The organism is Flavobacterium sp., assembly GCF_039930565.1.
In the GTDB taxonomy this organism is placed as follows: Bacteria; Bacteroidota; Bacteroidia; order Flavobacteriales; family Flavobacteriaceae; genus Flavobacterium.
Map to the genome: position 1 here is coordinate 1 of NZ_JBDTTP010000023.1, position 46,061 is coordinate 46,061.

The window sequence follows — 46,061 nt, forward strand, 5'->3', positions numbered from 1 at the left end:
GAGCTCCAGCCTTCCAAGCTGGTTGTCGCGAGTTCGAGCCTCGTCTTTCGCTCTTTAAAAGCCGAAACAAAAATGTTTCGGCTTTTTGTTTTATGCTTATTTCAAATTACTCAAATCACTTTCAGGGTTTAATTCTTTTGGATCTTGGTTCTGTTGGAACAAACGGGCAGATAAAGTACCTTTCAAAGTAATTGTTTCTCCCTTAACTTCTAACCAGCTTCCTTCTCTTAGTCCTAAAACAGGAGTGTTGTTAAAAGCATGAAACTCTTTTATCCGCATTTCACGCGTTTCTCCCATGTGTTGAGATTGTGCATCTGCATCTAAATAATGTGGATTCAGGTTAAACGGAATTAAGCCTAAAGTTTGAAAACTTGGTGGATATACAATAGGCATATCGTTGGTCGTTTGCATCGATAATCCGCAAATATTACTTCCGGCACTTGTTCCTAAATAAGGAATTCCGTTTTTTACAGCCGTAGAAAGCGTTTGCATTATATTATGTTTGTATAATTGAGTAACTAGTAAAAAGGTGTTTCCTCCACCTGTAAAAATTCCTTCGGCATCATGTATGGCTTTTTCGGCATTTTCATATTCATCAATTCCTTTTACTGAAATGTTAATTTGGGCAAAAGCTTGAGCGACTTTTTGGGTGTATTCATTATGAGAAATACCGCCTGGTCTTGCATATGGAATAAATAAAATACTTTTGATGTTTTTAAAATGGAGTTGTAGTGTTGGAAGCAGGTATTTTAAATAGCTGCTTCCATGTAAAGTTGAAGTGCTCGCAATTATGATGCTTTTCATAAAATTAAAATTATTTTTTTCTTCAAAGGTATTAAATAACAACATATCTGTATAAAAGGCGAAAAGTTTAATTAACATATTTTTACCATCGCATTAATACAAAATTTGGACGATATTAAGATATTTTTACACTTTCTGAATCATTTTAATTTTCTGAATTTGTCAAATAAAATTTTGTTTTTCTTATTGGTAGGGATGTCTCAAATTAGTATGGGTCAGGAGCATATTAACGGGAAGATAATTTCAAATGCAGGAGATATAGGAGATGTTTATGTAGTAAATACCCAAACTGAAGTTATGGTAATAACGGATCAGTCAGGTAGTTTTTCGATTGCTGCCAAAACTGGTGATGAACTTGTTTTTTCGTCCATACAGTTTAAGGAAACGAGGATTGTAATCAAGGAAGAAAATTTTTCTGATTTGAATTTCTCAGTGAAATTATTTCCAGTAATGCACCAATTACAGGAAGTAATTATCAAAAGATATGACAATATTAATTCTGTTTCTTTAGGTATTGTACCTGGCAATCAGAAAACCTATACTGCTGCAGAAAGAAAATTACATACTGCTACTGCCTTAAATGCAAGCGCTAATGCAGGAACAATGGCTGGAGGTTCTGTTTCCGCAGATCCTTTATTGAACTTTTTTTCCGGAAGGACAGCTATGTTGAAAAAGGAAGTTGAAGTAGAAAAAAAGGAGCAGTTTATGAAGCTTTTAGAGAATATGTTTAAACTCGACCATTTTGTAGACAGATTAAAAATTCCTTTGGAATATGTAAAAGGTTTTGAATATTATGCTGTTGAAAACGATAAATTTACTGCAATTTTAAATGCTAAGAACAAAACGACTGTAGAGTTTTTATTGGCGGAACTGGCTGAGAAATATAAAGAAATAATTGCAGGTGAAAATAAATAATACTTTTCAAATCCTATTTTTTCTATTTGTTCAAATTACTTTTGGGCAACCAGCCGTATATAAAGAAATTCAAGGACAAATTTTAGAGCAGTCCACTACGGTCGAAGGAGTAAATATAATTAATAACACAACCCAGATAACTGCTGTTTCAGATGTGAACGGTATGTTTTCAATTATGGTAAAAGAAGGAGATGTTTTGGTTTTTTCATCCGTTAATTTAAATCCGCTAAAACGTCGAATTAGTGAGGAAGATTTGAAATCTAATTTGCTTCAAATTAAAATGACCGTGAAAGAAACAGAGCTGAAAGAAGTAATTGTAAATGAAAATTCAAATATTAACGCAGAAAATTTAGGCATCATTCCGCATGGACAAAAAAAATATACTCCTGCGGAAAGAAAAATTTATACAGCAACATCAACTTCAGTAGATAAAATACTGAATAGTATATCAGGAAGAACAGCCATGCTAAAAAAAGAAGCCATTGTAGAAAAAAAAGAAGTGCTTTTTAGAAAAATGGAATATCTTTTTGACGAGGCATATTATACAGAACGACTAAAAATTCCCCTTGAATATCTGAAAGGATTTCAACTTTACTGCGTAGATAATGCTGAATTTGCTGTATCTTTGAATAGTAAGAACAAAACAATGAGTATGTTTTTAATAACTGGTTTGGCTCAGGAATATCTAAAAATTATAGAGAATGAAAGATAAATTTGGAACATTGATCGTATGTCTGTTTTGCCAATTTGTAATTGGACAAACTAATTCAAGAAAACCTTTGCATGGTCAGGTAGTTAATAAATCATTATCCATAGAAAGTGGTAATGTAATGAATATCAATGCCAATACCAGAACTTTTATAGGTCCAAACGGTCTATTTGATATAATGGCAAGACCAAAAGATACATTGTTGTTTACCGGTTTTGCTTTCCAGTCAAAAAAAATAGTTTTAACCGAAAAAGATTGTGCAGAAAGACTTTTTTCTGTATCATTAGATTTATTGAATATCGAATTGAAAGAGGTTTTGGTTCATAAAGAACTTAAAGTGAAATCATTGCAAGGCGGATCACAGGGCATTGTTGATATGCAGTTTGAAGATGATAAACTGTCCTCGCCAAAAAATAATGTGATGTATTCTGATCAGACAATAAAATACGGAACTGATTTTGTCCGAATTTTTAAGGATGTCAAAAAATTGCTTCGAAAAGATGAAGAGGTTAAGGATGAGGAGATAAGCGATATCGCTTTTGTAGAATATGCAAAAGATAATTTCACACCTGATTTTTATACAAAGACATTAGGATTGAAACAAGATGAAATAGAATTGTTTCTAATGTACTGTTCTAATGATGCAGAATCTAAAAAGCACTTACAGGTGGATCAAAAGTTTGAATTAATGGATTTTATGATCAATAAAAATAAAGACTTCAAAAAAGTGGAATTGAGAAATAAATGAAAAAATATGTAGTTTATTTCTTCCTTGGAATATTATTTTTGTCATTATCGTCCTTTGCATTCCATAAATTTTACATGGGAATTTTTCAGGTTAATTATGCGGCTGAAAAAAAGATGCTTCAAATTACTTCCAGAATATTTGTTGATGATCTGAACAAAGGAATCGAAAAAAAATATAATAAAAAAGCATTTATCGGAACGGATAAAGAAACTTCTGCAGATGTTGAATTATTGAAAAAATACCTTTCTGAAAATTTTACAATAAAAATAAATGGCCAGCCAAAGCCAATTTCTTTTTTATCCAAAGAACTCGAAGCCGATGATGTTTTGGTTTGCTATTCGAGAATTACGGCTGTTGAAAAATTTAAAACCCTTGAAATTTTAAATTCCGTCTTATCAGATTGGAATGCTGAACAGCAAAATATTACACATATTTCAGCATTTGGTACTAAAAGAAGTGTTCTCTTTACAGAATCTTCAAGAAAAGAAGTGTTAAAGTATTAATCAATAGGTAAAAATAGTAATTTAATTACTATTTTCACAGCTTTAAAAATTCCCAAATAACTTTTATGAAAAAACTTTCATTATTATTACTTTTTCCTGCTATTTTGATGGCTCAGGAGAAAAATACTACTGTTGCACCAAAACAGCAAGGAAAGTACGATACCAATAAGTTCAGCCAAATGTATGATTTGATGGCTACACCAAATATGTTCCGTACGGCATCGGGAGCCCCGGGTCCGGCATATTATCAACAACAGGCAGATTATAAAATTGATATTGAACTGGATGATAAAAATTCAAAATTAACAGGTTCAGAAATAATTACGTATTCGAATAATTCACCAGATAGTTTAGAGTATTTATGGATTCAGTTAGATCAGAATCAGGCCAAAGCCAATACACAATCAACTCTGGCGGAAGGAGAAAAAATTAATCAGGTTTTGGCTTTGGAAGGTTTCTCAGGTAAATATCTGAAAAAGAATCTGGAACGTGGTTTCAATATTGAACAAGTAAAAGATGCCAAAGGAAATTCAATGTCTTATACTATCAACGAAACGATGATGCGGATCAATTTGGATAAACCTTTAAAGCCCGGAGAGAAAATTTCTTTAGCTATAAAATGGTGGTATAATGTCAATAATTACCAAAAAGAAGGCGGTCGATCCGGTTATGAATTTTTTGAAAAAGACGGTAATAAATTATATGTAATAGCTCAATTCTACCCAAGAATGGCAGTCTACAATGATGTAGAAGGATGGCAGAATATGCAATTCTGGGGAAGCGGTGAATTTGCTCTTCCTTTCGGAAATTTTGATGTAAATATTACGGTACCGGCAGATCATATTATTGATGCAACGGGAGAATTAACCAACAGGAGCGAGGTTTTTACGTCTGAACAGGTAAAACGTTACGAACAGGCACAAAAATCATTCGACAAGCCAGTGGTAATTGTAACACAGGCTGAAGCAGAAGCGGCAGAAAAAGGTTTCTCCGAAAAGAAAAAAACATGGAGATTCAGTGCCAAAAATGTACGCGATTTTGGAATTGCCTCTTCAAGAAAATTCATTTATGATGCAATGGCGGTAAAAATGGGAAACAGAACTGTTATGGCAGAATCTCTTTATCCAAAAGAAGCCAATCCGCTTTGGGGAGAAACTTCTACAATGGTGGTGGCACATACTTTAAAAAGTTATTCGTCTCATACTTTTGATTATCCTTATCCAAAAGCAGTTTCAATTTCAGCAGAAGATCAGGGTATGGAATATCCAATGATATGTTGGAATTTTGGACGTCCTGATGAAAATGGAGTAACAAGCAAAGAAGTTAAAAACGGAATGATTGGTGTTGTAATTCACGAGGTTGGTCATACTTTTTTCCCAATGATTGTAAATTCAGACGAGCGTCAATGGACCTGGATGGATGAAGGTTTAAATTCATTTTTAGAATATTTGGCTGAACAGGAATTAGATTCAAATTTTCCATCAAGACGCGGGCCTGCAAAAAATATTGTTCCTTACATGAGTGGTGATCAAAAATTTTTAGAACCCATTATGTCTAACTCTGAAACAATTTTGCAGTTTGGTAATAATGCTTACGGAAAACCGGCTACAGGTCTAAATATTCTGCGTGAAGTAGTAATGGGAAGAGAATTGTTTGATTATGCCTTTAAAACATATGCAAACCGTTGGAAGTTCAAACATCCAACTCCAGAAGATTTCTTCAGAACAATGGAAGATGCCTCTGCAGTAGATCTAGACTGGTTTTTCAGAGGATGGTTTTATTCTACTGATTTTGTAGATATTGGTATCAATCAAGTAAAACAATATTATGTTTCTGATACTCCAACTGCAGATCTAAAAGATGTAAAAGTTAGAAAAGGACGTTTTGGTTATGAAAAAGGGCCATTTGTTTATTTGGTTGCAGGTGATAACGCTGAAATAAATGCTTCAAGAAAAAAAGCATTGAAAATTGAAGAATTCAAGCCATTAGCTGATTACGTTGATCAAACTTTTACAGCCGAAGAAAAAGCGGGTCTAAAATCGCCAAAATATTTCTATGAAGTAGAATTCAATAAGCCAGGCGGAATGATTATGCCAATTTTAGTAGAAATTACTTATGAAGATGGTTCTAAAGAAAATTATCAATATCCTGCGCAAATCTGGAGAAAAAATAATGCTACTGCTAAAAAAGTATATGCTACTGAAAAAGCAATCAAAAGCATACAGATAGATCCAAAATTAATGACAGCTGATATTGATTTAAGCAATAATTCCTGGCCTAAAACAGAACAGAAATCAAAATTTGATTAAGCATAAAATCCAAAGACTCTGAAAAGGGTCTTTTTTTTTAAGTAAATTTTAAAACACACGCCTACAAAAATTTAATATCTTTGTGACACAAAAATAAAAGATATGTTTGGTATAGGAGGAGGAGAATTAGTTTTCATACTGTTTATAGTATTAATGCTTTTCGGTTCAGACAAAGTTCCTGAGATTGCTCGCACGATGGGTAAAGCAATGGCGCAATTAAAAAATGCAACCAATGATATTAAAAGCGAAATTCAAAAAGGAGCTGAGGCTAATGGTCTCGACACCAAATCTTTTACCGATATAACAGGTAATATCAATGCTCATATTAATGATGCAAGATCCAATATATTAGGAGAAACCAACAATTTATTGGGCGATACTTCAGAAATAGAAAAAATTAAGGAAGATATCGATTCAATATCAGGACCTGTAAAACGCCAAAGATAATATGCTTGAAAAAATACAAGAATTAGATGTAAATCTGTTTGTCTGTTTAAATAGTCTGGGTTCTGAAACATTTGATCGTTTTTGGCTAATCATCACCAACCAATTAAACTGGACTCCCTTTTTTTTATTAATGTTTTATCTTATATATAGAAAAGTAGGAGGAAAGCAACTTTTGTATTTGATACTTTTTATAGCAGTTTTAATTGCTTTTACAGATCAGACAGCTAATTTTTTCAAACATACTTTCGAGCGTTTGCGTCCCTGCAATAATCCTGAAATCAACACTTTTATTAGAGTAGTTCAGGCTCGAAGTTCCTATAGTTTTTTCTCAGGTCATGCTGCCAATACGATGGCTGTTGCCACCTTTTTGTATTTGGTTTTAAACCGCCATTTTAAGTATTTCGGTTTTTTGTTTCTATGGCCTTTAATTTTTGCTTACAGCCGAATTTATTTAGGATTGCATTACCCGGGAGACATTCTTGCCGGTTATTTTTTCGGAGCGATTTTCGGATTTGTAACTTTCAAAATTTATCAAAAACTAAAACCCCGATATTTTCCGGGATAATTTTCAGGAGCTGTTCCGGCTGTGCGCTGTATCTTTTTATTTTTAAAGAAAAAATAAAAAGGATGTCGCTTCCATCCGGGCTAAAAATTCATTTTTCAGAAGAATTTTAATATTAGAAAATCATTTTTTCACTCCATTCTAATCCAGAAGGAAGCTGCTGGTTGCTAAACTCAATGTGAATAACTCTTCGTCTTTCATTGTTTGTAGTTTTGTTTGAAGCATGAAACAACAAAGGCTTCATAATCATAATACCGCCTTTTTCCACTTCACAAATTGTTTCGTTTTCTGTTTCCAGATTTTCAACTCTGACGATTCCTTTTGAGTGTGAATTGTCGATCACTTTCAAGGCACCATTCTCTTTTGTGGTTTTGTCAAGATGAATTCTAATGGTAAAATTATTTTCCAAAATGGATGTTGGAGGCTGAACAGCAAACTGATTTTGTTTTATCGTCCAGTTTTCAAAATTTTCGGCGTCAATTCTTTTGTTAACAGAAATAGTCAAATCCTGATGATACGCCACAAACCAATTTGATTTTTCAGGTTTGTCAAAATAAATTGATTTCGTAATAAAATACCCTTTTCCAAAAGTTAATTCTATAATATCGTTTAATTTATGATTGAAAATGAAAGGAATACTTTGAGGAATTTCTTTGTGAAATTGCCTGATGGCAAATAGATCTTGTGATTTTCTGAAAGTTGTATTTTCAACCTCACTTTCCGTAACGCTTTCAATTATCAAAATCAATTCTTCAATTTCATCGTTGGTGTAAACATTGTCAATAATGGTAAAGCCTTCAGTGTTTATTTGGTCAGCGTATATCATTTTAAAAACTAAAATTAAAGAATCCTGCTAACCGTTAGTCCATCACGAATAGGTAATAAAACAGTTTCAACTCTCGGATCATTTTTCAAAAGTAAATTGTATTCTAAAAGCACCTTGGTACTAACATCATTCGGATGAACAGGTTCCAGTATCTTTCCGCTCCATAAAACATTGTCAGATAAAATGATACCGCCCTTATTCATTTTTGGAACAATCATTTCCCAGTAATTAAGATAGTTTTCTTTATCGGCATCAATAAAAACCAAATCAAACTTTACATCAAGATTCGGAATAATAGCAATGGCTTCACCCAAATGCTGAAAAATCTGTTTTCCCCATGGCGAGGCATCAAAATATTTTCGCTGAAAATCAACCAATTCTTCTTTAATGTCAATCGTATGGAGCTGTCCGTTTTCCTGCATCCCTTCACAAAGACACAAAGCAGCATAACCTGTATAAGTCCCAATTTCCAAAATCGTGACCGGACGGATCAATTTAGATAACATGCTTAAAACACGACCCTGAAAATGCCCGCTTAACATTCTTGGTAAAAGTATTTTCTGGTACGTTTCCTTGTTTAGTTTTGCTAATAATTCCGGTTCGTTTTCAGAATGCTGTTCGATATAATCTTCTAATTCCTGTGATATAAAATGCATGTTGTGATTGTCTAAATTTGAAATGCAAAAATACAAAAAATATCTGCGTACTTTATTGCATAAAAAAACCATCCACAGTCGTGAATGGTTTTAATATTGAATTCAAACAGAATTATTTTTTTAGTGCCTCGTTAACATCTTTGGCCGTTTGCACAGTTCCGTCTTTCGCAGCTTTTGCAGCAGCAGCTGCTTTATCTGCAGCTTTTCTGGAAGCTTCCTTTACTTCATCTATAGTTTTTGCAGTTTTTTCTTTTGCTTCCTGACCCGCTGCCTTTGCATTTTCGGCTGCATTTTCTGCCTTAACAACTGCGCTGTCTTTTACTTCCTGAATATCTGTTGTCAATGAGTCTACCTTATTCCCAAGTGTTAATTCTTCTTCTCCCGGTTTTGGCTCTTTCTTCTCGCACGATTGAACTGCGAATGCTAACAATACTACAACCGCTAAGCTTAAAATTTGTTTTTTCATGATTAATTAATTTTTTAAATGTTGATAAATATATAAAGGTTATAAGGCTGAAAAAATAAAAGTACAATTTTTAAAATTAAGCGCTGCTTGTAAGATTATTTTTCTGTCGAGAGCAAGACAATACCCGTGCCAAATTTTATGATATTTGAAAGATAAACATAAAGTTTTTTCAGAATGAAAAGGTTTCCATAAATACTTAGTAACTTTGCGCCATGCAAATGGAAAAAAAAGACATAAGAGCCTTATCAAAAGATCAGTTACGGGAGTTTTTTGTTGCAAATAATGACAAAGCTTTTCGCGGGAATCAGGTCTATGAATGGTTATGGAGCAAAGGAGCACATAGTTTTGAAGATATGACCAATGTAGCAAAACCTACAAGGGCAATGCTCGAGGACAATTTCGTGATTAATCATATCAAGGTTGATACTATGCAGCGCAGCAGCGACGGAACAGTAAAAAACGCTGTCCGTTTGCATGATGGTCTGGTTGTCGAATCTGTTTTGATACCTACCGACACCAGAACGACTGCCTGTGTTTCAAGTCAGGTAGGCTGTAGCCTGGATTGTAATTTCTGTGCAACTTCTCGTTTAAAAAGAATGCGAAATCTCGAACCGGGAGAAATTTACGATCAGGTGATTGCAATTGATAAAGAAAGTCGTCTGTATCACAATCATCCGCTTTCGAATATTGTTTTTATGGGAATGGGAGAACCTTTGATGAATTACAATAATGTCATTAAAGCAATTGATATGATTACTTCGCCGGAAGGATTAGGGATGTCGCCTAAACGTATTATGGTGTCGACTTCCGGAATTCCAAAAATGATAAAAAAAATGGCTGATGATGATGTCAAATTCAAATTGGCGGTTTCACTTCATTCGGCTATCGATGAAATTCGTGCCCGAATCATGCCATTCAGTAAAAATTTCCCTTTAGCAGAATTAAGAGAATCACTGGAATACTGGTACAGAAAAACAAAAAACAAAATCTCATACGAATATGTCGTTTGGAAAGGAATCAATGACGATAAAGCTTCAATTGATGCCCTTGTCAAATTTTGTAAATATGTTCCGTGTAAGGTAAATCTAATCGAATACAACCCAATTGATGATGGTGAGTTTCAGCAAGCTTCAGAAGAATCTATTCTGGCTTACATAAAAGCACTTGAAAGCATTGGCGTAGTAGCTAAAGTTCGTCGCAGCCGCGGAAAAGATATTGATGCCGCATGCGGGCAATTGGCGAATAAGGAAGGATAAAAAAGAGAGGCATTCGCCTCTCTTTTTTAATTTCCAAAACCAATTCTACATCCTAATTGGAAATTAGGAATTGTTTCTTTAGTTGTATTTGATTTCAAAAAATAATTTGGTTCAGAATCTGATTCTTCGAAATTTTCTGTAAAGAATTCATGCTTTACTTTCGCAAATCCAATTCCTAATATCCATTCAAAACTAATATTTGAATCTGTAAACACTTGCTTTGATATAGTTAATGCTAATCCGGTCTTGTTTCTGGAATCTTTTTCTCCTCCGAAATTATATTCATTTTCAGAATAGTTATCTGATGAATATTCTCTGTTATTAGTTCTTGAGAAAAATTGTATCCCAAAAGCCCATCCTTCAATTGCATCATAATCAGACGAAGGATAGAATTTTATACCTGCTCTAAAAGAATTCCCCATAGAGGCTTTGGTCTCAAAAGTAGATCCTTCTCCGTCATATTCTTCTTCAAAAATACCAAAGTTGTCATATAAACCATAGGTTAAACCTGCAGATGCTTCTACACTCATGTTTTTTAAAACTCTATATTCGCCAATAACGGGGAACTCTCCTGAAACAAAACTAAAAAGATCAGTTTTTACAGTCCATTTGTAAGAATTCGAAGAATTAGCAGTTGTAGAAGTTGAAGATGATGGGGAATAAACTTTAATTTTACTTGAAGTTTGTTCTGTAGTGCCATTTGTTTGGGACTGCGCAATTGAAGAAAACAGCAAACTTAATAATATAATTTTTTTCATGTTAATTTTTGTTAATTTTCTGCGAATATATATATATTTGCCGTAAATAAGTAAAAAAATATAAACATTACATGAGAAAATTAGCAATTATTTTATTTTTAAGTCTGCAAGGTATTTACGCTCAGGAAATTACACTAAAGTGGGCAGAAAAAATATCAACCAAAGGTTCTGTAAATATATTAGGAGGAAAAAAGGGGCTCTTTTATACAACCCATATTAATAAGAATGATGAATTGATTGGAAGAACCTATGATGAAAATTTAAAACTTAAAAATGAGAAAAATATAGGTTTTAATCTTGATTTTAAAAAATACGAATACCAAGGGGCATATTTTTTGAATAATAGTGTTTTACATTTTATAAAAGAGGAAAAAAGAAAAGAGGATAAAACATTTTTATATGCTGGTTTTAGTGACTTTAATTTAAAAACTTCCAATGAACTAAAGGTTATTGATGAAGTAAGTGATGATGACAGAGCTGCAAATTTTGGATTAAGAAGTATTTCTCCTGATTCTACAAAAGTTTTAATTTATCATGAAAATGTTGGCAAAAAAAAGGACCCTAATATTTTAATATATAAAGTTTATAATTCAGCAATTTCAGATGTTATTAATGAAGGGTCTGTTTCTCTGCCTATTAAATCAAAAAATTATGAAACAGAAGATATAAGGGTAGATAACATTGGGAATGTATATGTTCTTGCCAAAATAATAAAAGAAAAAAACGAAAAAGAAAAATCTCATAGTGAATATTATTATAAACTGGTAGTATTTGCTAAAAATAAAACGATAAAGGAATTTGATTTTGATTATGCTGAAAATGACATATCGTATATTGATATGATTGCAGGAAAAAATAATACTTTCTTTTGTACTGGTTTTTTAACAAATTTAAAAGGAGGAAAGAAAAAATTACTATCTGATGAGATGTTTTATGCAGTTTTAGATTGTAATACTTTAAAGCTTAGCGAATCAAAGATGATCAAAGTTGAAGGCTTGTATCCTGAAGAAGTTAAAAAGAGCGAAGATTTTGTGCCTTATAAAATAAGAAAAATTTATCAAAAGAAAGATGGAGGTTTTTCAATAGTGGCGGAGCAATATAAATTAGTAGTCGTTTACCATTATAGCCAATATGGCAGTTCATATTCTTATTTATATTATTATTGTGATATTGCCTGTATTCAAACTGATGATAAAATAGCAGTTACATCAATAACCAGGGTTCCTAAGTATCAAAAAAATGCTGGAAATCCATCGCTGATTACGACTTTTAAAAATGATAATACCTATATCGTTTATGAAGATTTAACATCCAATCTTACTGCAGAAACAGATAAGAAAACTAAAAGAAGTACCAAAACAATTTTTTCATCAGATTCTAAAAACGCTCTGTTTTTGTTAACAATTGATTCAGAAGGAAAACCAAATAAAGAAATAATTTACGATTATAAAGAGAGTGAAATTAAGCCAAGGATTTTACAAAGTAAAGAAATTAGTTCTGGAGAAATTTTATTGAATGCTGATGATCAAATTGGTTTATTGAAAATCGGGAAATAACAAGGAATCTACTCTATAGAAAAACTTTTTTATGCTGTGTTTTCAGTATTAATGTTATCATTTAATATTGTTTGAAAACAATAATGCTACAGTAGCATTATCAAATAAAGTAAGCATAATTTATTTTAAAGAAATTAAAAAGCATTAAAAATAGCAATCATACCTGTTTTTAATGCTTTTTTGGGTAAAAAAAGCTACTTTTCCTCAAATCTATATCCTGTTACACCATCTTTTGTAACATTGCGAATGTATTACACTCTTTATCAATGCATGTATCCATTTTTGTTTGGACAGATTTCTTTTTAAAACAAAGGATTTCACTTTTAATCAATAAATTCAAATTAGGTTTTTAAATACTTTGGGATATAAGTAGCTAAAAAATATTCACATACTAACATAAAATTGGCGCCGTTTTTTATTTAAAATAGTATATTTGAAATCGAAATGAATATTACTTCTCAAATAAAACAGCCTATTTTTAGCGAAATGGAACTTTTTGAAAAAAAGTTCTATGAATCAATGACTTCAAAGGTTGCTTTACTTAATCGTATTACTTACTACATCGTAAATCGAAAAGGAAAACAAATGCGTCCGATGTTTGTTTTTTTAACCGCTAAAATGGTTTCAGGAGGTATTGTAAACGAAAGAACGTATCGGGGTGCATGTGTAATTGAGCTTATTCATACCGCAACTCTGGTGCACGATGATGTGGTTGATGACAGTAATCGCCGTCGTGGATTTTTCTCCATAAACGCACTTTGGAAAAATAAAATTGCTGTATTGGTTGGTGATTATTTACTTTCTAAAGGATTATTGCTTTCCATAGATCATGGTGATTTCGATTTGCTCAGAATCATTTCTGTTGCTGTTCGCGAAATGAGCGAAGGTGAATTACTGCAGATAGAAAAAGCCAGAAGGCTCGATATTACCGAAGATGTTTATTATGAGATCATTCGAAAAAAGACCGCTACACTCATTGCAGCCTGTTGCGCGCTTGGTGCAAAATCAGTAATTGAAGATGATATTCAGGTTGAGAATATGCGTAAATTTGGTGAACTCATCGGAATGGCTTTTCAAATTAAGGATGATTTATTCGATTACAGCGAAGAAGCAATTGGTAAACCAACCGGAATCGACATTAAAGAACAAAAAATGACTTTGCCTTTAATTCATGTTCTGAATACTTGTACTCCACAGGAAAAAAAGTGGCTGATCAACTCCATTAAAAATCACAACAAAGACAAAAAAAGAGTGAAGGAAGTTATTGCTTTTGTAAAAAACAATAATGGTCTGGCTTACGCCGAAAACAAAATGGTCGAGTTTCAGCAGGAAGCACTTTCCTTATTAGTCAATTATCCCGATTCTGAATTCAAAGAGGCTCTTATCTTGATGGTCAACTACGTAATTGAGAGAAAAAAATAATTTTTTAAATAGATAATTAGAAATTTTCCAATTATATAATTATTCTGATATTCAGTTATTTATGCTTTAAATTTAATTTTTAAATCTTTTAATCATTAAATTTTTCCATCCCCATGCAACCATTTTGCAACTTCAATCGTCTATGCTAATAGAAGTCTGTTAGTAAAACAAACCTGAACGCTTATTAATGAAAATTATTCAGTTACATCAAGAAGAAACTACAATCATAAAGTTGGCTGTCGAAAATAATCGACAGGCACAACAGCAGATTTACAGTCGGTTTTCTTCAAAAATGTTAAGTGTTTGCCGACAATATATAAAGGACATTCAATTAGCAGAAGATGTTATGATAACAGCCTTTATGAAAGTGTTTGTCAACTTAAGCAAATTCGAAAATAAAGGAAGTTTTGAAGGCTGGATCCGCCGAATAATGGTTAACGAATGTATTTCGTATTTAAGAGTTCAGAAAAAAGTAAAATTCACAGAAGACGAAATCTACACGGAAGAAAGTTTCAATGAAATCGACAGTCAGTTTACAGTCGAACAGATTCAGTTTTTAATTGATGCCTTGCCGGACGGTTATAAAATGGTTTTCAATTTATATGCTATCGAAGGATATAAACACAATGAAATTGCCAAGATGTTAGGGATTAATGAAGGGACATCGAAATCGCAGTTATCACACGCCAGAAAAATGCTGCAAACACAAATTACTATTTTAAAAAAACAAGATAATGGAACCGAATAATTTTGAAAAGGATTTCCGTGAAAAACTAAACCAACGTAAAATTGAACCAAGCGATAAAGCATGGGATAGATTAGATGCTATGTTAAGTGTTGCTGAAAATAAAAAACCAAAAAAGAACAGAAAATGGCTTTACATCGCAGCAAGTATCGTTGGATTCTTATTAGTTGGTACATTTTTCTTTAATCAGAAGAAAACAGTTGAATTTCAGAAAGATTCAGTTGTTATAGAAGAAAATATCAAAAAAGATTCAGTGATACCAGAATTGAATACTGTTGATCCAGTTAAAACCGGAATTGTAACATCAGAAAAAAATACAACTACACTTTCAAATAAAGAATCAAATAATAATCAAAAACCAAATAAAATGCTTAAAAATGAATCGAATCAAATAGCGGAGTCTTCAATCATCATCAAAAACAATCAAGGAAATCAATTAATCAATAAGGAGACTGTTGCTGCAGAAATTCCTAAAAAAGAAAGTATCAATCAATTGCCGGATACTTCAGAGAAAACAGTTATCGCAGAAAATTCTGTTAAACCAAAATCAAAAGTAAAAATCAATGCTGATGATTTGCTTAATCAGGTCGATGGCGAACTTGAACTTTCTTTTAGGGAAAAAGTAATTTCAAAAGTCAATAAAAATTATCAAACAGTAAAAGTAGCACTTGCGAATCGTAATAATCAATAATAATTTCATCAATCAATCATTAATCAATTTAAAAATCAATCATGAAAAATTTTACCATTTATCTCGTTATTTTAATTTTCTCATTTGTCAGCAAAGCCCTTGGACAGGAAACTTTTGAGTCAAGAGCAAAACAGATCGCTAATAAAATTGAAAAAATCACAAAATCAGAAAAAGAAACCTTAAAGGCAGAAATAGAAACCGTCAATGTTCAATTGTCTGAAGGAAAAATCACAAAAGATGAAGCCGATAAACGCAAAAAAGAACTGGCAGAAGCAAGAGCTGTAATTATTGAGGAAAAAGTGACTTTGGCTCAAAATGAACTTAATGATTTGGTACAGCAAAAAGTAGACGGAAAAATCAAGGAACAGGATTCAACCAAAAATCATACATGGGTTATTCACTGGAATGATAAAGACTGGAGTCATAAGTCGGATAAAGATTCTATTCAGAGAGAAAAAAGAACCACTTCTCAGTTTGTATTTGCCTTAGGATTAAATAATATAATAGCTGATGGAGAGCTTCAGGATTCAAAATACAAGTTTACAGGATCTCATTTTTATGAGTGGGGTATTTCATATAATTCTAGATTATTAAATAATAATAATTTGTTGCATGCTAAATACGGACTTTCAGTAATGTACAATAACATTCGCCCTACTGATAATCGCAGTTTTGTAGTCAATGGTGAGCAAACAGGCTTGGAGACTAATGCTATAAATTTGAAAGAATCACGTTTCAGGAATGTATATTTGGTTGCGCCGGTACATTTAGAATTTGATTTTTCAAAACAAGATCAAAGTGACGGTAAAAGTTACTTTAGAACGCACAAAGGTTTTCGTGTAGGATTTGGAGGATATGCAGGAATCAATGTAAAATCAAAGCAAATCTTAAAATATGAAGACAATGATTATAAGGCTACAGAAAAAACAAAAGGAGATTTTAATACCAATAATTTTATTTATGGATTGAGTACTTACATTGGATACAAAGAAACAAGTTTGTATTTGAAATATGATTTGAATCCGTTATTTCAGGATAATGTAATAAAAGAAAATAATATTTCATTAGGTGTTCGATTTGATCTGAATTAAGAATAAGTTTTGAATTAGTTAATTGAAAAAAGCACTTTGAAAGAGGTGCTTTTTTGCATCAAATAAACAAATTTCAAGTTGGATTTGTGTATTTTTACAGGCTTAAAATTTATAAATATTTTTACGTTTTGATATCACAAAATACAATTGATACTGTTTTTGAAACTGCTCGTGTTGAGGAGGTTATTGGTGATTTTGTTAATTTAAAACGTGCCGGAAGTAATTTTAAAGGCTTGAGTCCTTTTTCAGATGAGCGCTCGCCATCGTTTATGGTTTCTCCTGTAAAACAAATCTGGAAAGATTTTAGTACCGGGAAGGGCGGGAATTCTGTTAAGTTTCTAATGGAACACGAACATTTTACCTATCCGGAAGCCATTCGTTACTTAGCCAGAAAATACAATATCGAAATTGAAGAAACGGAGCAGACAGATCAGGAAAGAGCCATAACGGATGTCCGTGAAAGCATGTATCTGGTTTCTGAATTTGCTTCAAAGTATTTCCAGGATGTGCTTTTAAATTCTGAAGAAGGAAAAGCTATCGGATATTCTTATTTTAAGGAAAGAGGCTTTACCAATGAAACTATTAAAAAGTTTAATTTAGGATATTCTCCAGAAGGCTGGGATAGTTTTACAAAGGAAGCACTTGGCAAAGGCTATAAATTAGAATACCTTGAAAGTACGGGATTGACAATTGCCAAAGATGACCGGCCTTTTGATCGCTTTAAAGGGCGCGTTATGTTCCCTATACAAAGTATGTCTGGACGTGTGTTGGGTTTTGGAGGCCGTATTTTAACCAATGATAAAAAAGCCGCCAAGTATTTAAACTCTCCTGAAAGTGATATTTACCATAAAAGTAAAGTGCTCTATGGAATTTATCATGCCAAACAATCGATTGCTAAACAAAATAACTGCTATTTAGTCGAAGGATATACAGATGTAATTCAGTTTCATCAGGCTGGAATAGAGAATGTGGTAGCGTCTTCCGGAACAGCATTAACGCCGGATCAAATCAGGCTGATTAATCGCTTAACAAAAAATATTACAGTACTTTTTGATGGAGATGCCGCAGGACTTCGCGCTTCTATCCGTGGAATCGATTTAATTCTGGAAGAAGGCATGAATGTAAGGGTTTGTGCTTTTCCTGATGGAGAAGATCCGGACAGTTTTGCCAGAAAAAATTCGCATGATGATTTAGTTGCTTATTTAGAACAAAACAGTAAAGATTTTATACAGTTTAAGGCTTCGATTTTAATGAATGATGCCAAGAACGATCCGGTTAAAAAGGCAGATTTGATTCGGGATATGGTCAATAGTATTTCTAAAATACCGGATCGTATCCAACGCGAAATATACATTCAGGAGTGCGCCAGAATCATGGATATTTCAGAACAGGTACTTTTAAGTACATTGGCACAGTTGGTGCAGAAAGATATTGTTGAAGGTGTTAAAAAACAGAAGCAGGAACAAAAAGCTTTTGAAATTATTAAAAATGAAAATCCTGAACCGGCTGAAAAAGTGGACAGCTTGTTTATTTTTGAAAGAGAGGTAATTAAAATTTTATTACTGTATGGCAATATAAGTGAGGAGTTCAAAGATGTTGTGTTGAAAGTTGATGAAGAAGGTGTTGCCAAAGAAGTAGATGAGAAAAGAGAACAAAAAGTTTTTCAACGTGTTTATCTTAGTCTGCAGGAAGACGAAGTAGAACTTTCAAATGAATTATTTAGGAATATATTTACGGATTTAATTGATTATTATAATCGAAATGAAAATTTTAGTTTAGACCAGTATTTAATGCGTTTAAATCCGGATCTGGCACAGGAAGTTACCAGTATTTTAATGGAAGATGAAAGAGAGGTTATTCATAATTGGGAAGGAAGAAATATTTTTCCAAAGCATAAAAATGTTACTATAGAACAAAATGTAACTGACACAATTCTATCTATGAGATTACTTTTGATAGTAAAGGTAATTACAGAATTACAAAATTCATTAATTACTGAGCCAAGTGTTGATAGTATTGAAGTTCTCCCTATGATTAATGATTATAATACATTGAAAAATATTATAGCACGGGAAAAAGGTGTAGTGGTAGTAAACTATATTTCTTAATTTATATCGGGAAAATGATAAATACAAAAAAGCTCTATATTGAAAAAAATATAGAGCTTTTTTTATGGGATGATTTCATCACCAGGTAACCGGATTATCATAAATTAGATAATCTCTAATGTTTTAGCTTTGTTAACTAAGTCAACTAGGTTAGTAACATTTAGTTTTGTCAATAATCTTAATTTGTAAGTACTGATCGTTTTTTCGTTCAGATTTAAGATTTTAGAAATCTCATTGTTTTTCTTACCATCACTCAAATAGCGTAAAACTTCAATTTCACGATTTGATAACTTTCTGTACAAACGTTCACTCTTGCTTTGTTTAGCGATAAGAGCCATGTTTTTTCGCACAGTTTCATTAATGATAATTTTTCCTTCGTGTACCTTAATAATAGAAAGACCTAAAGTTTCCAGTTTTTCTGTTTTATGTACATACCCTGAAACTCCTGCTTTAATTGCATTAGGAGCATACATTTGTTCCGCCAGATCACTGAAAATAACAATTTTGGTTTTCGGAAAATTTTTCAAAATTGACTTTACTTCAAAAATACTGGAAAGACCTTCTAATTCTAAATCCAGAATTAGGATGTCGATCTCCTTAGTTTGAAGAATGTCACGAACCATTGAAAAATTGCCTACATTAGCAACAATTGAAATTTCATCATGGTCTTTAAAATACGATTTAACGCCAAAGTGCGTAACAGGGTGGTTGTCTGCTAGACATACTTTAATCATAGTTTTACCTTTTTAAAATTAATTATGTTTTTGGAGTGGTAAAATTAATAAATAAATTCTGTAAATTATTGCAAACCAATGTTAAAAAGTGTTATTTTAACGTTTTAGGGATAAAACAGACCGGAATTGCTTCCATTTTATGCTTGTTATTGGTATTAAGCCTTTTATAAATTTCAAAAACAGTTTTTTCTCTTCCATTAAAGTCAGCTATTGTATTTCCTGCTTCTGAAGCCAACATCGCCCATTCTAATTCATCATAACTTGCTCCCAATTGATCTTCATCTGTTCGGTTGTCTCCAAATAAGCCATCGGTAGGCGCAGCTGTTAAAATTGATACAGGAATCTTTAAGTGTTCTCCAAGAGCATATACATCAGATTTCATTAAATCGGCGATTGGACTCAAATCGACTCCGCCATCTCCATATTTGGTATAAAAACCTACGCCAAAATCTTCTACCCTGTTTCCTGTTCCTGCAACTAAAAGGCCATGTATTCCTGCTAAATAATATAATGAACTCATACGCAAACGAGCTCTTGTATTAGCTAGTGATAAATTTATTTTAGCCTCATCATGACTTTTTGGAACTGAATTTTTAAAGGCTTCAAATATTTCAGTTAAATCTGTTTTTATCTCTGAAACATTAGGAAAACGCTTTTTTAATTGTTCAATATGCTCTCTTCCTCTTGAAACCTGAGTTTCAGATTGATGAATCGGCATTTCAACACATAAGACTTTTAAACCTGTCTGAGCACATAAAGTAGAAGTTACTGCCGAATCAACTCCTCCGGATATTCCAATTACAAAACCATTCGCTTTTGCATTATTAGCGTAATCTTTTAACCACTCTACAATGTGGCCATTTACTTTTTCTGTCTGAATAGTGCTTTTTTTAGCCATAATAATTCAAGTTTTAAAATACAGGGATGTATATTTGCACAAATTTTTAAGTATATGTTTACTTTAAGTTAAGTAACACAAATCTAATTAAAATAAAATGAAAATATATCGCTTTGTAGTGGTTGTGTCTTTGTTTTTTTTATCGTGTGATCAAAAAAACAAAGTAGAAAAAGCCGTTGAAGAAATTCCGGTTGATATTAAGGTGGAGCGTTTTGATAAGGTGTTTTTTGAAACTAAACCTGAAGATTTGGCAAAGGTTAAAAAACAATATCCTTACTTTTTTCCGGCAGGAAACGATGACACTGTCTGGTTAAGCAAAATGCAGGAACCAATCTGGAGAGAGGTTTATACTGAAGTGCAAAAAAAGTATGCTGATTTTGAGCCTGTTCGTCAGGAATTTAATTTGCTTTTTCAACACGTAAAATTTTATTTTCCAAAAACCAAAACACCCAAAGTCATAACGGTAGTGGGAGAAATGGATTACACTGCAAAAGCTATTTATGCAGATACCCTTGTGATAGTTGCCTTAGAATTATATTTAGGAAAAGACCATAGATTCTATCAGTTTCCCGGTTATTTGAAGCAAAATTTCGAGCAGAAGCAAATTATGCCAGATGTGGTAACGAGTTTTGCATATAGAAATATTCCGGACTATGCCGATAAAAATTTAATTTCTCAAATGATTTTCGAAGGAAAACAATTATACGCTAAAGATTTGCTTTTACCAGGATATACAGACGCTGAAAAAATAGGCTACGCACCTGAGCAAATAAAATGGTGCGAGGAAAATGAAGGTTATATGTGGCGATATCTTATCGAAAAAGAAATGTTATATAGTATTGATCCTAAATTGACAACCCGATTTATAGCACCGGCGCCATTTTCTAAATTTTATCTGGAAATTGATAATGATTCGCCAGGAAGAGTTGGTGCATGGATAGGATGGCAAATGGTACGCTCGTATATGAAAAATAATACTGTAACTTTGCCAGAATTATTAAAAACAGATCCAAAAGAAATTTTTGAAAAATCAAAATATAAACCCAAGAAGTGATGTCAGATACTATACAATCAGAAATTAAATTCAATATTGAATTAGATGAAAACCGCGTTCCGGAAAAATTATCATGGACTGCAAAAGACGGAGGTGTTGAAGCTGAAGAAGCCAAAGCAATAATGTTATCTATTTGGGACAGCAAAGCCAAAGAAAGTATGCGAATTGATCTGTGGACCAAAGATATGCCGGTTGATGAAATGAAGATCTTCTTTCACCAGACTTTAGTGGCTATGTCAGATACATTTAAACGCGCAACCGATGACGAAAAAATGGCGGATACGATGAAAGATTTCTGTGATTATTTTGCAGAAAAATTGGATTTGACAAAATAATCTTTTAGTTATTTTTAAAATCCCCAATGCCATTTTAAATGGTATTGGGGGTTTTTTTATTAGCATTCGTTGTTTAATTTAAATGGTTTTATAACATTAATTCCTTTATAATTAAATATTTACACAATATTTTCTGCAATCTAAAATTTTACTGTTTATAATTTGATTTATATTTGATTTCTTAAAAAAAGACATTTAATGAAAAATAGAATTGGGTTTGTTTTTGTGATATTATTAGTGATGTTCCAGATAAAAATGGGTGCGCAAAATCTGAAACTTCATCCTAAAGGTTATTTTACTGCCAGAGGAATAGATGTGACAGTCTTTGATGATATATATCCGGATGGTCATCAAACAGGGGTAACTATGATTCAACACGGTGAGCGCGTTATGGCAAATGGTGACTTGAGATTGGAAATTTCACCAGGTCAATGGTCGCCTGTACCAAAAGAAAATGAAAAAAAAATAGATCCTGCAACACAAACTATTTCCCAGTCCTTATCATATCCTGATGAGTCTAAAAATCATATTGGTTTTAATCCAATAGATTATCCGGATTTGAAGTTAAAATATAAAGTAAACGTGACACCTGCCGAAGGAAATAATTTTCGCATTACCGTAGATTTAGAAAATGAGGTTGATGTAAAATGGTTAGGGAAAATAGGTTTTAATATTGAGTTATTTCCCGGTGATTTGTTTGGGAAGTCCTATATATGTGATGGAAATTTTGGTATTTTCACTCATTCTCCTTATGGGCCGCTTCAGGCACAAATTGAAGGGCAGAATCTTGGAGTTCCTTTGTGTAAAGGAAAAAAAATTACAATTGCTCCCGAAAGCGATTTGTCAAGAGTTACTATTCAGTCAAATCTGGAAGATATTGCTTTGTGGGATGGCCGAATCAATCATAATAACGGTTGGTTTATTATACGTGCGCCTATTTCTAAAAATTCAGGAAAAAGAGTTATTGACATTGTGGTTGCTCCAAACGTTATTTCTAATTGGACATACAAACCAGTAGTCCAGGTTTCACAAGTTGGATATTATCCGACACAATCTAAAGTAGCTATTTTAGAAAACGACCCAAATGATACCGAACCATCCGAAGTTATTTTGATAAAACACGATGAGTTAGGTAAAAAAAATATCAAAACAATAAAGCCTGAAAAATGGGGAGATTTTTTGAGATATAACTATTATCAAATAGATTTTTCTGAAGTAAAGCAAGAAGGGATGTATACACTTAGTTATAAAGGAAATGAAACATCTCCTTTTCAAATAAGCAAAAAACTATATGATAGAAATGTCTGGCAACCTATACTTGAATACTTTTTACCAGTGCAAATGTGTCACGTTAGGGTAAATGAAAAATATCGAATTTGGCACAATTTCTGTCATTTGGATGATGCTCAGATGGCACCAACAAATATTAATCATTTTGATGGTTATGTTCAGGGGCCTTCAACACTAACAAAATATAAAGCGAATGAAGTGGTTGCGGATTTAAATCAGGGTGGATGGCATGATGCCGGAGATGATGATTTGAGAGTAGAATCTCAAATTGGTACGGTTTGGAATCTTGCATTAATGCTGGAAGAATTTGATATTGAATCTTACGACGCCACAAGTATTGATTATGATAAAAAAATTGTAGAAATTCACCAGCCAGATGGTAAGTCGGATGCTTTGCAGCAAATGGAGCACGGGCTTTCTTCAATTTTAGCCGGATATCGTTCTATGGGACGCCTTTATAGAGGAATCATTACGAATACTTTAAAGCAATATACGATTCTTGGCGATTTTGGCGGAGTTACCGATGGAAAGTGGAGTGCTAATCCAAGTGCACAAGATGACGATCGATGGGTTTTTACAGAAGACAATCCTGACAGGGAATTGTATGTAGCTGCAGGACTTGCTGCTTCTTATCGTGTTTTAAAAGTGAAGAATTCAAAATTAGCAGCTGAATGTTTAGAAACAGCGAAAGCACTTTACAGAACGTCTTTTTCAAAAACAAAAAGAGCAGATAGTAAAATAACATTACTTGTTGAATTAGCATTGGCAACAAATGAAAGTGTTTATAGTGCTCAAATTATCGATTTGGAGGCAGATGTGTTGAAAAATTTTGAAAGGATTGGATGGAGAGTAGGCAGGATGAAACATTTAATAAAGGATAAATCATTCCTGAACAAATTAAATTATGAAGCAGAAAAATGGAGTGCTAAAACTAAAAAAAATGCTCTCACAGACTCTCCTTATGGGGTTCCATATACACCGAATATTTGGGGCGCAGGCTGGACTTTGCAGGAATTTGGGGTAAAACAATATTATTTTGCCAAATCATGGCCGGAGTTTGCTAATCATGAAGTATACAGTAATGCCTTGAATTTTATACTTGGAGTTCATCCTGGTAATAATACAGCATCTTTTGCTTCAGGAATTGGTTCAAATTCGTTATTAGTGGCATATGGTATGAATCGTGCAGATTGGTCGTACATTCCCGGAGGAGTAACTTCTGGTACAGCACTTATCAGACCAAACTTGCCAGAACTTAAAAAATGGCCCTACTTTTGGCAGCAAACGGAATATGTTATGGGTGGGGGATCTACGGATTTTATGTTTCTGGTTTTGGCGGTACAAAAACACTTTGTAAAATAATGTCTCAAAAAATAAGGGATCAAACGGAGCGCTTATTTTCTCTCTTTTATCCGTTTAAATTATGTTTTTTCTAAAACTGATTGTTGTTTTTAAAAACTTCCTGATTGACTTCTTCTATATAATTTAAAACATCATCTTTACCTGTTTGTTCTGTGGCAGATGTTACAAAATAATGAGGCATTTCTTCCCAGTTATTGGCAAACATTTGTTTTTTATAGGCTGCAATATGCGAGTCAATTTTGGTTTTGCTTATTTTGTCTGCTTTGGTAAAAATAATGCAAAACGGAATTTCACTTTCGCCCATGTATGACATAAATTCTATATCTATATTTTGAGCTTCATGACGAATATCTATCAAAACAAAAGCACAAACCAATTGTTCCCTGGTTTCAAAATAATCAGTGATGAATTGTTGAAAAACAGATTTTGTTTTTTTGGATACTTTAGCATAACCATAACCTGGTAAATCGACCAAAAACCAATTATTGTTAATTTTAAAATGATTAATTAATTGTGTTTTTCCAGGTCTTCCTGAAGTTTTAGCTAAATTTTTGTGATTGGTAAGCATATTAATCAACGAAGATTTACCAACGTTTGATCTTCCGATAAATGCGTATTCCGGCAAAAAATCCTGTGGACATTTGGAAACTTCAGAATTGCTTATAATAAATTCGGCGGTATTGATTTTCATGTTTTTGGTTTTTAAAACCTTTTAAAATTTGAAGCTTGTGCTATAAACTCTTTTTTGTAAGCCATTCTTCAAGAATTTCATTAAATTCCTGAGGATGTTCCATCATAGCAGCATGTCCGCATTTGTCAATCCAGTAAAGAGTTGAATTAGGTAATAATTTATCAAATTCTTCTGCCACATTAGGTGGAGTTACAGCATCATTTTTACCCCAAATAATACAGGTTTCCACTGTCATTTTTGGTAAATCTTTTGCCATATTATGACGAATAGCACTTTTGGCAATAGTTAACGTTTTAATTAATTTTATACGATCGTTAACTGTTGCGTAAACTTCGTCAATCAATTCCGGAGTTGCAATTGCCGGATCATAAAACACATCTTCGGCTTTCTTTCGGATGTACTCATAGTCGCCTCTTTTCGGATAACTATCTCCCATAGCACTTTCGTAAAGACCAGAACTTCCGGTAATTACAAGTCCTGCGACTTTATCAGGATATAATTTAGTATGATAAAGTGCTATATGTCCTCCTAATGAATTACCTAATAAAATTACTTTGTCAAAACCTTTAAAAGTAATGAAGTCTTTCACATACTTTGCAAAACTTTTTACATTGGTTTTTAAAATACTTTGAGTATATATTGGCAAATCAGGAATCACAACTTTGTATCCTTTAGTTGGAAAATATTCTGCTACAGCATCAAAGTTACTGAGGCCTCCCATTAAGCCATGTAAAATAACGATAGGAGTTCCTTCTCCAGCTTCATAATAGCTGTACTTACCTTCTTTTTTGTAGTTTTTGTCCATTTAATCTAATGCCAATTTCAATTTCGACAAATATAGGCTTTAATAAATAAAAATGAATTTTTGGTGCTGTTTTTTAACTACATAATTTTAGTAGAATTTATAAGTGTTTATAAATCAGCTTTTATCGCCTTTTTTATTTTTTCTAAAAAATGTTAAAACATTTATACAATATGTATTTTTTTAAGAAAATAAGTGTTCATTTTTTGTAATTTTTAATTAATTGTACATTCAAAATAATTAATACTTAATCTCCTGATTGTCTTTTAATTAATTAGCTTTTGATCAAAGTGGTTAAACTTATTAACAAAGTGGTAGTTAGTGGTAAAATGTGGTAATATTTTTTATATTTTTGCTTTATAACATCTTAATGTAATTTTTTGAACACAATTGTTGGAACATATGAGTGTAAAGTTGATGCTAAAGGAAGGCTAATGATGCCTGCGCCTTTAAAAAAGCAATTGGCTGCTTCTCTTCAAGATGGATTTGTCTTGAAGCGTTCTGTTTTTCAGCAATGTTTGGAGTTGTATCCGATGCAAGAGTGGGACCTGATGATGCAAAAAATCAATAAGCTCAATCGTTTTGTTAAAAAGAATAATGATTTCATTCGAAGATTTACTGCCGGAGTCAAAGTAGTAGAAATTGATGCATTAGGAAGATTGTTGGTACCAAAAGATTTAGTGGCTTTTTCAGGTATTGCTAAAGATGTGGTTTTTTCATCAGCGGTTAATATTGTGGAGATTTGGGATAAGGATTTATATGAAAAATCTATAAGCGGCGAAGATATGGATTTTGCAGATTTAGCTGAAGAAGTAATGGGAAATATTAATGACGACGACAATGGAATATCATAATCCGGTTTTGCTTCATCCTACAGTTGATGGTTTAAATATTAAACCGGACGGCATTTATGTAGATGTAACTTTTGGAGGCGGAGGTCACTCAAAAGAAATTTTAAAAAGACTGGGGCCAACCGGAAAATTATTTGCTTTTGACCAGGATGAAGATGCGCTTGTAAATGCATTGGCTGACGAGAGGTTTACTCTAATTAATGAGAATTTTAGATTTATAAAAAGATTTTTGCGCTTTCATGGAGTAAAAAGTGTTGATGGAATTTTAGCAGATTTAGGAGTTTCCTCACATCAGTTTGATGTTCCGGAACGAGGCTTTTCAACTCGATTTGATGCAGATCTGGATATGAGAATGAGCCAGAAAAATGATCTGAACGCGTATCGGGTGGTTAATGAATATGATGATGCCAACCTGAAAAGAGTGTTTTTGGATTATGGTGAATTGAAAAATGCACCGGTTTTGTCAAGAACAATCATTGAAGCAAGAGAGTATCAGCCTATAAAAACTACAGATGAGTTAAAAGAAGTTTTGGCAAAATATTTACCTGAAAGGGTTCGAAACAAAATACTGGCCCAAATATATCAGGCGATTCGAATTGAAGTAAATCAGGAAATGGATGTCTTAAAAGAATTTATTGAGCAGTCATTAGAGATTTTGAATCCTGGTGGAAGATTATCTGTCATCTCCTATCATTCTTTAGAAGACAGGCTGGTTAAAAGATTTATTAAAAACGGAATGTTCAGTGGAGAGCCTGAACGTGATTTTTTCGGAAATTTTTCTGTTCCGTTTAAAACCATCGGAAAATTAATTGTGCCGGACGATGCTGAAATTAAAATCAACAACAGGGCAAGAAGCGCCAAATTAAGAATTGCCGAAAAAATATAATATAAGGTAGAAATGAAAACGGGTGTAATCGATATATTAAAAGCAAGGTTTCTTATAAATGATGATGCGGTAAAAAACTGGAGATTCATTGTTTTTATTATTTTACTGGCTATCCTAATGATTGCAAATACACAAAGATATGAGCAGAAGGTTTTTGAAATAGCAAAACTGAGTAATGAGGTAAAAGAACTCCGTTCTGAATTTGTTGACCGTCGCTCAGAATTGCAAAAACTAAAAATGGAGTCTACTGTAACAAGTGAAATGGAAAAAAAGCAAATTTATCCATCAACAGTTCCTCCGACAAAAATAGAAGTAAAAAAAGAAGAAGAAAAAAGTTTCTTTAAAAAAATATGGCAGTAGACGATAAACATATATCCTATAGAATTTACCTCGTGGCGGTTTTCATCTTTTTGATAGCAATTGCTATTGTTGTTAAATTAACCAATATCCAATGGGTTGAGGGTAATTATTATCGAAAATTGGCCAAGCAGCGTACGGTCAGGAATTTTGTAATCCCTGCCAATAAAGGAAATATTTATTCTGCTGATGGAAGCCTGCTTGCAACATCAATTCCCAATTATGAAATACGTTTTGATTCTAAAGCAGCTAATGAAGAGAATTTTGAAAAATATATAAAACCGCTCTCTGATTCCTTGTCTGTTATTTTGGGGAGACCAAGCGGTTATTATCAGAATGAATTAAGAAAAGCACGTGCCAATAAAAATCGCTATTATTTAATTGCACGCAATTTAAGTTATACTCAATATGTTAGAATCAAAGGGTTTCCTCTTTTTAGTCTGGGAGCTTTCAAAGGTGGAATCATTATAGAGCAGGAAACAGTTAGAAAACATCCTATTGGAAAAATTGCAGAAAGAACAATTGGTTATGACCGTTTTGATCCTGCGACAGGTGTTGAAGTTGGAAAAGGAATAGAATGGGCTTTTAAAAGTTATCTGAATGGTAAAGATGGTAAAATTTTAAAACAGAAAATTGCTAAAGGGCAATGGAAACCTATTCGTGATGTAAACGAAATAGACCCTCAGGATGGTTATGATGTAATTTCAACAATAGATGTTTTTATTCAGGATATTGCACACCATGCTTTATTGAAACAATTGGAAGATTACGAAGCAGATCATGGTTGTGTTGTCGTTATGGAAACGCAGACGGGACATGTAAAAGCGATTTCTAACTTAGGAAGGGCTGAAGACGGGTCATATTATGAAACTACAAATTATGCGATTGCAGAATCTCATGAGCCTGGTTCTACTTTCAAGTTAGTTGATTTAATGACGATTCTGGAAGATAAAGTGGCGGACACAAGTACTGTTTATGATAGCAAAGGTGGTGAAATCAGATATTATGGACGGGCAGTTAGGGATTCGCATAAAGGAGGCTATGGAAAAATTTCGCTGGCACGTGGTTTTGAACTCTCGTCAAATACAGTAATGGTCCAGGCAGTTTACGAGAATTATAAGAACAATCCATCAAAATTTGTAGATCATATAAAAGGTTATGGATTACATAAAACACTCGGATTGCATTTTAAAGGAGAAGGTAGAGCGATTATTCCGCATCCCGGAGATAAAAACTGGTCTGGTGTTTCCCTTCCCTGGATGGCGTTTGGATACGGAGTTTCTGTTACACCAATGCAGACCTTAACATATTATAATTCTGTTGCCAATAATGGAGTGATGGTAAAGCCACAATTCGTTTCTGAAATTAAAGAATGGAATAAAACGATTAAAAAATTTGATGTGGAAGTTATAAATCCACAAGTATGTTCTCCGGAAACTAACAAAAAACTGAAAGCTGTTTTACTTAATGTAGTTAAAAAAGGAACGGGTTCAAAATTATATTCCAAAGATTTTTCGATGGCAGGTAAGACAGGAACGGCTCAGGTAAATTATGGTAAAGCAGGAAAAGAAGGCTTGTACTATGCTTCATCCTTTGTTGGATATTTTCCTGCTGAACATCCAAAATATTCTTGTATTGTGGTGGTTCATAAACCAAATACATCAAAAAATAATTATTATGGAGCTGATGTTGCAGGCCCCGTTTTTAAAAGAATTGCCCAAAAAATATTTACAGATGCGCCTTCAACAAATAAAATAAAAAAACTTGATTCTAAAATTCCAAAGCAGGAATATAGTTATGATAATTATGATGTAGAAGCAAGAAAAAAACCAAAATTGATTCCAAATTTAAAAGGTATGCCGGGGATGGATGCAATTGCCTTACTGGAAAATCTTGATATAAAAGTAAAAGTGATTGGAGTTGGAAAAGTAAAAAAACAATCAATACAGGCAGGGCAAAATATTAATAAAAATACAATTATAGTATTAGAATTATCGTGAAAATACTGAAAGACATATTATACAAAGTGGGCATTGAATCTGTTACAGGTTCAACCGAAATTGCTATTCACAGAATTGACTTTGATTCAAGAAAAATTGAAACAAATGATGTATTTGTAGCTATTCGCGGATCCTTATCTGATGGCCATGATTATATAGACAAAGCAATTCAATTAGGTGCAAATGCCATTATATGTGATATTTTGCCACAGGATACTGTAAAAGGAATTACCTATATAAAAGTAAAAGACACTAATACTGCACTAGCTTTTATGGCAGCTAATTATTTTGGAAATCCTTCTGAAAAATTAAAATTGGTTGGTGTAACCGGTACAAACGGAAAAACAACTATTGCTTCATTATTGTTTCAGTTGTTTCAAAAAGCGGGTTTTAAGGTTGGTTTATTATCAACTGTAAAAATTATGGTCGATGAAAAAGAATATAAAGCAACGCACACTACTCCTGATTCACTAACAATTAATCATTATTTAAATGAAATGATTGACGCTGGAGTAACACATTGTTTTATGGAAGTGAGTTCACACGGAGTTCATCAGAAAAGAACAGAAGCACTACATTTTACAGGTGGAATTTTTACTAACCTGTCACATGACCATCTAGATTATCATTCCACTTTTGCAGAATATCGTGATGTAAAAAAATCATTTTTTGATTCATTGCCAAAATCAGCTTTTGCCTTATCAAATATTGATGATAAAAATGGTAGTGTTATGCTTCAAAATACGAAGGCCAGAAAACTTACTTATGCACTGAAAACATATGCTGATTTTAAAGCATATATTTTAGAAAGCCAATTATCAGGTTTGTTGCTTAAGGTAAATGATAATGAAGTTTGGGTAAAACTGATTGGAAATTTTAATGCTTATAATGTTTTGGCAATTTATGGAACAGCTGTAGAGTTGGGAATGGATAATTTAGAAGCGCTGCGTTTACTGTCTGATTTAGAAAGTGTTTCGGGTCGTTTTGAATATATAATTTCCCAAAGTGCTATAACTGTTATAGTAGATTACGCACACACTCCGGATGCACTCGAAAATGTTTTAAAAACTGTTGAGGATATTCGAACAAAAAACGAACAATTGATAGCCGTTGTGGGTTGTGGAGGTAATCGTGATAAAGCAAAACGACCAGTTATGGCCCAAATAGCTGCAAGTCTAAGTGATAAAGCAATTTTAACATCAGATAATCCAAGAAATGAAGATCCGGAAGTAATTCTGGACGAGATGGAAAAAGGAGTTGAGCCTCAGAATTATAAAAAAATATTGAGAATTACTGATAGAAAGCAAGCTATAAAAACAGCTTGTCAATTGGCCCAGCCTGGCGACATTATTTTGATTGCAGGTAAAGGGCATGAAACATATCAGGAAATAAATGGTGTCCGTCATCATTTTGATGATATGGAAACAGTTAAGGAAATTTTAGAACAGTTAGGAAAATAGCAAAAATTCAATTGACCATTTTAAAACTGGTATTTGGAATTAAAATAAAAAGATATGTTATACTATTTATTTGAATATTTAAACAAAACATTAGATGTCAGCGGAACGGGAGTTTTCCAATATATTACTTTCAGATCGGCTTTGGCATTTATGCTTTCTCTCCTTTTGTCAACGATTTATGGTAAGCGTATCATTAATTTTTTACGTAATCAACAGGTTGGAGAAACGGTTCGTGAATTAGGTCTTGCAGGTCAGAATGAGAAAGCAGGAACTCCAACAATGGGAGGACTTATTATCATTTTTGCAACCCTTGTGCCAGTTTTGTTATTTGCACGTTTGCATAATATTTATATAGTATTGCTTATTGTTACTACACTTTGGATGGGTACAATTGGTTTTGTAGATGATTATATTAAAATATTCAAAAAGGACAAAGAGGGACTTAAAGGAAAATTCAAAGTTATAGGTCAGGTTGGTTTAGGTCTTATTGTTGGTTTGGTCCTTTATTTTAACCCTGCAGTAACAGTTAGAACAGATACGGGATATAGTGATGCATTCAAAACGACTTCAACGGTAGTTTTACCTGCTCCTATCGAAGAAAAATCTACGGCAACAACAATTCCTTTTGTAAAAAATAATGAATTTGATTATGCTGAAGTATTATCTTTTATGGGAGACGGATATGAAAAATGGGCATGGTTAATTTTTATTCCGGTTGTTATTTTCATCATAACAGCCGTTTCTAACGGAGCAAATTTAACTGATGGAATTGATGGTCTTGCAGCCGGAACATCTGCAATATCCGTTCTTGCACTCGGAATATTTACGTTTGTTTCGGGAAATATCATTTTTTCGAATTATCTCAATATTATGTATATCCCCAATTCGGGAGAAATGACGGTTTTTATATCAGCTTTTGTAGGTGCTTTGATTGGTTTTCTTTGGTACAACTCGTATCCCGCATCTGTTTTTATGGGCGATACAGGAAGTTTGACTATTGGCGGAATAATAGCAGTATTGGCAATTGCAGTGCGTAAAGAAATATTGATTGTTTTATTCTGTGGAATTTTTCTTGCTGAAAGTGCTTCGGTAATTATTCAGGTAGCTTATTTCAAATATACCAAAAAACGTTTTGGAGAAGGGAGGAGAATTTTTCTGATGTCTCCTTTGCATCATCATTATCAGAAGAAAGGATATCATGAGAGTAAAATTGTAACCCGATTTTGGATAGTTGCCATCATGTTAGCCATATTATCAATTGTTACCTTAAAATTAAGATAGATATGAGGCTTGTGATTTTAGGAGGAGGGGAAAGCGGTGTGGGAACTGCTATTCTGGGAAAGAAAAAAGGATATGATGTTTTTGTATCGGATTTTGGAAAGATAAAAGAAAGTTACAAAGAAGTTCTTGTTATTAATGGTATTGCATGGGAAGAGGAAAAACATACCGAAGACCTGATTTTGAATGCTGATGTAGTCATGAAAAGTCCGGGAATTCCTGAAAAATCCCCGATAGTAAAAAAGCTGTTTGCAGCTGGTATAAAAGTTATTTCGGAAATTGAGTTTGCGAATCCTTACACTGAGGCGCTAACAATAGGAATTACTGGTAGTAATGGAAAAACAACTACAACGATGCTCACGCATCACCTACTTAAATCTGCAGGATTAAATGTTGGGCTCGGAGGCAACATAGGAAAAAGTTTTGCGTGGCAGGTAGCCGAAAATAAGTATGATGTTTATGTTCTTGAACTAAGTAGTTTTCAGCTTGATGGAATCATCGATTACAGACCAGATATTGCCATTATTACCAATATTAGTCCTGATCATTTAGATCGATACGAATATAAATATCAAAAATATATCGATTCTAAATTTAGGATTACCATGAATCAGACAGAAAGTGACTATTTAATTTATGATGCAGATGATGAAGCAATTTCGGAATGGTTAAGTAATAATACAACAAAAGCAAAATTAATTCCTTTTTCACTCACAAAACAATTTAGTGAAGGGGCTTTTATAAAAGACAACAAGATGGAAATAATGATTAACCAGGAAGAGTTTACAATGGAAACAGAATACATTGCATTAGAAGGAAAACATAATATGAAAAATGCAATGGCAGCAAGCTCTGTAGCAAAATTGATGCAAATAAGAAAAGCGACAATTCGTGAAAGTTTATCTAATTTTCAGGGGGTTGAGCACCGTTTAGAGAAAGTTCTTAAAATTCAGAATGTTCAATATATTAACGATTCTAAAGCTACAAATGTAAATGCTACTTTTTTTGCTTTAGACAGTATGAATGCCCCAACTGTTTGGATCGTTGGAGGAGTAGACAAGGGAAACGATTATAATGAATTAATGTCATTAGTACGTGAAAAAGTAAAAGCTATTATTTGTCTGGGGGTTGAGAATCATAAAATTATTGATGCTTTTGGCAATGTAGTAGATATTATGGTAGAAGTAAATAATATGAGTGATGCTGTAAAAACTGCTCAGCGTTTAACAGAAAAGGGAGATGCCGTTTTACTGTCTCCGGCATGTGCCAGTTTTGATTTATTTGAAAATTACGAAGACAGAGGGAAACAGTTTAAGCAAGCGGTTCATAATCTATAAAAATAGTTTCAAGTTTAAGGTTATGTGAAAACTTGAAACTTGAAATAAGAAAAACTTGAAACTAAACGCACTATGAAGGAATTGGTAAACAAATTAAAAGGAGATAGGGTAATATGGTCATTTGTGGCTTTATTAGCACTATTTTCGTTTATGCCTGTTTTTAGCGCGAGCAGTAATTTGGCTTATATAGGTCATGGAACCGGTAATACATTAGGGTATTTGGTTAAACATTTAGCTCATATTTGTATTGGTTTCCTCATTATTTATTGGGTGCATAAAGTACCCTATCACTATTTTAGGGCGATTTCAAAAATTGCGTTACCTGTTGTGTGGATTTTGCTTGTTTATACTTTATTAAAGGGAACTGTAATTGCTGGTGCCAATGCAAGTCGTTGGATACAAGTGCCTTTTATCGGAATTACTTTTCAGACATCAACAATGGCATCTATCATATTGTTTATATATGTAGCTCGCTATTTATCGAAAACTAAAGAAGAAAATGAACCTTTTCAAGTTTCGTTGGTACAGCTTTGGATTCCGGTTTTTATTACCCTGGCTTTGATATTACCAGCAAATTTTTCAACTACTGCATTAATTTTTTGCATGGTTATGATGCTGGCCTTTATTGGTAAATATCCATTAAAGTATATTGGGTTTATTTTAGGCTCAGGAATTGCAATGTTGGTGTTTTTCCTTTTAGTAGCCAAAGCTTTTCCGGATTCAAGATTTTTTAGCAGGGTATCAACCTGGGAAAGTCGTATTATGAACTTCACCACAGATAAACCTGATGAAGATGATTATCAGATTGAAAAAGCAAAAATAGCTATTGCATCCGGAAAATTAGGAGGTTTGGGCCCTGGAAAAAGCGTTCAGAAAAACTTTTTACCTCAGTCTTCATCCGATTTTATTTATGCAATAATTGTCGAAGAGTACGGACTAATTGGCGGATTAATGGTGTTGATTTTATATTTATTGTTACTATTTCGATTTGTGATCGCTTCGCATAAAGCCAATACCTTATTTGGAAAATTAGTCGTCGTCGGACTGGGCTTTCCATTAATTTTTCAGGCAATGATCAATATGGGTGTAGCAGTAGAATTGTTGCCCGTAACAGGACAGACCCTTCCTTTAATTAGTAGTGGTGGTAGTTCAATCTGGATGACCTGTTTTGCCCTCGGAATCATTATTAGTGTAACTAAAAAAGATGAGGAAATTGTTGAAGAGCAACTTGAAAGAGAACGAAGAAAGGAAGCGCTGCAACGATTAATTGATAAGGAATTAGCAGAAGAAGACCTGATAAATGAAAAAGAAGTTGATGCTGAAATGTACTCAATTGAAGATAATTCTAAAAATCCAATGAATGCAGTATTAAATAAATAAAATTCTAAAACAAAATAAATTTTTAAGCATTTATAATTTAAGATATGACAAAATATAAATTCATACTAAGTGGTGGTGGTACTGGGGGGCATATCTATCCGGCGATTGCGATTGCAAATGAATTAAAATTACAATTTCCTGATGCTGAATTTCTTTTTGTTGGTGCCAAAGATAAAATGGAAATGCAGAAAGTACCTCAGGCAGGTTACGAAATAAAAGGACTTTGGATTGCAGGAATACAAAGAAAAATAACATTCCAAAACATGATGTTTCCTTTTAAACTTATAAGCAGTCTGTTAGATTCTAATAAGATCATAAGAAACTTCAAACCTAACGTGGTAATTGGTACCGGAGGTTTTGCAAGCGGACCCTTGTTGCGCGCTGCAGGTTCTGCAGGAATTCCGACAGTAATTCAGGAGCAAAATTCTTTTCCGGGTATTACAAATAAGTTACTGAGCAAAAAGGCCAATGCCATTTGTGTTGCGTATGAGAATTTAGAACGCTTTTTTCCAAAAGGGAAAATTGTTTTAACCGGAAATCCGGTACGTCAGGATTTAATTGATATTAGCAGTAAAAAAGAAGAAGCGATTGCTTTTTATAATCTTGATCCGAATAAAAAAATACTGTTGGTCTTAGGAGGAAGTCTAGGTGCAAGAAGAATAAATCAGTTAATTGAGAAGGAATTAAAAAACATACTTTCTCACGATATTCAGATTATTTGGCAATGCGGAAAATTATATTTTGGGGATTATAAAAAATACAATCTTCCAAATGTAAAGGTTGTTGATTTTATAGAAAGAATGGATTTTGTCTACGCAGCGGCAGATGTTATCATCTCCCGGGCAGGAGCGTCATCAGTTTCAGAATTATGTATTGTGGGGAAACCGGTAATTTTTATCCCGTCACCAAATGTAGCTGAAGATCATCAAACTAAAAATGCTCAGTCAATTGTTGATGCAAAAGGTGCTATTTTATTGAAAGAATCAGAATTAGATAGTCAGTTCAGTATTGTTTTTGAGGCTTTATTAAAAGATAAAGGCAAGCAAAATCAATTAAGTGAGAATATTAAAAAACTCGCAATGCCTAACGCCACGAAAGCTATCATAGAAGAAATTAAAAAGTTGTTATAATGTAATTTTTTTTAAAAATCATACAACAATATAATAGAAACAGAATGCTATTTTAGGCATTTTGAGTTATTAAAATTAGAAAAATACAAAGGCTTAATTATTAGTTTTTTATGAATTAGAATACTTGTAAATAGCTCAAAAATAAAATTGAAATGAATTTAAATCAAATACAAAATGTTTATTTTATTGGTATTGGTGGTATCGGAATGAGCGCCTTGGCCCGCTATTTTAAAAATATCGGAAAGAAGGTTTCGGGTTATGATAAAACGCCGTCAATGCTGACAAATGAATTGATTGAAAGTGGTATTGATATTCATTTCGAGGATAATATTGGTTTAATACCCGATGATTATTTTGTAGAAAATACTTTAGTTGTTATTACTCCAGCGGTTCCAAGAACACATTCAGAATGGAATTATTTTTTAGAGAGACAATATGAGGTTAAAAAACGTGCCGAAGTTTTAGGAATTATTACCAAGGATACTTTTTGTTTTGCAGTTGCGGGAACACATGGAAAAACGACTACTTCCAGTATTTTAGGACATGTTTTATATGAGAGTGGAGCAGATGTTACTGCTTTTGTTGGCGGAATTGTAGAGAATTATAATTCTAATTTGATTGGAAACGGTAAAACAATTACTGTAGTTGAAGCCGATGAATTTGATCGCTCATTTTTGCATTTACATCCTAATATCGCCTGCGTTACATCAATGGATGCTGATCATTTGGATATTTACGGAACCAGCGATGCTATTGAAGCTTCTTTTCTGGAATTCGCTACCAAAATAGAAAACAAGCGTAACCTCTTTATAACTAAAGAATTGTGGATAGAAGGTGTTCAATGTGCAATTAATGAAGAAGCGCCTTATAAGGCATTTAATGTGCGTATAGAAAACGGCAGTTATGTTTTTGATGTTCAGACACCATCAGAAATTATCAAAGACCTTCATTTTGGATTACCAGGAAAGCATAATTTAATGAATGCATTAATGGCAATTGCGATGGCTGGTACTTTTGGAATTGCAACAGATAAAATTGCAAAAGCAATTGCTTCCTTCAATGGAATCAGGAGACGTTTCTCTTATCAGATAAAATCAGAAAATTTAGTTTATATAGACGATTATGCACATCATCCAACAGAGATAAATGCTGTGCATCAGGCGGTTAGGGAGTTGTATCCCAATCGTAAGGTATTGGCTGTTTTTCAGCCGCATTTATTCAGCAGGACAAGAGATTTTGCAGACGGATTTGCCCAAAGCTTATCAGCATTTGATGAAGTGTTTTTGATGGATATTTATCCGGCACGCGAATTGCCAATGGAAGGAATTACTTCTGATTGGTTAATGGATAAAATGACAAATAAAAACAAAAGAATTGTTGCGAAAGAAGATTTATTAGCGTCAATCAAAGCCAGTGATGCGCCAATAATTGTAACAATAGGGGCTGGTGATATTGGTGAAATGGTTCCTTCAATTAAAAAAATGCTAAATGAAAATATTTAATTGGACAAATATTCGATTGGTGCTTATTTTAGGTGCGGTATTGTTTTTGTATTCATTTGCACAACATAGAAACGGAGATAGGAAACTAAAAAAATCGAATGTAGTTTTTATAGGTGAAAACACACTTTTTTTAAAATCTGAAACGGTTAATAAATTGTTGATAGAAAATAAAAAGGACGCTTCCACTATCCGAAAAGATGAGGTAGATTTGAATAAAATAGAAAAAAACCTTGATTCGCAAAAGTTGATTGAAAAATCAGACGTGTTTGTGAGTATTGATGGTGTTCTAAAAGCGGTAGTAAAACAAAAGACGCCAATAGCCAGAATTTACGATGGCGGCAACTCTTTTTATATTGACTATGAGGGTAATAAAATGCCTTTATCAGAAAATTTTACAGCCCGTGTTCCTATCGTTTCAGGAGCAATTAATAAAAAAAATAACGAAGAATTAGCCGCCCTATTTCGCACAATTTATGACGATGCGTTTTTGAAAAAAAACATCATTGCCATACAAATTATGCCTAATGGCAGCTTAAAATTGTTTAATAGAAATTATAATTATTTCATTGATTTTGGCAGAACAATGAATGTGGATGAAAAATTTAGAAATTATAAAGCTTTTTTTCAGAAAGCCGTTTTGGATAGTTCGTTATACAAATATAACAAAATTGATCTCAGGTTTACCGAACAGGTAGTTTGCACAAAATAATAGAAAATGGAAAAAGATAACATTGCAGTAGGTCTAGATATTGGAACAACAAAGATAGTGGCCATGATAGGCAAGAAAAACGAATATGGTAAACTGGAAATTTTGGGTATCGGTAAATCCAAAAGTCTGGGTGTGGCGAGAGGTGTTGTAAACAATATAACGCAAACTATTCAATCGATTCAGCAAGCGATTCTGGAAGCCGAAAATAATTCGGGTTATAAAATCAAAGATGTGGTTGTAGGTATTGCCGGTCAACACATCAGAAGCATTCAGCATACAGATTATATTAGCCGCAGCAATCCGGAAGAGGTAATCGGCGAGAATGATATTCAATTATTAATCGATCAGGTAAATAAACTGGCGATGTTACCCGGTGAAGAAATTATTCACGTTTTGCCACAGGAATTTAAAATTGATGGTCAATCTGAAATCAAAGAGCCTATCGGAATGTATGGCGGAAGATTAGAATCTAGTTTTCACGTGGTAGTAGGACAGGCATCATCCATCAGAAATGTTGGCAGATGTATTCAGAGTTCAGGCATAGAGTTGTCCGGTCTTACTTTAGAACCTTTAGCTTCAGCAGATGCTGTTTTAAGTCAGGAAGAAAAAGAGGCAGGTGTAGCACTTATTGATATTGGAGGCGGAACAACAGATTTGGCTATTTTTAAAGATGGCATCATTCGTCATACTGCTGTAATTCCGTTTGGTGGAAATGTAATTACAGAAGACATTAAAGAAGGATGTTCGATTATTGAAAAACAGGCAGAGCTTTTAAAAATAAAATTTGGTTCAGCATGGCCGGGAGAAAATAAAGACAACGAAATTGTTTCTATACCTGGATTAAGAGGACGTGAGCCAAAAGAAATTTCACTAAAAAACTTGTCTAAAATTATTCACGCACGTGTCGTTGAAATTATTGAACAGGTTTTTACTGAAATTAAAGCGTATGGACATGAAGATCCAAGGAAAAAGTTAATTGCAGGAATCGTTCTTACTGGCGGCGGTGCTCAATTAAAACACATTAAGCAGTTAGTTGAATATATAACTGGTATGGATACCAGAATTGGTTATCCTAACGAACATTTAGCTGGTAATTCAAGTGAGGAAATTTCAAGTCCGTTATTTGCCACTGCAGTTGGGTTGGTAATGAACAGTATTGAAAATAGTACACAAAGTGCTGTAAGAAGGGAAGTTGTAAACGAACAGCCAAAACCAGTTTACATAAATGTACAGACTCCTGTAAAACAACGATACGAAGTAGAAGAAAACTACGTTGAAAGAGTAGAAACTTTTGATCAGCCAATAGAAGTTAAAAATAATTTGGCGATTGAAGAGTCTACAGAAACTAAAATAAGACGATCATTTTTTGATCGCTACGTCGATAAAATCAAGGATTTTTTAGACAACGCAGAATAATAAAAAGAAAAGGAATTGCTTTTTGCCCCAAGTGAGAAGTAAAAAATGTATTAAATAAGAATTTCAAAACCAAAAAGATGATGAGCAACTCAGAATTTGGAAGTATTTCATTTGATTTACCAAAAAACCAATCAAATGTAATCAAAGTAATAGGTGTCGGTGGAGGCGGAAGTAATGCTATAAACCACATGTTCAAGCAAGGTATTAAAGGGGTAGATTTTATCGTTTGTAATACAGATTCACAAGCACTACAAAACAGTGCTGTACCAAACAAAATTCAGCTGGGAGTAAATTTAACAGAAGGTCTTGGGGCAGGAGCAAATCCTGACGTTGGCCAACAATCTGCTATTGAAAGTATAGCTGACATCGAAAAAATGTTGGACCGCAATACTAAAATGGTTTTTATTACTGCTGGTATGGGGGGAGGAACCGGAACAGGAGCAGCTCCGGTAATTGCACAATTAGCCAAAGAAAGAGAAATTCTGACAGTAGGAATTGTAACAATTCCGTTTCTTTTTGAAGGGAAAGTACGTCAGGAGCAAGCACTTTTAGGAATTGAAAAATTGCGTAAACAGGTAGATTCACTAATTGTAATCAATAATAACAAATTAAGGGAAGTTTACGGAAACCTGGGCTTTAAAGCAGGATTCTCTAAAGCCGATGAAGTTTTGGCTACAGCTTCAAGAGGTATTGCCGAAGTAATTACACATCACTATACACAAAATATCGATTTACGTGATGCCAAAACAGTATTGTCTAACAGCGGAACTGCTATTATGGGTTCTTCTGTTGCATCAGGTGAAAACAGAGCTAAGGAAGCTATTATTTCTGCCTTGGATTCGCCATTGTTAAACGATAATAAAATTACAGGTGCCAAAAACGTATTGTTGCTTATCGTTTCTGGAGCTAACGAAATCACATTGGATGAAATAGGGGAGATTAATGATCATATTCAGGCAGAAGCCGGTTATAACGCCAATATTATTATGGGTGTTGGTGAAGATGAAACGCTTGGCGAAGCAATTGCAGTAACTATCATTGCTACTGGTTTTGATGTTGAACAACAGAATGAAATTGTAAATACAGAGCCTAAAAAGATAATCCATACATTGGAAGATGAACAAAGAAGTGTTCATAATCTGTCGGGTAAATCAGTAACTTCTTTTGATCTAAACAATGATACTCCTTCTGCAAAATCAGGAGAAAAAATTGTTTTTGATTTATTAGAAGACCCAGTTACACCTTCAGATCCTGTTGCTGTTGCTCCAGCTATTAATCAGGAAGAATTAGTGGTTATGTCAGAGTTTATTAAAAATTTAGATGTAACATTTGAAATAGTTTCGCCGATTACGGATATTAATTTTACTATCTCAGCTCCTGAAGTTGTAGCTGTACAGGAAGTAAAACCTGTTCAGCAAAGAGTTTTTGAACAACAGGAGCAAACGACTTTTTCATTTGATCTGCCTCTTTTTAAAGCAGAGCCTGAAGTTAAAAGAGAACCGGTTGTTGAAGATAACAGAATTTTGTTTGAATTAACAAACGAAACCCGTGAAATAAAAGTTAATGAAGCCGTACAATTTGTTCCTGTGACGGAGCTTTCAGAAAATGGGGTTATCAAATATTCATTAGAAGAATATATGGAGGTTGAAAATGATTTAATCACATCAAAGCCTGTTGATAAGGCAGTCGAAGAAGTAATTCCTGAGGAATTAAATATAACAATGAAACCAAGAGTTGATTTTGACAGCGAACCTGACTTTACAACTACATCTGAGGTTTCTCCCATGGAATTAACAATTGAGGAAACGTTACGATTAAGAGCAGACGAAAGAAGAAAAAAATTAAAAGATTTTAATTATAAATTCCATAATAATGTTTCTAAAATTGATGAAATGGAAAAAGAGCCTGCTTATAAAAGGTTAGGTATAGATTTGTCCAATTCCCAATCAAACAACAGTAATTCAAGGATATCTGTAGGAACAGACAGTAATAATGATTTGCAATTGCGTTCAAATAATTCATTTTTGCATGACAACGTAGATTAATTTTGTATCTTTTAATATAAGACAGCCCGAAAATTGAATTTAATTTTCGGGTTATTTTTTTTATCTTCGCACAGAATTTAAATTCGGGTCTTCCTGAGTATACAGACAAGAGTAATCTTATTGTTAATTTTAGAGATTTGAATTACTTTCAAATAATTATAAATTTATAAGTTTCGGCTTATCCAAATAAAAATAAATGAGTTTACAGACACAAATCATGGACGAAATAAAAACCGCCATGAGAGCAAAAGATACAATAGCATTAGAGGCATTAAGAGCCATTAAATCTGAAATGTTATTAGCTGCAACAGCATCAGGTTCTAAAGAAGAACTGTCAGAAGATGATGAAATTAAATTGCTTCAAAGACTGGTTAAAACACGTAAGGAAAGTGCAAGAATCTTCACTGAGCAAAATCGTCCTGATTTAGCAGAACCAGAATTGGCTCAGATTGCAGTAATCGAGAAATTTCTGCCTGCACAATTGAGCGAAGCAGAAGTTGAAGCCATAATTGCTAAAATTATTGCGGAAACAGGTGCTTCCGGAATTGCTTCAATGGGTAAAGTAATGGGATTAGCGACTGCACAATTAGGCGGAACTGCTGAAGGAAAAACAATTTCTACTATTGTTAAGAAATTATTAGTTTAAAAAATTTGATGTAAAGCTCAGGTTTAAATTGATTCTGAGCTTTACAATCAAACATAAATACTGACTGCGTAGTTCAACTGGATAGAATATCAGATTTCGACTCTGAGGGTTGCAGGTTCGAACCCTGTCGCGGTCACACACGGGCTAAGGAGTTTTTCTTCTTGGCCCGTTTTATTTAAGCTAATTCCAGCCATCCGCTATATCTTTTATGGCGAAACCCGCCACAAAAGGATGCCGCTGCTGTCTGGGCTAGGATTCAGGTTTCAGCAGAAAGATAAATTGATTATTACTTATCCAGGACTTTTGCAAATAACTTTGAAAATTAGCAAAACCATTTTCAGTAAGATTCTCCAGGTCAATCATTTTGTTTAAGCTGGTGTCGAAAATCTGCCAGTTTTGGATTTTCGCCAGTCTGGCAATTTCAAACAATGCTTTTTCCCCATAAAGTGAAATCATTTTGTTACTTACTGGTTCGTCGTCCTTATAAAAATCGATGGAAAAATCATCTCCTTTCATTTCACCGGATTCTTCTAAACCAAAATGTTCAGATATGATTTTGTCAAAAGCTATTGGAATTAGTTTTTCCTCATCGACTTCATCAATAACATTAATTTTTTGTACAGAATTAAATAATACAATATCCCAACTCATAATTTTTAACTAAATAATTTATTTCTTTTCTATTCCTCAAAAACCTTTTCAGTATCAACTGGATTATTTTCCTGATATAGTTTCTGTCCTATTTTTCCTTTGTCACCTAATGCACGTCCTTTAATAAGCCAGGCAATTCCAAAAGCAAAAAGTGAAAGTGCTTCAAAAACCAAAGTCGAATAAGGAAAAAGGTTAAACTTTTCCGAAACAGGAACCAGAATAATAAATACCAATATTGAATAACCGCAGCATCTGTAAATGTTATTTTCGTTGAGGATGCTTTTTGGAGAACGGGTTTCATTTTCCTGACCAATAGTAAAAACATTAATGGCTAATAAAGCGAATATTAAAAATAGCACGGCAGCAAAACCATAATGCAGCCAGCCAATCCATTTTTCATTAAGCGGAATCAGAGTATACATTTTATCAGCTACAACCTCAGGATTTGTTGGAAAAAGTGCAACACCCAAAGCCATAAGTCCCGAAATATTAGTCAGCAGATTGTCGTTTTTCCAAAAGGAACGATTACCATGACCTCTGTAGCAAATCAAAAATAAACCCACAGCACATAAGGCCCCGGTAAAAATTTCCCTGAGATTGGTATAATAGTAATGGCTTATCGAATGCTGAACCGTTGTCTGAAAAAAGGAAATGAGTGATAAGACTATCAACAATATCGGCAGACTGATTCCTATATAACCAATAGCACGCCGAATTCTGCGATACGTGAAAATATCATAGCTTTCAATTTTAATTTCTTTATTGTCAATTTTCATAGGAATGATTTTATTTGGAATGGTAGTAATAATTATCTCATGATATCCGTATCAACAGGAATATAACCCAAATGCCTGCTTAAGGATAAAATTTGTCCTTTGTGATGATATTCATGCGTAATGGCGTGACTAAAAAGCCGAAAAGGTTTTGCCGAACTTATGCTGTTTTGTGTTTCATATGTTATTTCATTTTCAAATTGATCCATTGTTAAAATGAATTCCGACATGAAAGTATCCACATCATCAAACAGCCTTATAACATTTTGTATTGTGTTGAAGTTTTCGTATTCAGAATAGCTTACTTTTTTTTTCAATACAATATTGGCAATCCAATATTCATAAGTGTTCGCAATATGAACTAACAGGTTTCTTATACTTCCGCCACGGCCGAATGAATTGTTTTGATTAACAAAATCTTCAGGCGAAACCGTTTGGCAATATTCGAACAATACGCTTCTCGATTCTTTTACAAATTTATATTGTTCTTTACTATATACAGACATTAATTCCATATCAAATAGATAAAAAATGGCATTACAAGATTATTATTTCTTAGAAAATAAATTTTCCACAACCCAGGCAGGTCCAATCATTAAAAACTGAATATCTTTCAGGAAAGAAGGTTTTTTGCCTTCAATGTTGTGGCCGTAAAATTGTCCGATCCAGGCGATCACAAACACACCGATGGAAAATATCCATAATGGAAGAACCTGACCGATATAATAATTCACAACCAGACAAATTGCTGAAAAAATGGCAATCTTAAAAGCCATAGCAACCGATAATCGAATATAAAAAACCAACACAAAAAGCAATACCACCACAGCCCAATTCTCGATTATGGGCATGTTGAGCTGAAAAATGCGGGCAATAGAACCATTCGGAATGCTCATTAGCAATCCAACAATAGAAAAATAAATTGCCGGCACGCATATGTAATGAATGGCTTTGTTCTTTGGATTCTGATGGCTGACAGCATATTCTTCAAACCATTGGTCTAATGTTCTCATTGTTTACGAATTAGGGTTGTATCAAAGCTATTAAATATTTTCTATTTTAACGTTAATTCCCCTATTGATTCCATTTCTTAAATTGTGAATATCTATTTTCAGAATCAGCGGTTTTATTTTCTTTAAAATCTATCTTTGGCTTCCTTAAAAAAATAGAGATGAGCACAATTTGGTACGAATGCAAAGTAAAATACAGAAAAACAGATGATATTGGATCACAAAAGGTTACGACAGAGCCTTATCTTGTTGATGCGATATCGTATACAGAAGCGGAAAGCAGAATTAACGAAGAAATGGGAGCTTATGTGAGTGAAGAATTTAAAATCACCAATATCAAAGTGGCGAATTATGCTGAAATCCATCCTTTCGAAAATGCGGATCGCTGGTTCAAATCGAAAGTTTCTTTAGTAGCTTTTGATGAAGAAAGCGGCAAGGAACGCAAAACAAACATGTATTTACTGGTTCAGGCGAACGATGTAAAAGAAGCCTATGACAATACCGTTGCGGTCATGAAAAACACAATGGGAGATTATACCATTCCTGCGATTTCAGAATCGCCAATCATGGATGTTTTTCCTTATTTCAGCGGTGATGAAGATGATTTGGAACAAGTGGAAAAATTCAACGCGCTTAAAGCTTCCAAACCTGAATTGGTTGCTGTAGGTGATAACGGAGAAAGTATTGATGAACTTATAGAGGCAGAAATCGAATAATGTATCAGAAAATTAATGAGGGCTTTTAAAGTCCTCTTTTTTTATGAAAATTATAAGAAGCTATTCCTGCTGTCCGCTGTATCTTTTGTGCCGAACCCCGGCACAAAAGGATGCCGCTGCCATCCTACCGTGTGGACACAAATATAATTTTGCTATTTTTATTTCAGAAACAATTA

Annotated in this window: 45 protein-coding genes and 1 tRNA gene; 33 read left to right on the plus strand and 13 right to left on the minus strand. The window is 33.4% G+C overall.

Annotated elements, in window-relative coordinates:
• Positions 1-96 precede the first annotated feature (96 nt).
• The gene (gene pepE, locus ABI657_RS07910; protein WP_348096704.1) at positions 97-804 is read right to left on the minus strand and encodes a dipeptidase PepE; all 708 of its coding nucleotides are present in this window, start codon (positions 802-804) and stop codon (positions 97-99) included.
• A 159-nt stretch (positions 805-963) separates the two neighbouring features.
• Here pepE and ABI657_RS07915 point away from each other — a divergent pair, with 159 nt between their 5' ends.
• The 7 genes from ABI657_RS07915 (at position 964) to ABI657_RS07945 (ending at position 7,000) form a co-directional block, all read left to right on the plus strand.
• Positions 964-1,719: a hypothetical protein gene (locus tag ABI657_RS07915; RefSeq protein ID WP_348096705.1), complete on the plus strand. Its 756-nt coding sequence runs from the start codon at positions 964-966 to the stop codon at positions 1,717-1,719.
• Complete coding sequence (locus tag ABI657_RS07920) at positions 1,706-2,431, plus strand: carboxypeptidase-like regulatory domain-containing protein (protein WP_348096706.1); 726 nt, start codon at positions 1,706-1,708, stop codon at positions 2,429-2,431. Before ABI657_RS07915 ends, ABI657_RS07920 begins: the two co-directional genes overlap by 14 nt.
• Positions 2,421-3,176 (plus strand): hypothetical protein, encoded by a 756-nt coding sequence (locus tag ABI657_RS07925; protein ID WP_348096707.1) that lies wholly within the window; start codon positions 2,421-2,423, stop codon positions 3,174-3,176. Before ABI657_RS07920 ends, ABI657_RS07925 begins: the two co-directional genes overlap by 11 nt.
• Positions 3,173-3,679 carry a DUF6702 family protein gene (locus tag ABI657_RS07930; RefSeq protein ID WP_348096708.1) on the plus strand — a complete coding sequence of 169 codons (507 nt, stop codon included), beginning with the start codon at positions 3,173-3,175 and terminating at the stop codon, positions 3,677-3,679. Before ABI657_RS07925 ends, ABI657_RS07930 begins: the two co-directional genes overlap by 4 nt.
• 65 nt (positions 3,680-3,744) lie before the next feature.
• Positions 3,745-5,988, plus strand: a complete 2,244-nt coding sequence (locus ABI657_RS07935) for a M1 family metallopeptidase (RefSeq protein WP_348096709.1) — start codon at positions 3,745-3,747, stop codon at positions 5,986-5,988.
• Positions 5,989-6,090: 102 nt separating this feature from the next.
• Positions 6,091-6,435 carry a twin-arginine translocase TatA/TatE family subunit gene (locus ABI657_RS07940; RefSeq protein WP_348096710.1) on the plus strand — a complete coding sequence of 115 codons (345 nt, stop codon included), beginning with the start codon at positions 6,091-6,093 and terminating at the stop codon, positions 6,433-6,435.
• Between the two features lies 1 nt (position 6,436).
• Positions 6,437-7,000 (plus strand): phosphatase PAP2 family protein, encoded by a 564-nt coding sequence (locus ABI657_RS07945; RefSeq protein ID WP_348096711.1) that lies wholly within the window; start codon positions 6,437-6,439, stop codon positions 6,998-7,000.
• A gap of 112 nt (positions 7,001-7,112) precedes the next feature.
• Here the strand turns inward: ABI657_RS07945 and ABI657_RS07950 are convergent, their stop codons facing one another.
• From ABI657_RS07950 to ABI657_RS07960, 3 genes are all read right to left on the minus strand, one after another.
• Complete coding sequence (locus ABI657_RS07950) at positions 7,113-7,823, minus strand: phytanoyl-CoA dioxygenase family protein (RefSeq protein WP_348096712.1); 711 nt, start codon at positions 7,821-7,823, stop codon at positions 7,113-7,115.
• Between the two features lie 14 nt (positions 7,824-7,837).
• Positions 7,838-8,479, minus strand: coding sequence for an O-methyltransferase (locus tag ABI657_RS07955; protein ID WP_348096713.1), 642 nt, complete (start codon positions 8,477-8,479; stop codon positions 7,838-7,840).
• A 112-nt stretch (positions 8,480-8,591) separates the two neighbouring features.
• A complete protein-coding gene (locus ABI657_RS07960; protein WP_348096714.1) occupies positions 8,592-8,945 on the minus strand; it encodes a hypothetical protein in 354 nt (117 codons plus the stop codon).
• Positions 8,946-9,157: 212 nt separating this feature from the next.
• Here ABI657_RS07960 and rlmN point away from each other — a divergent pair, with 212 nt between their 5' ends.
• Positions 9,158-10,201 (plus strand): 23S rRNA (adenine(2503)-C(2))-methyltransferase RlmN, encoded by a 1,044-nt coding sequence (rlmN, locus tag ABI657_RS07965; RefSeq protein WP_348096715.1) that lies wholly within the window; start codon positions 9,158-9,160, stop codon positions 10,199-10,201.
• A gap of 26 nt (positions 10,202-10,227) precedes the next feature.
• On the opposite strand, the gene ABI657_RS07970 is transcribed toward rlmN, so the two are convergent.
• Entirely contained in the window at positions 10,228-10,959 is a 732-nt protein-coding gene (locus ABI657_RS07970) for a hypothetical protein (protein ID WP_348096716.1), read from the minus strand.
• Positions 10,960-11,030: 71 nt separating this feature from the next.
• Between ABI657_RS07970 and ABI657_RS07975 the strand changes: the two genes are divergently transcribed.
• From ABI657_RS07975 to dnaG, 6 genes are all read left to right on the plus strand, one after another.
• Positions 11,031-12,515, plus strand: coding sequence for a hypothetical protein (locus ABI657_RS07975; protein ID WP_348096717.1), 1,485 nt, complete (start codon positions 11,031-11,033; stop codon positions 12,513-12,515).
• 444 nt (positions 12,516-12,959) lie between these two features.
• Complete coding sequence (locus ABI657_RS07980; protein ID WP_348096718.1) at positions 12,960-13,937, plus strand: polyprenyl synthetase family protein; 978 nt, start codon at positions 12,960-12,962, stop codon at positions 13,935-13,937.
• A 187-nt stretch (positions 13,938-14,124) separates the two neighbouring features.
• Complete coding sequence (locus tag ABI657_RS07985) at positions 14,125-14,685, plus strand: RNA polymerase sigma factor (RefSeq protein ID WP_348096719.1); 561 nt, start codon at positions 14,125-14,127, stop codon at positions 14,683-14,685.
• Complete coding sequence (locus ABI657_RS07990; protein WP_348096720.1) at positions 14,672-15,373, plus strand: hypothetical protein; 702 nt, start codon at positions 14,672-14,674, stop codon at positions 15,371-15,373. Before ABI657_RS07985 ends, ABI657_RS07990 begins: the two co-directional genes overlap by 14 nt.
• 41 nt (positions 15,374-15,414) lie before the next feature.
• The gene (locus ABI657_RS07995; protein WP_348096721.1) at positions 15,415-16,464 is read left to right on the plus strand and encodes a hypothetical protein; all 1,050 of its coding nucleotides are present in this window, start codon (positions 15,415-15,417) and stop codon (positions 16,462-16,464) included.
• A gap of 128 nt (positions 16,465-16,592) precedes the next feature.
• Positions 16,593-18,572 (plus strand): DNA primase, encoded by a 1,980-nt coding sequence (gene dnaG / locus ABI657_RS08000; protein ID WP_348096722.1) that lies wholly within the window; start codon positions 16,593-16,595, stop codon positions 18,570-18,572.
• Between the two features lie 104 nt (positions 18,573-18,676).
• Here the strand turns inward: dnaG and ABI657_RS08005 are convergent, their stop codons facing one another.
• Together ABI657_RS08005 and nadE are read right to left on the minus strand one after the other, a co-directional pair.
• Positions 18,677-19,306: a response regulator transcription factor gene (locus ABI657_RS08005; protein WP_348096723.1), complete on the minus strand. Its 630-nt coding sequence runs from the start codon at positions 19,304-19,306 to the stop codon at positions 18,677-18,679.
• A gap of 91 nt (positions 19,307-19,397) precedes the next feature.
• Positions 19,398-20,204, minus strand: a complete 807-nt coding sequence (nadE, locus tag ABI657_RS08010) for an NAD(+) synthase (RefSeq protein WP_348096724.1) — start codon at positions 20,202-20,204, stop codon at positions 19,398-19,400.
• A gap of 97 nt (positions 20,205-20,301) precedes the next feature.
• On the opposite strand from nadE, the gene gldB reads away from it, so the two are divergent.
• The 3 genes from gldB (at position 20,302) to ABI657_RS08025 (ending at position 24,245) form a co-directional block, all read left to right on the plus strand.
• Positions 20,302-21,258, plus strand: a complete 957-nt coding sequence (gene gldB, locus ABI657_RS08015) for a gliding motility lipoprotein GldB (protein WP_348096725.1) — start codon at positions 20,302-20,304, stop codon at positions 21,256-21,258.
• Positions 21,258-21,593 carry a gliding motility protein GldC gene (gene gldC / locus ABI657_RS08020; RefSeq protein WP_348096726.1) on the plus strand — a complete coding sequence of 112 codons (336 nt, stop codon included), beginning with the start codon at positions 21,258-21,260 and terminating at the stop codon, positions 21,591-21,593. Before gldB ends, gldC begins: the two co-directional genes overlap by 1 nt.
• A 198-nt stretch (positions 21,594-21,791) precedes the next feature.
• Positions 21,792-24,245, plus strand: a complete 2,454-nt coding sequence (locus ABI657_RS08025; RefSeq protein WP_348096727.1) for a glycoside hydrolase family 9 protein — start codon at positions 21,792-21,794, stop codon at positions 24,243-24,245.
• 70 nt (positions 24,246-24,315) lie between these two features.
• Here the strand turns inward: ABI657_RS08025 and yihA are convergent, their stop codons facing one another.
• Both yihA and ABI657_RS08035 read right to left on the minus strand, forming a co-directional pair.
• A complete protein-coding gene (gene yihA / locus ABI657_RS08030; protein WP_348096728.1) occupies positions 24,316-24,936 on the minus strand; it encodes a ribosome biogenesis GTP-binding protein YihA/YsxC in 621 nt (206 codons plus the stop codon).
• Positions 24,937-24,976: 40 nt separating this feature from the next.
• Entirely contained in the window at positions 24,977-25,741 is a 765-nt protein-coding gene (locus ABI657_RS08035; RefSeq protein WP_348096729.1) for an alpha/beta hydrolase, read from the minus strand.
• A gap of 377 nt (positions 25,742-26,118) precedes the next feature.
• Here ABI657_RS08035 and mraZ point away from each other — a divergent pair, with 377 nt between their 5' ends.
• From mraZ to ABI657_RS08110, 15 genes are all read left to right on the plus strand, one after another.
• Positions 26,119-26,592: a division/cell wall cluster transcriptional repressor MraZ gene (mraZ, locus tag ABI657_RS08040; RefSeq protein ID WP_348096730.1), complete on the plus strand. Its 474-nt coding sequence runs from the start codon at positions 26,119-26,121 to the stop codon at positions 26,590-26,592.
• Positions 26,567-27,475, plus strand: coding sequence for a 16S rRNA (cytosine(1402)-N(4))-methyltransferase RsmH (gene rsmH, locus ABI657_RS08045; RefSeq protein ID WP_348096731.1), 909 nt, complete (start codon positions 26,567-26,569; stop codon positions 27,473-27,475). The genes mraZ and rsmH overlap by 26 nt, the downstream gene beginning before the upstream one ends.
• A gap of 12 nt (positions 27,476-27,487) precedes the next feature.
• Positions 27,488-27,835 (plus strand): FtsL-like putative cell division protein, encoded by a 348-nt coding sequence (locus ABI657_RS08050; protein ID WP_348096732.1) that lies wholly within the window; start codon positions 27,488-27,490, stop codon positions 27,833-27,835.
• The gene (locus ABI657_RS08055) at positions 27,826-29,832 is read left to right on the plus strand and encodes a penicillin-binding protein (protein ID WP_348096733.1); all 2,007 of its coding nucleotides are present in this window, start codon (positions 27,826-27,828) and stop codon (positions 29,830-29,832) included. The genes ABI657_RS08050 and ABI657_RS08055 overlap by 10 nt, the downstream gene beginning before the upstream one ends.
• A complete protein-coding gene (locus ABI657_RS08060; RefSeq protein WP_348096734.1) occupies positions 29,829-31,292 on the plus strand; it encodes a UDP-N-acetylmuramoyl-L-alanyl-D-glutamate--2,6-diaminopimelate ligase in 1,464 nt (487 codons plus the stop codon). The genes ABI657_RS08055 and ABI657_RS08060 overlap by 4 nt, the downstream gene beginning before the upstream one ends.
• 54 nt (positions 31,293-31,346) lie before the next feature.
• Positions 31,347-32,573 (plus strand): phospho-N-acetylmuramoyl-pentapeptide-transferase, encoded by a 1,227-nt coding sequence (mraY, locus tag ABI657_RS08065; protein ID WP_348096735.1) that lies wholly within the window; start codon positions 31,347-31,349, stop codon positions 32,571-32,573.
• Between the two features lie 2 nt (positions 32,574-32,575).
• Positions 32,576-33,907, plus strand: a complete 1,332-nt coding sequence (gene murD, locus ABI657_RS08070; RefSeq protein ID WP_348096736.1) for a UDP-N-acetylmuramoyl-L-alanine--D-glutamate ligase — start codon at positions 32,576-32,578, stop codon at positions 33,905-33,907.
• A 72-nt stretch (positions 33,908-33,979) separates the two neighbouring features.
• Positions 33,980-35,287, plus strand: coding sequence for an FtsW/RodA/SpoVE family cell cycle protein (locus ABI657_RS08075; RefSeq protein WP_348096737.1), 1,308 nt, complete (start codon positions 33,980-33,982; stop codon positions 35,285-35,287).
• 44 nt (positions 35,288-35,331) lie between these two features.
• On the plus strand, positions 35,332-36,417 hold the full coding sequence (gene murG, locus ABI657_RS08080; RefSeq protein ID WP_348096738.1) for an undecaprenyldiphospho-muramoylpentapeptide beta-N-acetylglucosaminyltransferase: 1,086 nt from the start codon (positions 35,332-35,334) through the stop codon (positions 36,415-36,417).
• A gap of 152 nt (positions 36,418-36,569) precedes the next feature.
• Positions 36,570-37,919, plus strand: coding sequence for a UDP-N-acetylmuramate--L-alanine ligase (gene murC / locus ABI657_RS08085; RefSeq protein ID WP_348096739.1), 1,350 nt, complete (start codon positions 36,570-36,572; stop codon positions 37,917-37,919).
• Positions 37,906-38,628, plus strand: coding sequence for a cell division protein FtsQ (locus tag ABI657_RS08090; RefSeq protein WP_348096740.1), 723 nt, complete (start codon positions 37,906-37,908; stop codon positions 38,626-38,628). The genes murC and ABI657_RS08090 overlap by 14 nt, the downstream gene beginning before the upstream one ends.
• Positions 38,629-38,634: 6 nt before the next feature.
• A complete protein-coding gene (gene ftsA, locus ABI657_RS08095; RefSeq protein ID WP_348096741.1) occupies positions 38,635-40,044 on the plus strand; it encodes a cell division protein FtsA in 1,410 nt (469 codons plus the stop codon).
• A gap of 77 nt (positions 40,045-40,121) precedes the next feature.
• Entirely contained in the window at positions 40,122-42,089 is a 1,968-nt protein-coding gene (gene ftsZ, locus ABI657_RS08100) for a cell division protein FtsZ (protein ID WP_348096742.1), read from the plus strand.
• 196 nt (positions 42,090-42,285) lie between these two features.
• Positions 42,286-42,735: a GatB/YqeY domain-containing protein gene (locus tag ABI657_RS08105; protein WP_348096743.1), complete on the plus strand. Its 450-nt coding sequence runs from the start codon at positions 42,286-42,288 to the stop codon at positions 42,733-42,735.
• Positions 42,736-42,797: 62 nt separating this feature from the next.
• Positions 42,798-42,871, plus strand: a tRNA-Arg gene (locus tag ABI657_RS08110).
• 113 nt (positions 42,872-42,984) lie between these two features.
• Here ABI657_RS08110 and ABI657_RS08115 read toward each other — a convergent pair.
• The 4 genes from ABI657_RS08115 to ABI657_RS08130 are packed head-to-tail and all read right to left on the minus strand — an operon-like array spanning position 42,985 to position 45,172.
• Positions 42,985-43,386 (minus strand): hypothetical protein, encoded by a 402-nt coding sequence (locus ABI657_RS08115; RefSeq protein WP_348096744.1) that lies wholly within the window; start codon positions 43,384-43,386, stop codon positions 42,985-42,987.
• Between the two features lie 29 nt (positions 43,387-43,415).
• Entirely contained in the window at positions 43,416-44,162 is a 747-nt protein-coding gene (locus ABI657_RS08120) for a hypothetical protein (protein WP_348096745.1), read from the minus strand.
• Positions 44,163-44,194: 32 nt separating this feature from the next.
• Positions 44,195-44,674: a DinB family protein gene (locus tag ABI657_RS08125; protein WP_348096746.1), complete on the minus strand. Its 480-nt coding sequence runs from the start codon at positions 44,672-44,674 to the stop codon at positions 44,195-44,197.
• A 33-nt stretch (positions 44,675-44,707) separates the two neighbouring features.
• Entirely contained in the window at positions 44,708-45,172 is a 465-nt protein-coding gene (locus tag ABI657_RS08130) for an Mpo1-like protein (RefSeq protein ID WP_348096747.1), read from the minus strand.
• Positions 45,173-45,330: 158 nt separating this feature from the next.
• Here ABI657_RS08130 and ABI657_RS08135 point away from each other — a divergent pair, with 158 nt between their 5' ends.
• A complete protein-coding gene (locus ABI657_RS08135; protein ID WP_348096748.1) occupies positions 45,331-45,885 on the plus strand; it encodes a DUF4494 domain-containing protein in 555 nt (184 codons plus the stop codon).
• The last annotated feature ends 176 nt before the right edge of the window (positions 45,886-46,061 follow it).

Coding starts and splice junctions, on each gene's coding strand:
- pepE (WP_348096704.1), bottom strand. CDS start 804: ATGAAAAGCATCATAATTGCGAGCACTTCAACTTTACATGGAAGCAGC.
- ABI657_RS07925 (WP_348096707.1), top strand. CDS start 2,421: ATGAAAGATAAATTTGGAACATTGATCGTATGTCTGTTTTGCCAATTT.
- ABI657_RS07930 (WP_348096708.1), top strand. CDS start 3,173: ATGAAAAAATATGTAGTTTATTTCTTCCTTGGAATATTATTTTTGTCA.
- ABI657_RS07935 (WP_348096709.1), top strand. CDS start 3,745: ATGAAAAAACTTTCATTATTATTACTTTTTCCTGCTATTTTGATGGCT.
- ABI657_RS07940 (WP_348096710.1), top strand. CDS start 6,091: ATGTTTGGTATAGGAGGAGGAGAATTAGTTTTCATACTGTTTATAGTA.
- ABI657_RS07945 (WP_348096711.1), top strand. CDS start 6,437: ATGCTTGAAAAAATACAAGAATTAGATGTAAATCTGTTTGTCTGTTTA.
- ABI657_RS07950 (WP_348096712.1), bottom strand. CDS start 7,823: ATGATATACGCTGACCAAATAAACACTGAAGGCTTTACCATTATTGAC.
- ABI657_RS07955 (WP_348096713.1), bottom strand. CDS start 8,479: ATGCATTTTATATCACAGGAATTAGAAGATTATATCGAACAGCATTCT.
- ABI657_RS07960 (WP_348096714.1), bottom strand. CDS start 8,945: ATGAAAAAACAAATTTTAAGCTTAGCGGTTGTAGTATTGTTAGCATTC.
- rlmN (WP_348096715.1), top strand. CDS start 9,158: ATGCAAATGGAAAAAAAAGACATAAGAGCCTTATCAAAAGATCAGTTA.
- ABI657_RS07970 (WP_348096716.1), bottom strand. CDS start 10,959: ATGAAAAAAATTATATTATTAAGTTTGCTGTTTTCTTCAATTGCGCAG.
- ABI657_RS07975 (WP_348096717.1), top strand. CDS start 11,031: ATGAGAAAATTAGCAATTATTTTATTTTTAAGTCTGCAAGGTATTTAC.
- ABI657_RS07980 (WP_348096718.1), top strand. CDS start 12,960: ATGAATATTACTTCTCAAATAAAACAGCCTATTTTTAGCGAAATGGAA.
- ABI657_RS07985 (WP_348096719.1), top strand. CDS start 14,125: ATGAAAATTATTCAGTTACATCAAGAAGAAACTACAATCATAAAGTTG.
- ABI657_RS07990 (WP_348096720.1), top strand. CDS start 14,672: ATGGAACCGAATAATTTTGAAAAGGATTTCCGTGAAAAACTAAACCAA.
- ABI657_RS07995 (WP_348096721.1), top strand. CDS start 15,415: ATGAAAAATTTTACCATTTATCTCGTTATTTTAATTTTCTCATTTGTC.
- ABI657_RS08005 (WP_348096723.1), bottom strand. CDS start 19,306: ATGATTAAAGTATGTCTAGCAGACAACCACCCTGTTACGCACTTTGGC.
- nadE (WP_348096724.1), bottom strand. CDS start 20,204: ATGGCTAAAAAAAGCACTATTCAGACAGAAAAAGTAAATGGCCACATT.
- gldB (WP_348096725.1), top strand. CDS start 20,302: ATGAAAATATATCGCTTTGTAGTGGTTGTGTCTTTGTTTTTTTTATCG.
- gldC (WP_348096726.1), top strand. CDS start 21,258: ATGTCAGATACTATACAATCAGAAATTAAATTCAATATTGAATTAGAT.
- ABI657_RS08025 (WP_348096727.1), top strand. CDS start 21,792: ATGAAAAATAGAATTGGGTTTGTTTTTGTGATATTATTAGTGATGTTC.
- yihA (WP_348096728.1), bottom strand. CDS start 24,936: ATGAAAATCAATACCGCCGAATTTATTATAAGCAATTCTGAAGTTTCC.
- ABI657_RS08035 (WP_348096729.1), bottom strand. CDS start 25,741: ATGGACAAAAACTACAAAAAAGAAGGTAAGTACAGCTATTATGAAGCT.
- rsmH (WP_348096731.1), top strand. CDS start 26,567: ATGACGACGACAATGGAATATCATAATCCGGTTTTGCTTCATCCTACA.
- ABI657_RS08050 (WP_348096732.1), top strand. CDS start 27,488: ATGAAAACGGGTGTAATCGATATATTAAAAGCAAGGTTTCTTATAAAT.
- ABI657_RS08055 (WP_348096733.1), top strand. CDS start 27,826: ATGGCAGTAGACGATAAACATATATCCTATAGAATTTACCTCGTGGCG.
- mraY (WP_348096735.1), top strand. CDS start 31,347: ATGTTATACTATTTATTTGAATATTTAAACAAAACATTAGATGTCAGC.
- murD (WP_348096736.1), top strand. CDS start 32,576: ATGAGGCTTGTGATTTTAGGAGGAGGGGAAAGCGGTGTGGGAACTGCT.
- ABI657_RS08075 (WP_348096737.1), top strand. CDS start 33,980: ATGAAGGAATTGGTAAACAAATTAAAAGGAGATAGGGTAATATGGTCA.
- murG (WP_348096738.1), top strand. CDS start 35,332: ATGACAAAATATAAATTCATACTAAGTGGTGGTGGTACTGGGGGGCAT.
- murC (WP_348096739.1), top strand. CDS start 36,570: ATGAATTTAAATCAAATACAAAATGTTTATTTTATTGGTATTGGTGGT.
- ABI657_RS08090 (WP_348096740.1), top strand. CDS start 37,906: ATGAAAATATTTAATTGGACAAATATTCGATTGGTGCTTATTTTAGGT.
- ftsA (WP_348096741.1), top strand. CDS start 38,635: ATGGAAAAAGATAACATTGCAGTAGGTCTAGATATTGGAACAACAAAG.
- ftsZ (WP_348096742.1), top strand. CDS start 40,122: ATGATGAGCAACTCAGAATTTGGAAGTATTTCATTTGATTTACCAAAA.
- ABI657_RS08105 (WP_348096743.1), top strand. CDS start 42,286: ATGAGTTTACAGACACAAATCATGGACGAAATAAAAACCGCCATGAGA.
- ABI657_RS08115 (WP_348096744.1), bottom strand. CDS start 43,386: ATGAGTTGGGATATTGTATTATTTAATTCTGTACAAAAAATTAATGTT.
- ABI657_RS08120 (WP_348096745.1), bottom strand. CDS start 44,162: ATGAAAATTGACAATAAAGAAATTAAAATTGAAAGCTATGATATTTTC.
- ABI657_RS08125 (WP_348096746.1), bottom strand. CDS start 44,674: ATGGAATTAATGTCTGTATATAGTAAAGAACAATATAAATTTGTAAAA.
- ABI657_RS08130 (WP_348096747.1), bottom strand. CDS start 45,172: ATGAGAACATTAGACCAATGGTTTGAAGAATATGCTGTCAGCCATCAG.
- ABI657_RS08135 (WP_348096748.1), top strand. CDS start 45,331: ATGAGCACAATTTGGTACGAATGCAAAGTAAAATACAGAAAAACAGAT.